General features: G+C 54.5%; 48 protein-coding genes and 2 pseudogenes (1 of these 50 running past the window's edge). 13 read left to right on the forward strand and 37 right to left on the reverse strand.

Annotation, left to right across the window (positions count from 1 at the left end):
• The 14 genes and pseudogenes from nuoN to lrhA all read right to left on the reverse strand — a co-directional run.
• On the reverse strand, positions 1 to 114 hold the start of the coding sequence (nuoN, locus tag COO59_RS09125) for an NADH-quinone oxidoreductase subunit NuoN (RefSeq protein WP_103059482.1). It extends 1,344 nt beyond the left edge of the window; the window shows 114 of its 1,458 coding nt (coding positions 1-114); the start codon lies at positions 112 to 114; its stop codon lies beyond the left edge, outside the window.
• A 6-nt stretch (positions 115 to 120) separates the two neighbouring features.
• Positions 121 to 1,641 (reverse strand): NADH-quinone oxidoreductase subunit M, encoded by a 1,521-nt coding sequence (gene nuoM, locus COO59_RS09130; protein WP_103059483.1) that lies wholly within the window; start codon positions 1,639 to 1,641, stop codon positions 121 to 123.
• Positions 1,642 to 1,768: 127 nt separating this feature from the next.
• Positions 1,769 to 3,604: an NADH-quinone oxidoreductase subunit L gene (gene nuoL, locus COO59_RS09135; RefSeq protein ID WP_103059484.1), complete on the reverse strand. Its 1,836-nt coding sequence runs from the start codon at positions 3,602 to 3,604 to the stop codon at positions 1,769 to 1,771.
• Positions 3,601 to 3,903, reverse strand: a complete 303-nt coding sequence (nuoK, locus tag COO59_RS09140) for an NADH-quinone oxidoreductase subunit NuoK (protein WP_103059485.1) — start codon at positions 3,901 to 3,903, stop codon at positions 3,601 to 3,603. Before nuoK ends, nuoL begins: the two co-directional genes overlap by 4 nt.
• Positions 3,900 to 4,457 carry an NADH-quinone oxidoreductase subunit J gene (gene nuoJ / locus COO59_RS09145; protein WP_103059486.1) on the reverse strand — a complete coding sequence of 186 codons (558 nt, stop codon included), beginning with the start codon at positions 4,455 to 4,457 and terminating at the stop codon, positions 3,900 to 3,902. The genes nuoK and nuoJ overlap by 4 nt, the downstream gene beginning before the upstream one ends.
• 10 nt (positions 4,458 to 4,467) lie before the next feature.
• Positions 4,468 to 5,010 (reverse strand): NADH-quinone oxidoreductase subunit NuoI, encoded by a 543-nt coding sequence (gene nuoI, locus COO59_RS09150; protein WP_103059487.1) that lies wholly within the window; start codon positions 5,008 to 5,010, stop codon positions 4,468 to 4,470.
• A 13-nt stretch (positions 5,011 to 5,023) separates the two neighbouring features.
• Positions 5,024 to 6,001 carry an NADH-quinone oxidoreductase subunit NuoH gene (nuoH, locus tag COO59_RS09155; protein ID WP_103059488.1) on the reverse strand — a complete coding sequence of 326 codons (978 nt, stop codon included), beginning with the start codon at positions 5,999 to 6,001 and terminating at the stop codon, positions 5,024 to 5,026.
• The gene (gene nuoG / locus COO59_RS09160; RefSeq protein WP_103059489.1) at positions 5,998 to 8,721 is read right to left on the reverse strand and encodes an NADH-quinone oxidoreductase subunit NuoG; all 2,724 of its coding nucleotides are present in this window, start codon (positions 8,719 to 8,721) and stop codon (positions 5,998 to 6,000) included. Before nuoG ends, nuoH begins: the two co-directional genes overlap by 4 nt.
• A gap of 351 nt (positions 8,722 to 9,072) precedes the next feature.
• The gene (gene nuoF, locus COO59_RS09165; RefSeq protein ID WP_103059490.1) at positions 9,073 to 10,413 is read right to left on the reverse strand and encodes an NADH-quinone oxidoreductase subunit NuoF; all 1,341 of its coding nucleotides are present in this window, start codon (positions 10,411 to 10,413) and stop codon (positions 9,073 to 9,075) included.
• A 2-nt stretch (positions 10,414 to 10,415) separates the two neighbouring features.
• A pseudogene (gene nuoE, locus COO59_RS09170) lies at positions 10,416 to 10,959 on the reverse strand (NADH-quinone oxidoreductase subunit NuoE).
• On the reverse strand, positions 10,934 to 12,733 hold the full coding sequence (gene nuoC, locus COO59_RS09175) for an NADH-quinone oxidoreductase subunit C/D (RefSeq protein WP_103059492.1): 1,800 nt from the start codon (positions 12,731 to 12,733) through the stop codon (positions 10,934 to 10,936). The pseudogene nuoE and the gene nuoC overlap by 26 nt, the downstream one beginning before the upstream one ends.
• Before the next feature lie 118 nt (positions 12,734 to 12,851).
• Positions 12,852 to 13,526 (reverse strand): NuoB/complex I 20 kDa subunit family protein, encoded by a 675-nt coding sequence (locus COO59_RS09180; RefSeq protein ID WP_085071019.1) that lies wholly within the window; start codon positions 13,524 to 13,526, stop codon positions 12,852 to 12,854.
• 15 nt (positions 13,527 to 13,541) lie between these two features.
• Positions 13,542 to 13,979 (reverse strand): NADH-quinone oxidoreductase subunit A, encoded by a 438-nt coding sequence (locus COO59_RS09185; RefSeq protein ID WP_103059493.1) that lies wholly within the window; start codon positions 13,977 to 13,979, stop codon positions 13,542 to 13,544.
• A 659-nt stretch (positions 13,980 to 14,638) separates the two neighbouring features.
• Positions 14,639 to 15,565, reverse strand: coding sequence for a transcriptional regulator LrhA (lrhA, locus tag COO59_RS09190; RefSeq protein WP_103059494.1), 927 nt, complete (start codon positions 15,563 to 15,565; stop codon positions 14,639 to 14,641).
• Positions 15,566 to 16,559: 994 nt separating this feature from the next.
• Between lrhA and COO59_RS09195 the strand changes: the two genes are divergently transcribed.
• Entirely contained in the window at positions 16,560 to 17,777 is a 1,218-nt protein-coding gene (locus COO59_RS09195; RefSeq protein ID WP_103059495.1) for a pyridoxal phosphate-dependent aminotransferase, read from the forward strand.
• A gap of 109 nt (positions 17,778 to 17,886) precedes the next feature.
• Positions 17,887 to 18,486, forward strand: a complete 600-nt coding sequence (yfbR, locus tag COO59_RS09200; protein ID WP_103059496.1) for a 5'-deoxynucleotidase — start codon at positions 17,887 to 17,889, stop codon at positions 18,484 to 18,486.
• Position 18,487: 1 nt separating this feature from the next.
• On the opposite strand, the gene COO59_RS09205 is transcribed toward yfbR, so the two are convergent.
• From COO59_RS09205 to yfbV, 4 genes are all read right to left on the reverse strand, one after another.
• Entirely contained in the window at positions 18,488 to 20,323 is a 1,836-nt protein-coding gene (locus tag COO59_RS09205; RefSeq protein WP_103059497.1) for an SLC13 family permease, read from the reverse strand.
• 78 nt (positions 20,324 to 20,401) lie between these two features.
• A complete protein-coding gene (locus COO59_RS09210) occupies positions 20,402 to 21,061 on the reverse strand; it encodes a sugar phosphatase (protein ID WP_240614109.1) in 660 nt (219 codons plus the stop codon).
• Positions 21,062 to 21,074: 13 nt separating this feature from the next.
• Positions 21,075 to 21,569 carry a YfbU family protein gene (locus COO59_RS09215; RefSeq protein WP_103059499.1) on the reverse strand — a complete coding sequence of 165 codons (495 nt, stop codon included), beginning with the start codon at positions 21,567 to 21,569 and terminating at the stop codon, positions 21,075 to 21,077.
• A 138-nt stretch (positions 21,570 to 21,707) separates the two neighbouring features.
• On the reverse strand, positions 21,708 to 22,157 hold the full coding sequence (gene yfbV / locus COO59_RS09220) for a terminus macrodomain insulation protein YfbV (RefSeq protein WP_103059500.1): 450 nt from the start codon (positions 22,155 to 22,157) through the stop codon (positions 21,708 to 21,710).
• Between the two features lie 337 nt (positions 22,158 to 22,494).
• Here yfbV and ackA point away from each other — a divergent pair, with 337 nt between their 5' ends.
• The 3 genes from ackA (at position 22,495) to COO59_RS09235 (ending at position 27,225) form a co-directional block, all read left to right on the forward strand.
• A complete protein-coding gene (ackA, locus tag COO59_RS09225; RefSeq protein ID WP_103059501.1) occupies positions 22,495 to 23,697 on the forward strand; it encodes an acetate kinase in 1,203 nt (400 codons plus the stop codon).
• A gap of 66 nt (positions 23,698 to 23,763) precedes the next feature.
• Positions 23,764 to 25,908, forward strand: a complete 2,145-nt coding sequence (pta, locus tag COO59_RS09230; RefSeq protein WP_103059502.1) for a phosphate acetyltransferase — start codon at positions 23,764 to 23,766, stop codon at positions 25,906 to 25,908.
• Positions 25,909 to 26,193: 285 nt separating this feature from the next.
• Positions 26,194 to 27,225 (forward strand): TIGR04086 family membrane protein, encoded by a 1,032-nt coding sequence (locus tag COO59_RS09235; RefSeq protein WP_103059503.1) that lies wholly within the window; start codon positions 26,194 to 26,196, stop codon positions 27,223 to 27,225.
• 46 nt (positions 27,226 to 27,271) lie between these two features.
• Here COO59_RS09235 and COO59_RS09240 read toward each other — a convergent pair whose 3' ends face one another.
• From COO59_RS09240 to COO59_RS09260, 5 genes are all read right to left on the reverse strand, one after another.
• On the reverse strand, positions 27,272 to 28,225 hold the full coding sequence (locus COO59_RS09240) for a transketolase family protein (RefSeq protein ID WP_103059504.1): 954 nt from the start codon (positions 28,223 to 28,225) through the stop codon (positions 27,272 to 27,274).
• On the reverse strand, positions 28,218 to 29,048 hold the full coding sequence (locus tag COO59_RS09245; protein ID WP_103059505.1) for a transketolase: 831 nt from the start codon (positions 29,046 to 29,048) through the stop codon (positions 28,218 to 28,220). The genes COO59_RS09240 and COO59_RS09245 overlap by 8 nt, the downstream gene beginning before the upstream one ends.
• Positions 29,045 to 30,436: a PTS ascorbate transporter subunit IIC gene (locus COO59_RS09250; protein WP_103059506.1), complete on the reverse strand. Its 1,392-nt coding sequence runs from the start codon at positions 30,434 to 30,436 to the stop codon at positions 29,045 to 29,047. The genes COO59_RS09245 and COO59_RS09250 overlap by 4 nt, the downstream gene beginning before the upstream one ends.
• Before the next feature lie 134 nt (positions 30,437 to 30,570).
• A complete protein-coding gene (locus tag COO59_RS09255; RefSeq protein ID WP_103059507.1) occupies positions 30,571 to 30,843 on the reverse strand; it encodes a PTS sugar transporter subunit IIB in 273 nt (90 codons plus the stop codon).
• A 77-nt stretch (positions 30,844 to 30,920) separates the two neighbouring features.
• Positions 30,921 to 31,364, reverse strand: a complete 444-nt coding sequence (locus COO59_RS09260; protein ID WP_103059540.1) for a PTS sugar transporter subunit IIA — start codon at positions 31,362 to 31,364, stop codon at positions 30,921 to 30,923.
• A gap of 234 nt (positions 31,365 to 31,598) precedes the next feature.
• On the opposite strand from COO59_RS09260, the gene COO59_RS09265 reads away from it, so the two are divergent.
• Positions 31,599 to 32,618 carry a LacI family DNA-binding transcriptional regulator gene (locus COO59_RS09265; RefSeq protein ID WP_103059508.1) on the forward strand — a complete coding sequence of 340 codons (1,020 nt, stop codon included), beginning with the start codon at positions 31,599 to 31,601 and terminating at the stop codon, positions 32,616 to 32,618.
• 4 nt (positions 32,619 to 32,622) lie between these two features.
• Here the strand turns inward: COO59_RS09265 and yfcD are convergent, their stop codons facing one another.
• Together yfcD and yfcF are read right to left on the reverse strand one after the other, a co-directional pair.
• Positions 32,623 to 33,177: an NUDIX hydrolase YfcD gene (gene yfcD / locus COO59_RS09270; protein WP_103059541.1), complete on the reverse strand. Its 555-nt coding sequence runs from the start codon at positions 33,175 to 33,177 to the stop codon at positions 32,623 to 32,625.
• A gap of 118 nt (positions 33,178 to 33,295) precedes the next feature.
• A complete protein-coding gene (gene yfcF, locus COO59_RS09275) occupies positions 33,296 to 33,937 on the reverse strand; it encodes a glutathione transferase (protein ID WP_103059509.1) in 642 nt (213 codons plus the stop codon).
• On the opposite strand from yfcF, the gene COO59_RS20790 reads away from it, so the two are divergent.
• The 3 genes from COO59_RS20790 to COO59_RS09285 all read left to right on the forward strand — a co-directional run bounded on the left by COO59_RS20790 (position 33,936) and on the right by COO59_RS09285 (position 37,138).
• Entirely contained in the window at positions 33,936 to 34,124 is a 189-nt protein-coding gene (locus COO59_RS20790; protein WP_133158600.1) for a hypothetical protein, read from the forward strand. The genes yfcF and COO59_RS20790 overlap by 2 nt on opposite strands.
• A 29-nt stretch (positions 34,125 to 34,153) precedes the next feature.
• Positions 34,154 to 35,047 (forward strand): TIGR01777 family oxidoreductase, encoded by an 894-nt coding sequence (locus COO59_RS09280; protein WP_103059510.1) that lies wholly within the window; start codon positions 34,154 to 34,156, stop codon positions 35,045 to 35,047.
• Positions 35,048 to 35,185: 138 nt separating this feature from the next.
• Entirely contained in the window at positions 35,186 to 37,138 is a 1,953-nt protein-coding gene (locus COO59_RS09285; RefSeq protein WP_103059511.1) for a hypothetical protein, read from the forward strand.
• Positions 37,139 to 37,176: 38 nt separating this feature from the next.
• Here the strand turns inward: COO59_RS09285 and hisP are convergent, their stop codons facing one another.
• From hisP to COO59_RS09315, 6 genes are all read right to left on the reverse strand, one after another.
• A complete protein-coding gene (hisP, locus tag COO59_RS09290; protein ID WP_103059512.1) occupies positions 37,177 to 37,950 on the reverse strand; it encodes a histidine ABC transporter ATP-binding protein HisP in 774 nt (257 codons plus the stop codon).
• A gap of 8 nt (positions 37,951 to 37,958) precedes the next feature.
• Positions 37,959 to 38,675: an ABC transporter permease gene (locus COO59_RS09295; RefSeq protein ID WP_103059513.1), complete on the reverse strand. Its 717-nt coding sequence runs from the start codon at positions 38,673 to 38,675 to the stop codon at positions 37,959 to 37,961.
• Positions 38,672 to 39,358, reverse strand: coding sequence for a histidine ABC transporter permease HisQ (locus tag COO59_RS09300; protein WP_103059514.1), 687 nt, complete (start codon positions 39,356 to 39,358; stop codon positions 38,672 to 38,674). The genes COO59_RS09295 and COO59_RS09300 overlap by 4 nt, the downstream gene beginning before the upstream one ends.
• 72 nt (positions 39,359 to 39,430) lie before the next feature.
• Positions 39,431 to 40,207 carry a lysine/arginine/ornithine ABC transporter substrate-binding protein gene (locus tag COO59_RS09305; protein ID WP_103059515.1) on the reverse strand — a complete coding sequence of 259 codons (777 nt, stop codon included), beginning with the start codon at positions 40,205 to 40,207 and terminating at the stop codon, positions 39,431 to 39,433.
• A 273-nt stretch (positions 40,208 to 40,480) separates the two neighbouring features.
• Positions 40,481 to 41,050, reverse strand: coding sequence for a UbiX family flavin prenyltransferase (locus tag COO59_RS09310; protein WP_103059516.1), 570 nt, complete (start codon positions 41,048 to 41,050; stop codon positions 40,481 to 40,483).
• Between the two features lie 58 nt (positions 41,051 to 41,108).
• Positions 41,109 to 42,014, reverse strand: coding sequence for a LysR family transcriptional regulator (locus tag COO59_RS09315; RefSeq protein WP_103059517.1), 906 nt, complete (start codon positions 42,012 to 42,014; stop codon positions 41,109 to 41,111).
• Between the two features lie 97 nt (positions 42,015 to 42,111).
• Between COO59_RS09315 and COO59_RS09320 the strand changes: the two genes are divergently transcribed.
• Positions 42,112 to 43,098: an aldo/keto reductase gene (locus tag COO59_RS09320; protein WP_103059518.1), complete on the forward strand. Its 987-nt coding sequence runs from the start codon at positions 42,112 to 42,114 to the stop codon at positions 43,096 to 43,098.
• Between the two features lie 8 nt (positions 43,099 to 43,106).
• On the opposite strand, the pseudogene COO59_RS09325 reads toward COO59_RS09320, so the two are convergent.
• Positions 43,107 to 43,328, reverse strand: a pseudogene (locus COO59_RS09325) (transposase); the annotation flags it as partial.
• A 259-nt stretch (positions 43,329 to 43,587) separates the two neighbouring features.
• On the reverse strand, positions 43,588 to 44,517 hold the full coding sequence (locus tag COO59_RS09330) for a LysR family transcriptional regulator (RefSeq protein ID WP_103059519.1): 930 nt from the start codon (positions 44,515 to 44,517) through the stop codon (positions 43,588 to 43,590).
• 73 nt (positions 44,518 to 44,590) lie between these two features.
• Here COO59_RS09330 and COO59_RS09335 point away from each other — a divergent pair, with 73 nt between their 5' ends.
• Together COO59_RS09335 and COO59_RS09340 are read left to right on the forward strand one after the other, a co-directional pair.
• Complete coding sequence (locus COO59_RS09335) at positions 44,591 to 45,535, forward strand: MBL fold metallo-hydrolase (RefSeq protein ID WP_103059520.1); 945 nt, start codon at positions 44,591 to 44,593, stop codon at positions 45,533 to 45,535.
• Entirely contained in the window at positions 45,532 to 46,518 is a 987-nt protein-coding gene (locus tag COO59_RS09340; RefSeq protein WP_103059521.1) for an alpha/beta hydrolase, read from the forward strand. Before COO59_RS09335 ends, COO59_RS09340 begins: the two co-directional genes overlap by 4 nt.
• A 218-nt stretch (positions 46,519 to 46,736) precedes the next feature.
• Here the strand turns inward: COO59_RS09340 and COO59_RS09345 are convergent, their stop codons facing one another.
• On the reverse strand, positions 46,737 to 51,359 hold the full coding sequence (locus tag COO59_RS09345; protein ID WP_103059522.1) for an AIDA repeat-containing protein: 4,623 nt from the start codon (positions 51,357 to 51,359) through the stop codon (positions 46,737 to 46,739).
• A gap of 84 nt (positions 51,360 to 51,443) precedes the next feature.
• Positions 51,444 to 52,667, reverse strand: a complete 1,224-nt coding sequence (locus COO59_RS09350) for an autotransporter strand-loop-strand O-heptosyltransferase (protein WP_409371636.1) — start codon at positions 52,665 to 52,667, stop codon at positions 51,444 to 51,446.
• A gap of 651 nt (positions 52,668 to 53,318) precedes the next feature.
• Here COO59_RS09350 and COO59_RS09355 point away from each other — a divergent pair.
• Positions 53,319 to 54,343 (forward strand): IS3 family transposase gene (locus tag COO59_RS09355; RefSeq protein ID WP_103059524.1). Its coding sequence is split into 2 segments (ribosomal slippage): positions 53,319 to 53,547 and positions 53,547 to 54,343, totalling 1,026 coding nucleotides; the frame shifts between segments, so codons are not numbered across the junction.
• 566 nt (positions 54,344 to 54,909) lie between these two features.
• Here the strand turns inward: COO59_RS09355 and COO59_RS09365 are convergent.
• On the reverse strand, positions 54,910 to 55,209 hold the full coding sequence (locus COO59_RS09365; RefSeq protein WP_165786504.1) for a colicin immunity domain-containing protein: 300 nt from the start codon (positions 55,207 to 55,209) through the stop codon (positions 54,910 to 54,912).
• Between the two features lies 1 nt (position 55,210).
• Positions 55,211 to 56,016: colicin D domain-containing protein (locus COO59_RS21030; protein WP_276308265.1), on the reverse strand; the 806-nt coding region annotated here is incomplete at its 5' end.

The raw sequence follows: 56,016 nt of genomic DNA on the forward strand, positions 1-56,016 counted from the left end.
TGCATTAGCAAAATGGTTGCGTCGCCACGCAATGGACAGCATCACAACCACCACCGTCAATCCGACGATCAACAGCGGCAGCAGTGCGATCAGTTGTTGAGGAGTTATTGTCATGGCGAATTACGGCCTTGTAGTTGAAATTGAAGCGGTAAACCACTGCTGAATGTTGCTCATGGCAGCGTGTGAGGTGTCCAGAATCGGCTGCGGATACACCCCAAGCAGCACCAGCAGAACCACCAGCACCATAATCATGATGAACTCACGCGCAGACATACCGCGCAGCGGTGTCTCTGACTTCGGCGCACCGTAATAGGCGCGCTGCATCATGATCAGCGAGTAAACGGAAGCAAACACCAGACCGAAGGTAGCGATAACGATAATCGTCGGCACCACCTGGAAGCTTCCGGTCAGAATCATAAATTCGCCAGCAAAGTTACCGGTGCCCGGCATCCCAAGGTTAGCCACCGCAAAGAACAGCGACAGCCCTGGGATCCATTTCAGTCGTGACCACAGACCGCCCATCTGACGCATATCACGCGTATGCAGGCGCTCATACAGCTGACCGCAGAGGATAAACAGCGCCGCCGCCGACAGGCCGTGCGCAATCATCTGCACCACCGCGCCCTGGAACGCCAGCTGGTTGCCGGTGTAAATGGCGATCAGCACGAAGCCCATATGGGAGACCGAGGTGTAGGCGATCAGGCGTTTAATATCGGTCTGTGAAAATGCCATCCACGCGCCGTAGAAAATACCGATAATCCCCAGCCACATGGCGATAGGTGCAAACTCCGCCGATGCGTTCGGGAACAGCGGCAGGCTGAAGCGCAGCAGACCGTAAGCGGCGGTTTTCAGCAGGATCCCGGCCAGATCCACGGAACCGGCGGTCGGTGCCTGACTGTGCGCATCCGGCAGCCAGCCGTGCAGCGGCACCACCGGCATTTTTACCGCGAAAGCGATAAAGAAGCCGAGCATCAGCAGATATTCAACTCCGTGCGACATCGGCGTGTGCAGCAGCACTTCATAGTTGAAGGTCCAGACGCCGGTTGCGCGGTAATGCACAAACACCAGGCCGAGAATGGCAATCAGCATCACCAGGCCGGATGACTGGGTATAAATAAAGAACTTGGTCGCGGCGGTAATTCGCGTTTTCCCGTCCGATGCCTTATGACCCCAGAGCGCGATGAGGAAGTACATCGGCACCAGCATCATTTCCCAGAAGAAGAAGAACAGGAACATGTCGATGGCAAGGAACACGCCGATAACGCCACCGAGGATCCACATCAGGTTGAGGTGGAAAAAGCCCTGATACTTTTCAATTTCATTCCAGGAGCAGAGCACCGCCATCAGGCCCAGCAGGCCGGTCAGCACCACCATCAGCAGCGACAGACCGTCCAGCGCCAGGTGGAACTCAATGCCGAAGCGCGGGATCCAGGGAACGGAGAAATCAGATTGCCACTGCGGAATGCCCGCCGCCTGGGTCAGTGAATAGCCTCCCTGCAACCAGAGCTGCAGTGAAAGCACCAGCGTCAAACCCATTGTAACCAGGGCGATCCAGCGTGGCGTCTTCGCGCCTAAGCGCTCAGCCAGCCAGCAGAGAAAGCCGCCGACAAATGGGATAACAATTAGCCAAGGTAATAACATGGCGGTTACGGTCCCTTTTCTAGTCCTGCATGAGCCGCCGGTAAATATGACCGGTCATGCCCAACCTCAGGTTTTTTCACAAGCTTATCGGTTGGGATGCGACGGCGCCGCATCCCGCTCACTAACCTTACATCACCAGCAGCAGCGCCAGCACCACAACGGCACCCACGCTCATGGAAGCCACATACCAGCGCAGATAGCCATTTTCGCTTACCGCCAGCCCTTTATTCGCCAGGCGTGAAACCAGAGCCGGCGTATTCAGCAGCGCATTCAGCGGATCGCGTGACAGCAGCCAGGCGATGCCCAAATAAGGCTTAACGAAAATTTTGTCATACAGCCAGTCGAAGCCCCAGGCGGCAAACCACCAGGTACCGAAGAAACGCCCCGGTGCGCTGCGCGCCACGCTGGTAACCAGCGAACGCTTGCCGAGCCAGAGCCAGGCGGCAATCAGGATGCCAACGATGGCAACCACGCCCGACGCAATTTCCAGCCCCATTTTGCCCGCTTCGCCATGTTCGCTTACCGGCAGTACGCCAGCCAGCGGCGGCGTGATCAGCGCGCCAATAAAGGTGGAAAGAACCAGCAGCACGATAAGCGGCAGATGATGCGTAATGCCTTTGCCCGCATGGGCATGAATTTTCTCTTCGCCGTGGAAGACGATAAAGATCATGCGGAAGGTATAAATCGAGGTCAGGAAAGCACCGACCAGCCCGGCAACCATTAGATTGACATGGCCGTTCGCCAGCGCGCCGAACAGGATTTCATCCTTACTGTAGAAGCCAGCGGTAACCAGCGGCAGCGCAGCCAGCGCCGCGCCGCCCACCAGGAAGCAGACATAAACCAGCGGGATGCTTTTACGCAGGCCGCCCATTTTGAAAATGTTCTGCTCGTGGTGGCAGGCCAGAATCACCGAACCTGAGGAAAGGAACAGCAGCGCTTTAAAGAAGGCGTGGGTCATCAGGTGGAAAATAGCGGCATCCCATGCCTGAACGCCCAGCGCCAGGAACATATAACCGATCTGACTCATGGTGGAATAGGCCAGCACGCGCTTAATATCGGTCTGCACCAGCGCCGCGAAGCCTGCCAGTACCAGCGTGACCGCGCCAATGATACCCACCAGATGCAGCACTTCCGGCGTCATCAGGAACAGGCCATGCGTACGGGCGATCAGATACACGCCAGCGGTCACCATAGTCGCCGCGTGGATCAGCGCCGAAACCGGCGTCGGACCCGCCATCGCGTCGGCAAGCCAGGTCTGCAGCGGCAGCTGCGCCGATTTACCGACCGCGCCGCCCAGCAGCATTAGCGTCGCCCACTGCAGCATATGGTTATCCGCAGCAAAGTGCGCCGGCGCCAGCTCGACCATTTCGCGGAAGTTCAGCGTGCCCAGCTCGTTGTAGAGAATGAACAGCGCAAACGCGAGGAACACATCACCCACGCGGGTAATGATAAAGGCCTTCATCGCCGCCTTGCCGTTATCCGGATTGGTGTAATAGAAACCAATCAGCAGATAAGAGCAGAGGCCCACGCCTTCCCAGCCGAGATACATCAACATCAGGTTATCGGCCAGCACCAGAACCACCATGCTGGCGATAAACAGGTTGGTATAGGCGAAGAAGCGCGAGTAGCCCTCTTCTCCGCGCATATACCAGGAGGCGAACATATGAATGAAGAAGCCGACCCCGGTCACCACCGACAGCATGGTGAAAGAGAGGCCGTCCAGCGTCAGGGTTACGCCAATATTAAAGTTACCGACCTGCATCCAGGTCCACAGCGCCTGGGTAAACGGCGCGCGGTCATGATTAAAAAAGTCGAGGCCGACCCAAATAGTGACCAGCGCCGCCAGGCCAATCGACCCGACGCCCACGGTAGCAGACAGATTTTCTGACCAGCGGCCGCGAGAAAACGCCAGCAGCAAAAAGCCGATCAGCGGAAGCAGTATGGTTAAGTAAAGAAGATTCATCCGCGCATCTCGCTCACTGTGTCAATGTTCAGGGTTTGACGACGGCGGTAGAGCTGCAGCAACAGCGCCAGGCCAATGCTGGCCTCCGCTGCGGCAAGGCTGATCGCCAGGATATACATCACCTGACCATCCGCCTGCCCCCAGTAGCTTCCCGCCACCACTAACGCCAGAGCCGAGGCGTTAATCATGATTTCCAGACCGATTAACATAAACAGCAGGTTACGACGCAGCACCAGCGACGTCAGTCCGAGGACAAACAGCACGGCTGCCAGAATCAGTCCATGTTGTAGAGGGATCATGCGCGCTCCTCCTTCGTTTTCGCAGCCGCCGCATCGCTGACGCGGTTGCTAAGCACTTCGCCATGACGATCTTCGCGCCCGATATGGAACGCGACCACCAGCCCCGCCAGCAGCAGCATTGATGCCAGTTCAACCGCCAGCACATAAGGGCCAAACAGGCTGATACCCACCGCTTTCGCATCGATAACCTTGCCGTCAATACCCTGGTCGTTAGCGGTCATAATGGCGTACACCATAACGATCAGCAGCAGCAGCGAAACCAGGCCCGGACCAATCCACAGCGAAGGCTGTAGCCACTGGCGCTCCTGATCTTCAACCGACTTGCCAAGGTTAAGCATCATCACCACGAAGACGAACAGCACCATGATGGCGCCGGCGTAAACGATAATCTCCAGCGCGCCGGCGAAGTAGGCGCCAAGCGAAAAGAAGACGCCGGCAATCGCCAGTAGCGAAACGATCAGGTACAGCAACGCATGTACCGGGTTGGTGTGGGTAATCACGCGTAGCGTGGTTAGCACCGCCACCAGACCACAAAGATAAAACGCAAATTCCATGCCTGGCTCCTTAAGGTAACAAGCCTTTGACGTCGATGGGTTTGGCTTCGTTTTCCGCTTCGCCCTTGTCTTTCCCTTCGATCGCCATGCCTGCCATACGGTAGAAGTTGTATTCCGGGTATTTGCCCGGCCCTGAAATCAGCAGGTCTTCTTTCTCGTACACCAGATCCTGACGTTTGAACTCGCCCAGCTCGAAATCCGGCGTTAGCTGGATTGCCGTAGTCGGGCAGGCCTCTTCACACATGCCGCAAAAAATGCAGCGTGAAAAGTTGATGCGGAAAAATTCCGGATACCAGCGGCCATCCACCGTTTCCGCCTTTTGCAGCGAAATACAGCTGACCGGACAGGCGACGGCGCACAGGTTGCACGCCACGCAGCGCTCTGCGCCATCCGGATCGCGCGTCAGTACAATACGTCCACGATAGCGGGGCGGCAGATAGACCGGCTCCTCCGGATACATCTGGGTTTCACGCTTCGCGAAGGCATGCAGGCTCATCATCCAGATACTGCGTACCTGGGTGCCGAAACCGACAATAATCTCTTTTAATGTCATGGTTACAACCCCTTTACTGCGCGTTGTACAGAATCACTGCGGCGGTAGCCAGCAGGTTCAACAGCGTCAACGGCAGACATACTTTCCAGCCGAAGGACATTACCTGGTCATAGCGCGGACGCGGCAGCGCAGCACGAATCAGAATAAACATCATCATGAAGAATGCCGTTTTAATGGCGAACCAGATAAAGGGCGGCAGCCACGGACCGTGCCAGCCGCCGAAAAACAGCGTAACAATCAGCGCGGAAACCGTGGTAATCGCCACATATTCACCCACGAAGAACAGGCCGAACTTCATGCCGGAATATTCGATGTGGTAACCATCCGCCAGCTCCTGCTCCGCTTCCGGCTGGTCAAACGGGTGACGGTGACACACCGCCACGCCCGCAATACAGAAGGTCACGAAGCCAAAGAACTGCGGGATAATGTTCCACAGGTGCGCCTGGTTGTTGACGATGTCATTCATGTTGAACGAGCCGGCCTGCGCCACTACGCCCATCAGCGACAGGCCGAGAAACACTTCGTAGCTCAGCGTCTGTGCAGAGGCACGCATCGCGCCCAGCAGGGAGTATTTGTTGTTACTCGCCCAGCCAGCGAACAGCACCGCGTACACCGCCAGCCCTGCCATCATCAGGAAGAACAGCAGCCCGATGTTGAGGTCGGTCACCATCCATGTCGGGCTGACCGGCACGATGGCGAACGCCAACAGCAGTGAAACGAAGGCGATGACCGGGGCCAGCGTAAAGATAAAGCGATCGGTGAACGGCGGAACCCAGTCCTCTTTAAAGAACATTTTGATCATGTCCGCCACCAGCTGCAGCGAGCCGCCCCAGCCGACACGGTTAGGCCCATATCGGTTCTGGAACAGACCGAGCAGACGGCGCTCGCCGAAGCTCATAAAGGCACCGCAGGAGACCACCACCAACAGAATGACGATCGCCTTAAGAATGCCCAGCAAAATATCGATAACGTCCGGTGTCAGCCAGCTCATTGTGCCGCCTCCCGCAGAGTGTCAATGTTGGCGCCCGACAGGAACGGCGGTACGCCCGGCATACCGAGCGGCAGCCCTACCTGCCCTGCCTGCAGCGCATCGGAGAAGCGAACAGGCAAACGCAGCGTTTCACCGCAGCAGCTGAACTCTACCGCCGCGCCGGCATTGACGCCGAGCGTGGCGGCATCGGCCGGGTTAATGACCAGGGCGGCCTGCGGCATACGCTGCTGGATAACCGGCGCGCGCTGTGTCATCTCTTCGCTGCCGAACAGATTGTAGTAAGGCGCAACGCGCCAGCCGCCGCGGCGGGCAAAGGCCGTTGGCACCTGGGTGAACCAGTCAAGCTGGCCCGCCGTCGCTTCGAACAACCGCACGCCCGGATCGCCGTTGCGCAGTTTGCCGCCCACCTCATCCTGGAACTTATTCCACGCCTGCGGCGAGTTCCAGCCTGGCGCCCAGGCGAAAGGGATCTCAGAGCGCGCCGCGCCGGGCTGGTTGTTCCCTTCCATTGAGAAGGTGAACATGGTGTCCATATCCTGCGGCTGACGCGGTTCATGCACACTGATATTGGCGCGCGCGGCGGTACGTCCGCTGGAACGATGCGGCGAACGCGACAGTTTCTGACCGCTAATGCGGAATGACGCGTCCGGCGCAGCATCTTTAATGCCTTTCAGCTGCGGCAGCGCGGCAACCACGGCGTCAATAACGTGATCCAGCTGCGTCCAGTCGACGTGACGGCTTTCCAGCGCGCTGTGCAGCGAATGTAGCCAGCGCCAGCTTTCCAGCATCACGATCGTTGAGTCGTAATAAGCGGGATCGTAAACCTGGAAGAAGCGCTGAGCGCGGCCCTCCTGGTTTATCAGCGTGCCGTCGCTCTCAGCAAAGCTGGCGCCTGACAGAATCAGACCCGCTTTTTCCATGGTTGCCGTACGCTGATGATCGACCACGATAATGTTGTCGGCGTTGCGCAGCGCGGCGTCCACCTTCGCTTTCGGCGCGTGACGATAGAGATCGTTTTCCAGAATCACCACTGCGTCGGCGCCGCCGTTTTCCAGCTGTTCCAGCGCATCGTCCAGCGTATTGCCGCCGATCATGCCAAGGCCAACGCTATTGGCCGCGGAGGCCAGCAGCGTAATGCCGACGTCGGCGCCGCGTCCTTTCAGCGCTTTGGCTACGTTAGCCGCCGCTTCGATCATCGCCTCGCTACCGGAATGCGTGCCGGAAATAATCAGCGGCTTCTTCGCACCGGCCAGCGCCTGGACAATAACGTCAAGTTTGCCGTTCAGGCTGCTGTCAAAATCGCTGACCGTCGGCGCGCCAGCGTCCAGCGCATGGGCGATAGCGAAGCCGAGACGCGCCTGATCTTCTACCGGCGCGCGATAGCTCCAGGCAGCAATATCATCAAGACGGGTTTCATCCACGTTGGTAACAAACAGCGGATGCTTCGCGTGCTGACCAATGTTCATGATCGCCGCGATTTGCCAGTCGGCCACTTTCTGTGCCGCCGCCATTTCACGCGCTTTGCCTTTTACCGCCTGACGCACGGAGAGCGCCACGCGCGCGCCGGTTTGGGTCAGATCTTCGCCCAGCACCAGCACCGCATCGTAGCTTTCAATTTCACGCAGCGCCGGCGTATGGATGCCGCCTTCGCGCAGCACTTTCAGCATTAGCTCCAGACGCGCCTGTTCGCCAGCCGGCATGCCGGTCGAGAAGTTAGCCGCGCCCACCAGTTCACGCAGCGCAAAGTTGCTTTCTACGCTGGCGCGCGGTGAGCCGATACCGATCACTTTTTTCGCCTGGCGCAGAATATCCGCCGCGCCCTGCATCGCCTGCTCGGCGTTTAACGCCACCCAATTATCGCCGCGACGCTGCATCGGCTGACGCGGACGATCTTTGCGGTTAACGTAGCCATAGCCAAAGCGGCCGCGGTCGCAGAGGAAATAGTGGTTAACGCTGCCGTTATAGCGGTTTTCGATACGGCGCAGTTCGCCATAGCGTTCGCCTGGGCTGGTGTTACAGCCGACGCTGCACTGCTGGCAGATGCTGGGCGCAAACTGCATATCCCATTTACGGTTATAGCGTTCGGAGTGGGTTTTATCGGTGAAAACGCCGGTCGGGCAGATTTCTACCAGGTTACCGGAGAACTCGCTTTCCAGCGTGCCATCTTCCGGGCGACCAAAATAGACGTTGTCATGCGCGCCATATACGCCCAGATCTTTGCCGTCCGCATAATCTTTGTAGTAACGCACGCAGCGGTAGCAGGCGATACAGCGGTTCATCTCATGGGAGATAAACGGCCCAAGATCCTGATTGCGGTGGGTACGCTTGGTGAAGCGATAGCGACGGAAGCTGTGGCCGGTCATCACCGTCATATCCTGCAGGTGACAGTTGCCGCCCTCTTCACATACCGGACAATCGTGCGGGTGGTTGGTCATCAGCCACTCGACCACGCTTTCACGGAACTCTTTCGCTTCGCCATCGTCGATAGAAATAAAGGTGCCGTCGGCAGCAGGCGTCATGCAGGACATGACGAGGCGACCGCGGGTATCCTCAGCGTTTTGGTATTGCTTTACCGCGCACTGGCGGCAGGCTCCCACGCTTCCCAGCGCCGGATGCCAGCAAAAATAAGGAATATCCAGGCCGAGGGAGAGACACGCCTGTAGCAGGTTGTCCGCCCCATCTACCTCATATTCTTTACCGTCTACATGAATTGTAGCCATAGTGAACATGCTTCCGTAAGGCTCGGATGTCCGAGCGTTAAACACAATTCTTTTTTACCCTTCGCCTTTCAGGCCGCAGCGGTGTTGGCTGCCTTCACTCACCGCGCTCACTTACCGATGTAAGCTCGCGGGATTCATTCAGTTGCCGCCTTGCTGCAACCTGAAATGCTTTGGGTAAACGCCCCTTCGCCCTCAGGCCGCAGCGGTGTTGGCTGCCTTCACTCACCGCGCTCACTTACCGATGTAAGCTCGCGGGATTCATTTTTTACCGCGCTTCTTTAAACAGAAGCGCTCCGCTGCGCCAGGCGCCAGGGTAAAGCAGCGCTAACCGTTTTCCGTTGCTGCTCTGTTTTACCAGCGCGCTTTCAGCAGGTTCGGCTGAATGCCGTTAATGGCACGCGTGTTACCAAACACCTGCGGCGCAATACCGGCTTCAAACTCTTCACGGAAATATTTGATCGCGCTTTGTAATGGCTCGACGGCACCTGGCGCATGGGCGCAAAAGGTTTTACCGGGGCCAAGCTGACGACAAAGCTGCTGCAGCGTTTCGATGTCTCCCGGCTGCCCTTTGCCCTGCTCCAGGGCGCGCAGGATTTTTACGCTCCACGGCAGGCCGTCGCGACATGGCGTACACCAACCGCAGGATTCACGGGCAAAAAACTCTTCCAGGTTGCGCACCAGCGAAACCATATTGATTTCGTGATCCACGGCCATCGCCAACGCGGTGCCCAGACGGCTGCCCGCTTTACCGATGCTGGCAAATTCCATCGGCAGATCAAGATGCTGCTCGGTCAGGAAATCGGTTCCTGCGCCGCCCGGCTGCCAGGCTTTAAACTTCAGCCCGTCGCGCATGCCGCCCGCATAATCTTCCAGAATTTCACGGGCCGTAATGCCGAACGGCAGCTCCCAGACGCCCGGGTTTTTTACCCGGCCGGAGAAGCCCATCATCTTGGTGCCGGCATCGTCGCTTTTCGACAGCCCCTTGTACCATTCCACGCCGTTAGCCAGGATAGCTGGCACGTTAGATAACGTTTCTACGTTATTAACGCAGGTCGGCTTGCCCCAGGCGCCGGCAGAGGCCGGGAATGGCGGCTTGGAACGCGGGTTCGCGCGGCGTCCTTCCAGCGAGTTAATCAGCGCCGTCTCTTCGCCGCAGATATAGCGGCCCGCGCCGGTATGCACGATCAGTTCGAAATCAAAGCCGGTGCCGAGAATATTTTTACCGAGGAAGCCCGCTTCGGTGGCCTCGGCGATAGCGCGACGCAAATGCACCGCCGCCTCAATATATTCGCCGCGCAGGAAGATATAGCCACGGTAGGCCTTCAGCGCAAAGGCGCTGATCAGCATCCCTTCCACCAGCTGGTGCGGCATCTGCTCCATTAGCAGGCGGTCTTTATAGGTGCCCGGCTCCATCTCATCGGCGTTACACAGCAGGTAACGGATGTTCATCGACTCGTCTTTCGGCATCAGGCTCCACTTCAGACCGGTGGAGAAGCCTGCGCCGCCGCGCCCTTTCAGGCCGGAATCTTTCACCAGCGCGACGATTTCGTCAGGCGCCAGGCCGGACAGCGCTTTTTCCGCGCCGGCATAGCCGTTTTTGCTGCGGTATTCGTCAAACCACACCGGCTGCTTGTCGTCACGCATACGCCAGGTCAGCGGATGCGTTTCCGCAGTACGAATGATCTCTTTCATTGTCATTGATACTGCTCCAGTAACGATGAAATACTTTCCGGCGTCAGGTGAACGTGCGTATCTTCATCCACCATCATCGTCGGGCCTTTATCACAGTTACCGAGACAGCAGGTCGGCAGCAGCGTGAAGCGGCCATCCGTCGTGGTCTGGCCAGGTTTGATATTCAGCGACTGCTCCAGCGCAGCCTGAATGCCCTGATAACCGGTGATGTGGCAAACCACGCTGTCGCAATAGCGGATCACGTGGCGGCCAACCGGCTGACGGAAAATTTGGCTGTAAAAGGTAGCCACCCCTTCAACATCGCTGGCAGGAATGCCTAACACCTCGGCAATGGCATTAATGGCACCATCCGGCACCCAGCCGCGCTGTTTCTGCACGATTTTCAGCGCTTCGATAGAGGCTGCGCGTGCATCTTCATAATGGTGTTTTTCATGCTCAATCGCGTCGCGTTCTGCCGCACTCAGCTCAAAGACCTCGGTCGGGTCGATCGTTTCGATGGCAATTTTTTGATCGTGCATAATTAGCGGTCCACGTCTGACATAACAAAATCGATACTACCCAGGTAAACGATCAGGTCGGATACCAGGCTGCCGCGGATCACCGATGGGATCTGCTGCAGGTGCGGGAAGCTTGGCGTACGAATACGCGTGCGATAGCTTACGGTGCTGCCGTCGCTGGTCAGGTAGTAGCTGTTGATCCCCTTGGTCGCTTCGATCATCTGGAAAGATTCGTTAGCGGGCATCACCGGTCCCCAGGAAACCTGCAGGAAGTGGGTGATCAGGGTTTCAATATGCTGCAGCGTGCGCTCTTTCGGCGGCGGCGTGGTCAGCGGATGATCGGCTTTAAACGGCCCGGCCGGCATGTTGTTCAGGCACTGCTCCAGAATGCGCAGGCTCTGACGCATCTCTTCCATTTTTAGCATCACGCGGGAGTAAGCGTCGCTAACGCCGTCGCCCACCGGGATCTCAAAGTCGAAGTTTTCATAGCCGGAATAGGGACGCCATTTGCGCACGTCAAAGTCGATGCCGGTGGCACGCAGGCCAGCGCCGGTAGTGCCCCAGGCCAGCGCCTCATCTTTTCCGTAGCACGCAATGCCTTTAGCACGTCCTACCAGCACGCTGTTTTTCAGCGCCACGGTTTCATATTCCTTCAGGCGCTTCGGCATCCAGTCGAGGAATTCACGCAGCAGGCGTTCCCAGCCTTTCGGCAGATCGTGTGCGACGCCGCCGATACGGAACCAGGCGGGATGCATACGGAAGCCGGTAATCGCTTCCACGACGTCATAAATTTTCTGACGGTCGGTGAAAGCAAAGAACACCGGCGACATGGCGCCAACGTCCTGAATAAAGGTGGAGATATAAAGCAGATGGCTGTTAATGCGGAACAGCTCGGAGAGCATCACGCGAATAACGTTAACGCGATCCGGCACTACGATGCCCGCCAGCTTTTCAACCGCCAGCACGTAAGGCATTTCATTAACGCAGCCGCCCAGATATTCCACGCGGTCGGTGTAAGGAATGTAGCTGTGCCAGGACTGGCGCTCGCCCATTTTTTCCGCACCGCGGTGGTGATAGCCAATATCAGGCACGCAGTCGACGATTTCTTCACCGTCCAGCTGCAAAATAATACGGAATGCCCCGTGCGCCGACGGGTGGTTTGGACCGAGGTTGAGGAACATAAAGTCCTCGTTTTCGGTGCCGCGCTTCATTCCCCACTCTTCCGGTTTGAAACGCAGCGCTTCCATCTCCAAATCCTCTTTCTGCCGGGTCAGCTCGTAAGGATTGAATTCAGTGGCGCGCGCCGGATAGTCTTTGCGCAGCGGATGGCCTTCCCAGGTGAGCGGCATCATGATGCGCGTCAGGTGCGGATGCCCATCAAAGGTGACGCCAAACATTTCCCAGGTTTCACGCTCATACCAGTTGGCATTCGGGAAAATTTTGGTCAGGGTCGGCAGATGCATGTCGTTTTCAGACAAAGCCACCTTGAGCATAATGTCGCGATTGCGCTCAATAGAAAGCAGATGGTAGAAAACGGAAAAATCCGCAGCGGGCAGCCCGTTACGGTGGGTACGCAGGCGTTCATCCGTGCCGTGCAGGTCATACAGCATCACATAAGGTTTTGGCAGCTTGCGCAGGAACTCCGCGATCTCCAGCAGCTGTTCACGCTTAACCCAAACGACCGGGATGCCGGTACGCGTCGGCTGGACGGTAAAGGCATCCGGTCCAAAACGGTTACGCAACTCGCCGATCACCGGATCGTCCAGGTGATCCTGGGTTTGCCATGCAGGCTGAGCGAGATCTTGCGTGGTCAAATCTGTCATACGTTACTCACCATTGGCCTGAAAACAGGCACGAAGTCGTTGGTGTCAGGATGAGGTGCGCGCGTTGGTTGGTCGTATTATTGCGCTGCGTATCAGGCCCCATCCATAAACTGTTGATTTAAATTTCGTCCGGGGTACGCAGGTTGGTTACCGCAATGCGATCGCCGCGCTTCCTTTCGCGCTCGGACTGCATATTGGCGCGATAAACGCCCTGATCGCCAACGACCCAGGAGAGCGGACGACGTTCTTTACCAATGGATTCCTGCAACAGTAACAGCGCCTGCATGTAGGCTTCCGGGCGCGGCGGGCAGCCAGGAATATACACATCCACCGGCAGGAATTTATCAACGCCCTGCACTACTGAGTAGATGTCATACATACCGCCTGAGTTGGCACAGGCGCCCATTGAGATCACCCATTTAGGCTCCAGCATCTGATCATACAAACGCTGAATAACCGGGGCCATTTTGGTGAATGGCGTACCGGCAACCACCATAAAGTCAGCCTGACGCGGCGAAGCACGAATAACTTCCGAACCAAAGCGGGCTACGTCATGCACCGAGGTAAAAGAGGTAGTCATTTCGACATAGCAACAGGAAAGGCCAAAGTTAAACGGCCACAGAGAGTTCTTACGCCCCCAGTTCACCATGTCATGCAGTGCGTTCTCCAGCTTGCCCATGTAAACGCTGCGGTGGACATGCTGCTCCAGTGGGTCGGAAACGATCTCCTGTTTCTGCAGGGGATAACGGTCATTCTCACCGTTGGGGTCTATGCGGGTGAGCGTATAGTCCATCTTAATGCCTCGCTGTTACTGCTTTTGAGGGTTGGTGTTAGTGACTTTACTGGTATCAACGTCTACGCGACGACGCGCAGGCGCCCAATCCAGCGCACCAATACGCACCAGATAAACCAGACCAGCCAACAGCACCAAAATGAAAATTGTGGCTTCCACAAAGCCGACCCAACCGCTTTCACGAATGGAAGTCGACCATGCATATAAAAAGAGGGCTTCTACGTCGAAGATAACGAAGAACATAGCCACCAGGTAGAACTTGGCAGAAAGGCGCAGATGCGTACTGCCAACCGGAGCGATCCCTGATTCAAACGGGGTGTTTTTATGACGGGCGCGGGCGCGACCGCCTAACAGCCAGCCGCCGGCCAGCATAAAGACGCATAGCCCAAAAGCGACAACGATAAAAACAGCGAATGCCCAGTGATGAGCGATAACTTCTGTGGTTGTTGACATACTCTCTGCTTACTCATCAAAAGTGGCGTTTAGCGTCCTGCGATGCCGATAGCGAAGAACACGCCACATTAATTCAAGGGAAGGATGAAAAACCTTATAAATTATGCTGTCATTAGGCTATAAGCAGCAATTTAATGGGGTTTTTTACCCCTTTCTATAACCTTTTGTCAACTTTGACAAAAGTATCCACACGTTAATTTACACTTGCATCATTTTATTAACATATGATGCGCAGTAATTAAGCTAAATCGAGTCAGTTAAAGAATGTAAATTAAGTGTAGTGGGTATTTGCACAGTTGGATCGCGCGTTTAACAAACATATTTTGACAGGAAAATGGCAGATTTCCTGCCCCTTAACAGGGTTATTTTTTTGATCCAGGACACACTTTTGCCCTTTTTGATAAAATAACAGACGATTCGGGTGCGCAATTTTTAGACAAGTGCGCAACGGCGGGCAGGCAAGGCGAAAGGGGCTCGCGCTCAAAAAGGCATTTCATTTTCACTGAGCGAGTTACGCCAAACCTGGCTAAAAAGGGGAAAAATGCGCAAGAAAAGATTAATAAAAAGGCCTCTTAACCCCAGAACGGGCTAAGAAGCCTTTTTTTAGCGTTTTTAAATAACAGCTATCATTCTAAATGAGAAAATATCTCATTTTTCCGTTATTCTTCTTCATCCAGTAACATCGCATCGCCCTGACCCGCTAAAGGCAGGTTGTACGGATCGTTACTGGATTCCATAGCGTTGAAAATAGCCAGCGCCAGTTCATTCTCGCTGTCCGGGTTGCGGCACAGCAGATATTGCGTATCCGGCAGCACCGGCAGGCCTTCAGCCGCGCCCATTACGCGCAGTTCCGGGCTCATCATTTCTACCGGACGTGCGGTAACGCCCAGGCCCGCCTTCACGGCAGCGCGAACCGCAGCCAGCGTGGAGGCAACATAAGAGATACGCCACGGAATACCGGCTTCATTCAGATGATCGATAGCCATATCGCGGTACGGGCTTGGCTCATCCAACAGCACCAGTGGAATTGCTTCGCCGCGCTGGAAAATATAATCCGCGGCGCAGTACCACAGCGTCGGTGAAGTACGCAGCACCTGATGAGTAAAGGAACCAGGGCTTGAAGTAGTCACCACCAGGTCAACTTCGCCCTGGTTCAGCATTTCCATCATAAACGGATTGCGCTTCACGCGTACGTCAATCGCCAGTTTCGGATAGACAGAAGTCACGCGGTTCAGCAGGAACGGCAGAATGGTATCTGACGTATCGTCGGACGCGCCGATAGTCAGAACGCCCTGCACGTTGCTGTACATCAGCGAAGTACAGGCCTCATCGTTAAAGCGCAAAATTTTGCGGGCATAACCGAGCAGCTGAATTCCGTGTTCGGTTAGCAGCTTGTTACGGCCATGACGGGCGAACAGTTCTTTGCCTACCAGCTGCTCCAGACGCTGCATCTGCTGGCTGACGGCCGACTGCGTTCGGCATACGGCGGCGGCGGCGGCGGCAAAGGTGTTGAGATCTGCTACTGCAACAAACGTTCTCAGCAGATCGAGATCGAGATTAAGTATCGGACGATTTGCATTAGTCATATTTTTCTTCACTTATAAGTTTTTAAGAACAACTACCCTGGTGTTACTTCCGCCGATCAAATGTCAGACGGAGATTAAGATGGCAATAATGACGTTTCCGAAAAGCCGGAAGCGACAGCTCAACATTGCATAAAGAAAAGCTGCTTTTCATAATACCGCTGGAGGAATGCATGCAAACCAGCCAGTGCCGCCGGTATTTAACGACTAAAACGTTCAGTGCCTGGGCGCTGCTACAGTGAACGCAAAAATGCGCCCTGCTTATTGATGGAAACCGCGCCAACTTCAGGCAAGTTAACTACGGGGCCGCTGGTTCATAACTTCGACATACTGCGTTTGCAAAATTGCACAGCGCAAAAAAACTAAAAATTCATCGGACTTAACCTTTACTGCCGCCGTTTTTACCGTTACTGCAGTCAGGCATGTTTGTTTTATCACAAAGTCCGTTGATGCGTATCCTGCCACAACGACGCCTAATTTTTAAGCCCCAATCGCATTTTTCTTATCAATAAAGCACCCTTTTAGCATTATTGTGCCTTTTTTTAACGATTGCTTTTAACGGCTCGCTGGCTGAAAAGCAACCTGAAGCACAATGGGATAGTTGATGCCAAAATGGCAGTAAAGAATCCGGCATGTTTCAACATTCTGCCCCCTTCTTGTTATCGGCATTTTAAGTAAAAAAATTTAACTGTTTCGCTCAGTATCAATCTACTTTTTTTATCTTAATTTGTTTCTTTTTCTGATCCAGCTCGCATGCCGTGAAGAGATTTTTACAGCCAGAGCACGCGATTAGTGATTTATGCTAATTTTTTCTGCCGATGTGGTTTTTTAATCCAGATAATTCAGTTTGGCTGACGTTGCATACCAGCCAGCTCGTCATTGATTGCCGGTTGCGCCAAAAGCCGGCCTTACCCTTCAAATGTCAGGAACAGAAGAGTAAATTGAGCGGGTTTATTTCCACGGCAGGAACGCAGTTCTGTCAGTTAAGGCACATGCAATGAATACAATTATCGAAAAATCGTCAAAGCTGGATAATGTTTGTTATGACATCCGCGGTCCGGTGTTAAAAGAGGCCAAACGTCTTGAAGAAGAAGGCAATAAGGTCCTGAAGTTAAATATTGGCAATCCCGCGCCGTTTGGCTTTGAAGCCCCGGATGAGATTCTGGTCGATGTTATTCGCAACCTGCCTGGCGCTCAGGGATACTGTGATTCAAAAGGGCTCTATTCCGCGCGCAAAGCCATTATGCAGCATTACCAGGCGCGCGATATGCGTGACGTTACCGTAGAAGATATTTATATCGGTAACGGCGTATCCGAGCTGATTGTTCAGTCAATGCAGGCGTTGCTGAACAGCGGCGATGAGATGCTGGTGCCGGCGCCGGACTATCCGCTGTGGACCGCCGCGGTTTCCCTCTCCAGCGGTAAAGCGGTGCATTATCTGTGCGATGAGTCCGCAGGCTGGTTCCCGGACCTGGACGATATTCGCAGCAAGATCACTCCGCGCACCCGCGGTATTGTCATCATCAACCCGAATAACCCTACCGGCGCCGTCTACAGCAAAGCACTGCTGATGGAGATCGTTGAGATTGCACGCGAACATAATCTGATCATTTTTGCCGATGAGATTTACGACAAAATCCTGTATGACGCCGCGCAGCATCACTCTATCGCCGCGCTGGCTCCCGATTTGCTTACCGTGACGTTTAACGGCCTGTCAAAAACCTATCGCGTAGCGGGATTCCGCCAGGGTTGGATGGTGCTTAACGGCCCGAAAAAACATGCTAAAGGCTATATTGAGGGGCTGGAAATGCTGGCCTCTATGCGTCTGTGCGCCAACGTTCCGGCTCAGCACGCCATTCAGACTGCGCTTGGCGGTTACCAGAGCATCAGCGAATTTATCATGCCTGGCGGACGTCTGTATGAGCAGCGCCAGCGCGCCTGGGAACTGATTAATGATATTCCCGGCGTAAGCTGCGTGAAGCCGCAGGGCGCGCTCTATATGTTTCCGCGTATCGATGCGAAAAAATTCAACCTGCACGACGATCAAAAGATGGTGCTGGATTTTCTGCTACAGGAAAAAGTGCTGCTGGTACAGGGATCGGCCTTTAACTGGCCGTGGCCGGATCATGTGCGTATCGTGACGCTTCCGCGCGTTGACGATCTGGAAATGGCCATCGGCAAATTTGGGCGTTTCCTTGAGGGTTATCGCCAGTAAGCTACGCGCTTCGTCCACGCTGTAGCACAGAGGATGAAAAGGCGATACTGTTGCTGCGGAGACCGGAGTGGTCGGTTTCCGCAGTTTGTGTACAGGAGAAACCTTTTCAATGAAGCAGAGCCATTTTTTTGCCCATCTTTCCCGCCTTAAACTGATCAATCGCTGGCCGCTAATGCGCAACGTGCGTACGGAAAATGTCTCTGAGCACAGCCTGCAGGTAGCGATGGTTGCTCATGCGTTAGCGCTGATAAAAAATCAGATGTTTAACGGGAGTCTGAATGCGGAACGCATCGCGCTGATCGCGCTCTATCATGATGCCAGCGAAGTGCTGACCGGCGATTTGCCTACCCCGGTTAAGTATTACAACGCGCAGATCGCACACGAATATAAAAAAATCGAAGAAATTGCCCGCCATAAGCTGATTGAGATGTTGCCTACCGAGCTGCAGGATGCATGGCGGCCGCTGCTGGACGAACAGCAGCAAAGCGAGGCGGAAACCGCTATTCTCAAGCAGGCCGACGCGCTATGCGCCTATCTGAAGTGCCTTGAAGAGCTTTCAGCCGGCAATAATGAGTTCCGGCGGGCGCTGGCGCGCCTGGAGGAAACGCTGGAGCGGCGACGCAGCGAGGAGATGGACTACTTTATCACCGTCTTTGTGCCCAGCTTTACGCTGTCGCTGGATGAAATATCGCAGGATACGCCGCTGTAAATCAGAACGGAAACAGCTGCGGAACCAGCAGGACGCTAACCACCATCACCACCAGCGTAAAAGGGACGCCGATTTTAATGAAGTCACCAAAGCGATAGCCGCCCGGCCCCAGCACCAGCGTATTAACCGGGGAAGAGACCGGCGTCATAAATGCGGCGGAGGCGGCGATAGCGATAATCATCGTGAAGGGATAAGGCGATACGCCCATCTGCGCCGCCGCCGCCACGCCAATCGGCGCCATCAGCACGGCGGTCGCCGTATTGGAGATAAACAGCCCAATGCCGGCGCATAGCACAAACAGGCAGAGCAGCATAATATGCGGGCCTCTGCCGCCGGCAATATCCATCAATCCCTGCACAATCAGCGCCACGCCGCCGGTTTTTTGCAGCGCCAGCGCAAACGGCATCATTCCGGCAATCAGAATTAGCCCCGGCCAGTGAATGGCTTTATAGGCGCTCTCCATATCGATACAGCGAAATTTACCCATCAGTAAACAGGCGATAATCGCCGCAATCGGGCCGGGAATCACATCGGTAATCATCAGCGCCACCATCAGCGCCAGACAGAATAAGGCATGTGGAGCCTGGCTGTGGGCCGGCACCGCCTCATCGATTTCAGCGGGCAGCGCCAGCAGCAGCAGATCGCGTTTCTGCTGCTGTAGCTGCTGGATACGCCGCCAGTCGCCAATGACCAGCAGAATATCGCCCACCTCCAGCGCCTCATCCGCCAGCGCGCCTTCCAGCAGGCTGTTGCGCCGTCGAATACCGATAACGCTCAGCCCGTAGCGCTGACGAAAAGCCAGCTCGCGTACGCTTTTACCAGGCAGCTCTGAATCGGGGATCAGCGACACCTCCGCCATCCCCACGTCACGTGCGCGATCGGAAAAATAGTCGCCGCGCAAAATTAACGGCTCCAGCTGCTGTTCACTGCAAAACTGCCGCAGATCGATCTCTGCCGCCGACATATCAATCAGCAGTACATCTCCGCTGCGAAAGGTTGTTTCTCCCGTCACCGTCACCATCACGCGACGAAACTTACGCCAGCGCTCCAGACCGACCACGTTCGCGCTATATTTTTCCCGCAGCTTAAGATCGTCGAGGCGATGTCCCACCAGCGGCGAACCGGCGCGGATCGCCAGACGACGGGCACGGCCGCTAAGCCGATACTCCCGGATCAGATCGCGGAAATTACGACGACGCGGTGCGCCGGATATGGATGTTTCAGCAGAGGAGCCGGCCAGCCAATAGCGCGCTACCAGCATATAGCCGATGCCCAGCGCCAGCACCGTCAGCCCAATGGGCGTAACGGCAAAAAAGCTAAAACCTGCCAGCCCTTCACGCTGGAGTTCGCTGTTCACCACCAGATTCGGCGGCGTGGCCACCAGCGTCATCATGCCGCTAATCAGCCCCGCTACGCTGAGCGGCATCATTAGCCTGGCGGGCGATGAGCCTATTTTCGCCGCCACGCTCAGCACCACCGGAATAAAGATAGCCACCACGCCGGTAGAGCTCATAAACGCGCCCAGCCCGGCCACGGTCAGCATCAGCCAGAAAATCATTTTGCTTTCGCTGTTGCCGGCGATTTTCATCAGCCATTCGCCGGTCTGCAACGCAATGCCGGTGCGCACCAGTCCTTCGCCAATGACGAACAGCGCGGCAATCAAAATCACGTTAGGATCGCTAAAACCGATGGTGGCTTCCTGCAGCGTTAGCGTACCGCTAAGGACAAAAGCGACAATCACCAGCAGCGCAACGGCATCCATGCGCAGCCTGCCGGAAGCGAACAGCCAGACGGTTACGCCCAGCAGCCCAATCACCCAAAAAAGTTGACTATTCACAGCCCGTTCCGTGTCAGAAAACCCTGAATGCGTGCAGCATGCCATAAAATAAACCCCGCGATAGCGGGGTTAAATCAATCACTCCTGGGTTAGCACCGTTATCGTCCCGTCATCGTCTTTTACGATGCGCAACGCATTAAGCGTGGTCAGCTGCAGAGCGGTTTCCGCCAGGCGCGGCGTAGTAGCCGGCGCGTTCACCGCAATTACCGTACAGCCGGCGGCAAGGCCGGAAAGAATACCGGCTGGGGCATCCTCCACCACCACGCAGTCAGCAGGATGCAGGCCAAGCAGCTCTGCGCCAAACAGATAAGCATCCGGCTCAGGCTTGCCGTTTTTAACGCGCTCGGCGGTGACAAAATGCGTCGGCAACGGCAGCCCTGCCGCCTGCCGACGCGCAAAAGCGACCGGCACAGAACCGGAAGTGACAATCGCCCAGGGAATAGCCAGCGCGTTCAGATGCTCCAGCAGCTCGCAGGCACCGGGCAACGCCGTTACGCCTTCGGTATCCTCAGCTTCGGTTTTCTCCAGCAGCTGGAACTCCTGCTGGATTTCCTCTTCGCTGCTGCCGCGCATAAAGTGACGCAGTGAAGTGATGGCCTGCTTGCCGTGGATAAAACTAAGGATTTCATCCGCGTCGATACCGTGGCGCTTACCCCAGTTACTCCAGGCGCGTTCTACGGCGGGCAAAGAATCGACCAGCGTGCCGTCTAAATCAAACAAGAAACCTTTACACTTCACTCGCGTTTCCTTCTCAGGCGTTGATAATTTGCGCAATCTCGGTTGCGCACAGATGATACTGCCGCGGGCAGGTTTGCCAGGCAGCCAGCATGCGTTGATATTTTTCCCACATCGGCGTCTGGGCATTAAAGCCGTGCGTACCGGCATCGAAATGGGTGTAGCGCCCTTCTGTGTTAACCATAAAACGCACGTATCCCAGATAGCGCGCTTCGGTTGCCGCATCAAAACCAAGAAACTGTAACCGGCGTTGGTCAATAGCGGCCCGATCCTTCAGGTTTTCCCAGGATACCCGCAGCGCATGGTGCATTTCCATAATATTAATGATGGTGCGGCAAACCTCTTCGCCCAGCTCGCCAAATTCGCGATCCAGCTCGCGCATCTGCAGACTATATCCGCGTTCAATAATAGTTTGCAGGCGGCGATAGCGTTCGCCGTTATCCGGATCGAGCAGGGTCATGAGTTTGTATTGGTTGGAAAGTATTAAGCGCTGAGCATGCGTCATGTCCATCTTCAACTCCCGTATTAAGCACAATAAAAGGATGTTCAAGAATCGCACGGTGCATAAAAAGGGGGTATCACAAGCCGGCCTTTCTTTGATTTAAGCCGGGTTGCCGTAAAAAAAACTGGCTGGCAACCCGAACCTCATTCAGAGATCGTCAAGGAAAGTATTATCCAGCTGATGAAAAGCGCGTTTTAGCAGATCCGCCAGCGCCTGATAGGTGGGTTTGCCTTCAAGCGGAGCGATCGCCTGTCCGGCCTGCTGCAGTTTTTCGCGCACTTCATGAAACCAGTTCAGCAGCGCGGGCGGCAGCGGCGTAACGGAACGGCGTCCTAACCACCACAGCCCCTGCATCGGCAGGCTACAGGCAAACAGCGCGGTCGCAACCGCCGGTCCCAGCTGGCCGCCCAGCGCAATTTGCCAGGTCAGCGTAAAAATCGCCAACGGCGGCATAAAGCGGATGGAAAAGCGCGTGGCGGTGCTGATGCGGTTTTCCGGGAAAACCGGCGCCAGACGTTTATCGTTCGGCCATGTTTTCATGTAGTGCTGTCCAAGCTGGAATGTTTTAAACCAACCGACGCTGGATTCATTTGCCATGGCTCACCTCAACTTCTTTTGCAAGTTTTAAAAAATTTAAGCAACGAAACAACTTTATGTGACATCCTTCAAAAAATTTTGTTTTTGCGTGGGACTGCCGTTATTCTGAGCGCATTCCCAGCATCGCTAAAGCGAATAATCCTTATTATTTTGAGGCGGAGCCGTTGGAAGCGACACAACTTTCAAAATTTTATGTAAAATCACCGTCTTTTTTTGCTGCCGGATAACTTTTTGCTGGCAGTATGATGATAATCATTAATGTACCAGCTTTCATGCACTAGGATGATAGTCTGATTGCGTTTTTTTTAGCCACTTTTGATAACAAATAGGTACTTCCATGTCGAGTAAGTTAGTACTGGTTCTGAACTGCGGTAGCTCTTCTCTTAAGTTTGCCATTATCAATCCGGCTGACGGTAAAGAGTACCTGTCAGGTCTGGCCGAATGTTTCCATTTGCCTGAAGCGCGCATTAAATGGAAGCTGGACGGCTCCAGGCAGGAAGCTGAGCTGGGTGCGGGCGCAGCCCACAGCGAAGCCCTGAACTTCATTGTTAAAAACATTCTGGCACAAAAACCAGAGCTGTCGGCACAAATTGCTGCAATCGGTCATCGTATCGTTCACGGCGGTGAAAGGCTGACCCAGTCTGTCGTCGTTAACGACCAGATTGTACAGGAGATTAAAGAGGCTTCGCCTTTTGCTCCGCTGCATAATCCGGCACATCTGATCGGTATCGAAGAAGCGCTGAAAAACTTTCCGCATCTTTCCGATAAAAACGTAGCGGTTTTTGACACAGCTTTCCATCAGACGATGCCCGAAGAATCTTACCTCTACGCCCTGCCCTACAATCTCTATAAAGAACACGGCATCCGCCGCTACGGTTTCCACGGCACCAGCCACTATTATGTGTCGATTGAAGCCGCCCGCATGCTGAATAAGCCGGTGGAAGAGCTGAACGTCATTACCTGCCACCTCGGCAATGGCGCCTCCGTATCGGCTATCCGCAACGGTAAGTGCGTGGATACCTCTATGGGCCTGACTCCGCTGGAAGGTCTGGTGATGGGCACCCGCAGCGGCGATATTGACCCGGCGATTATTTTCTTCCTGCACGATACGCTGGGAATGAATATTGATGCCATCAACAAGCTGCTGACGAAAGAGTCGGGCCTGCTGGGCCTGACCGGCGTGACCAGCGACTGCCGCTACGTGGAAGATAATTACGCCACCAAAGAAGATGCGAAACGCGCGATGAACGTTTTTTGTCATCGCCTGGCCAAATATATCGGCTCCTACAGCGCGATGATGGATGGCCGCCTGGATGCCGTGGTGTTTACCGGCGGTATCGGTGAAAATGCGGCGATGGTACGCGAGCTGTCGCTGGCGAAACTGGCGCTGCTGGGCTTCGAGGTGGATCACGAACGCAACCTGGCGGCACGCTTCGGGCAGGAAGGCTTCATTAATAAAGAAGGCACCCGTCCGGCGCTGGTTATCCCGACCAATGAAGAGTTGGTTATCGCCCGCGACGCCGCGCGCCTTACCGCATAAGACTTTCTCCGTCAGCTCAGGCTGGCGGAGTTGTTTTGACAGCCTGAAATACCTGAGAGGTTTACTGTGTCACGTACCATTATGCTTATCCCTACCGGCACCAGCGTCGGGCTGACCAGCGTCAGCCTCGGCGTCATTCGTGCGATGGAACGCAAAGGGGTTCGCCTCAGCGTGTTCAAACCCATCGCGCAACCACGCGCCGGGGGCAATACGCCTGACCAGACCACCACCATTATTCGTAAAAACTCCTCCATTCCCGCCGCTGAGCCACTGCAGATGTCACGCGTGGAATCCCTGCTGGGTTCAAACCAGCAGGATGTGCTGATGGAAGAGATTATCGCCCGCTACCATGCCAACGCGCAGGATGCCGAAGTGGTGCTGGTGGAAGGTCTGGTGCCCACGCGTAAACATCAGTTCGCCAGCGCGCTTAACTACGAAATCGCTAAAACCTTAAACGCGGAAATCATCTTTGTTACCGCGCTGGGCAACGATTCACCGGCGCAGTTGAAAGAGCGCATCGAAGTTACGCAAAGCAGCTTTGGCGGCAGTAAAAACAAAAGCATCACCGGCGTAATCATCAACAAGCTTAACGCGCCGGTAGATGAACAGGGCCGCACCCGCCCGGATCTGTCAGAGATTTTTGATGACTCCACGAAAGCCAGCGTTGCGAATATCGATCCGAGCCAGCTGTTTGCCAACAGTCCGCTGCCGGTGCTGGGCTGCATTCCCTGGAGCTTCGATCTGATCGCGACCCGTGCGATTGATATGTGCCGTCACCTGAACGCGCGCATTATTAATGAAGGTGAAATCCAGACGCGCCGGGTGAAATCAGTAACGTTCTGCGCGCGTAGCCTGCCGCATATGCTGGAGCATTTCCGTCCAGGCTCGCTGCTGGTTACCTCCGCCGACCGTCCTGATGTGCTGGTCGCGGCCTGCCTGGCGGCTATGAACGGCATTGAAATCGGTGCGATTCTGCTGACCGGCGGTTATGAAATTGATGACCGTATTTACAAACTCTGCGAGCGTGCGTTTCAGACCGGCCTGCCGGTGTTTATGGTTGAAACCAATACCTGGCAAACCTCGCTTAGCCTGCAGAGCTTCAATCTGGAAGTGCCCAGCGACGATACGCAGCGCATCGAAAAAGTTCAGGAATACGTCGCCAGCCATATCAACAGCGACTGGATTGAATCTCTTACCGCAACCTCCGAGCGCAGCCGTCGCCTTTCGCCGCCGGCCTTCCGTTATCAGCTCACCGAGCTGGCGCGCAAAGCGGGCAAACGCATTGTGCTGCCGGAAGGCGATGAACCGCGTACCGTTAAGGCTGCGGCAATTTGCGCCGAGCGCGGCATTGCGCACTGCGTTCTGTTAGGCAACCCGGACGAAATTCAACGTGTTGCTGCGGCGCAGGGCGTCGAGCTGGGTAAAGGTATTGAGATTGTCGATCCGGAAGTGGCACGCGCTGATTATGTCGCTCGCCTGGTTGAACTGCGCAAAAACAAAGGGATGACCGAGGTTGTGGCGCAGGAACAGCTGGAAGATAACGTGGTGCTGGGCACCATGATGCTGGAACGTGACGAAGTGGATGGCCTGGTTTCCGGCGCGGTGCATACCACCGCCAACACCATTCGTCCGCCGTTGCAGCTGATCAAAACCGCGCCCAACAGCTCGCTGGTTTCCTCCGTGTTCTTTATGCTGCTGCCGGAACAGGTGCTGGTTTATGGCGACTGCGCCATCAACCCGGATCCCACTTCCGAACAGCTGGCGGAAATTGCTATTCAGTCGGCGGATTCCGCTGCGGCTTTCGGCATTGAGCCGCGCGTAGCGATGATCTCCTACTCTACCGGCAATTCTGGCGCGGGCAGCGACGTAGAAAAAGTACGCGAAGCAACGCGCATTGCGCAGGAAAAACGTCCGGATCTGGTGATCGACGGCCCGCTGCAGTATGACGCGGCGATTATGGAAGATGTGGCAAAATCCAAAGCGCCGAACTCTCAGGTTGCCGGTCGCGCCACGGTATTTATCTTCCCGGATCTGAATACCGGTAACACCACTTATAAAGCGGTACAGCGCTCGGCAGATCTGATTTCAATCGGACCGATGCTGCAAGGCATGCGTAAGCCGGTTAACGACCTGTCACGTGGCGCACTGGTTGATGATATTGTTTATACCATCGCCCTGACCGCAATTCAGGCCGCACAGGCGGAAGAGTAGCAGAACTAATTTATTTTGCTGATTAAAGGCGGCCCACGGGCCGCCTTTTTATTTTTCATCACCAACGTAATAAATAAGCGAAGCGGCAACGGATTAATAATAAATAAACGAAGCGGCTACCGTTGCGCTTATTTTCCCATGCAATTTATGAAATTATTTTGGTCAAATCGCTATTCCCTAACTAGCCTTAAATTACCTGAAACAGAGGTGTCGCTATTTTTCACGCATGTTGAAAAATTAATACTGTGGCAACGGGTTAAAAGATAAACATAGGGAGTAAATATTATGAGTGAACATCCTGAGCATCTCCGCAACCGGCATGATACTGCCTGGGTGGAACCGGTGAGTGGTGTACCGCTGAAGCGCATTTCATGGAGCGCTATCTTTGCTGGCGTTATCGCTGCGGTATTAATTCATTTAATATTGGCGCTGTTGGGAACGGCTATCGGTACTTCCAGTATCGATCCAATGAAAGAGCAAAACCCGCTGGACGGCATCGGCACCGGCGCCGCTATCTGGACCGGCATCAGTATGCTGATTGCTATCGCCGTGGGCGCCTGGGTTAGTGGACGTCTGGCGCAGCGTGAAGGGGTGCTGCATGGCCTGTTAATGTTTGGCGTCAATACCCTGTTTAGCCTCTGGCTGGCGGTGATGCTGGTGAATTATGCCATGAGCGGCGCCATGAACGTTATGGGCGCAGGCCTGAGTGCGATCGGTAGCAGCATTAGTGCCGTCGCCCCACAGGTAACGCAAATGGCGCGTGATAAGCTGCAGGAAAACGGCATTAACCTTGATGATTTGCAGAATGAATTAGAAACCACGCTGCGTCAGACGGGCAAACCTGAGCTGCAGCCGGAAAATCTGCAAAACGACGCGCAGAATGCGGTAAACAGTGCGCAGAATCAGGCGCAGACTACGGCAAATAATCCGCAAAATGCCGATACGGATATTACCAACTGGGTGAAAGGTTTAATTAACCGTAACCAGGATACTTTGCAGGCTGCCGACCGTGACGCGCTGAAAAATATCATTAAAGCGCGTACCGGAAAAACCGATGCTGAAGCTGAACAAATTGTCGATCAGACAGAAAAAAGCTATCAGCAGGCGCGTCAAAAATATACTGAGTTAAAACAGCAGGCGGAACAAAAAGCGCGTGAAGCCGCGGATAAAGCCGCAGCGGCTACCGCTAAAGCCAGCTGGTTCGCCTTCGTTATGCTGATTATCGAAGCCATTCTGGCAGGCGTAATGGGGATGGTGGGGCGTCGTACTCAGCCGCGTCAGGTACTGAGCCATCAGCGACCAACTAAACTCGATTAAATAACTTTAATCATTAATAAGGCGGGAAAGGTTCCCGCCTTATTTATTACAGTAATTCCCGCGCCGCCAGAATAATATCATGCGCCGTCAGGCCGTACTCTTGCTGCAAAAACGCCTGCGTGCCGACCTGGCCGTAGCGCTCTTTCACGCCGACGCGCCGCATCGGTACCGGGCAGGTTTCCACCAGCACCTCCGCTACCGCCGAGCCCAGTCCGTTATGGATACTGTGGTTTTCGCAGGTAACGATACGTCCCGTTTTCTCGGCGTAGTCTTTTACCAGCCTGCGGTCAATGGGTTTCAGGGTAAACATATCGATAACCGCCGCGCTGACGCCTTCCTGCTCCAGCTGGCGCGCCGCCTCCAGCGCTTCCGTCACCATAATGCCGTTGGCGATCAGGGTAATATCCTTCCCGTCACGCAGCACATTGCCTTTGCCGATGGTGAAGGTTGAGCCTGGCGCATACACGCTCGGCGCCTGCTTGCGGATCGTGCGAACCCAGTAAAAGCCGTCGAGATCGATCAGCTGGCGCAGCACATCGTCGAACATCACCGCATCGGTCACTTCCAGCACCACCGAATGCGCCAGCCCGCGCACAATGCCCATATCCTCAAACGACATATGCGTGCCGCCGTTATGACAGGCGGTTACGCCTGCATCGGACGCTATCACCTTCACGTTATTACGCGCGTAATCCAGCGACATAAACAGTTGGTCAAAGCAGCGACGGCTGGCAAAGGCGGTAAAGGTATGCACAAACGGTTTACGTCCCGTAAGCGACAGCCCTGCGGCGGTACCTATTACATTGGCTTCCATAATGCCGCAGTTGATGACATGCTGCGGATGTTCCCGCGCCACGCCATCCATCGCCATTGAGCTCATCAGATCCGCTTCCAGAGCGATAATCGGGCTTCCCGCCTCAATCTGCTTCGCCACGAAGCTGGCATAGACCTTACGCATCTCTGTCGCGTCTTTTTGTCCTGCGGGTGCAACCTTAATCATGTGCAGCCTCCAGTTGGCGAATGGTTTCGTTAAGCACCTGTTTCGTGTCGTCGGTTAGCCGCAGGTGGTGAGAGTTACCTAACTGTTCCAGGTACGGCACGCCCTGCCCTTTAATACTGTCGAGGATCACCACCCGTGGACGCGCGTCCGTCGCCGGAACCGGCTGAACCCGTTCCAGCAGTCCGGCCACGTCATCGCCTTTTACGGTTACAGCATCAAAGCCAAAAGCGCGGAATTTCCCTTCAAGGTCAAACGCACAGATGATCTCGTCCAGCTCGCCGTCAAGCTGCTGTTTGTTCCAGTCGATAAATACCGTCAGGTTATTCAGGCGGTGATGGGCGATAAACTGAAATGCCTCCCAGCACTGCCCCTCATTAAGCTCGCCATCGCCGACAATACAGAATACCCGGTTTGGCCGTCCCGCCAACTTATGCGACAGCGCCATCCCGCCGGCAATGGAAATCCCCTGCCCCAGCGAGCCGGTGGTGGCGTCCACGCCGCGGGTTTTTAGCCGGTCCGGATGGCTTGGAAGCCGGGTGCCGTTCTGGTTCAGCGTGCTCAACTCTTCAACGGGGAAGTAGCCTTTGATGGCTAAGGTGCTGTACAGCGCCGGGCCCGCGTGGCCTTTAGACAGAACAAAGTAATCTCGCTCCGGCCAGTCCGGATTTGTCGGGTCAATTTTCATCACCGCGCCGTACAGTACCGCCAGCGTTTCCACGACCGACATACTGCCTCCGTAGTGGCCGAAGCCAAGCTGCGTCAGCGATTTAAGCGTGGCGATGCGAATATCGCGCGCCAGTTGGGTAACCTCGTTCACATTCATGATTTGGCTCCGGTATTTGCCTGCGCGTTAGCGCCCGCAGATCTGTTTTTCGCAAATATGTTGTATGCCACCAGCAGCGCGAATACCCCCACAACCAGCCCCGTAATGGCAAGCGGCGGCAGGTAGCGCGCCAGGTTACCCAGCACAATCCCAATCACGCCAAAGTCGGCGTCTGAAAAGGTAGTATTGGCAAAGCCAATCGCGCCCAGTACCGGCAGCAGCAGAACCGGCAGGAAGGTAATCAGCAGTCCGTTAGCAAATGAGCCAATCATTGCTCCGCGTCGTCCGCCGGTGGCGTTACCGAATACGCCTGCCGTCGCGCCGGTAAAGAAGTGCGGCACCACGCCCGGTAAGATCAGCACCAGCTTGATCTGCCCCAGCAGGAACAGCCCGACCAGACCGCCCAGGAAGCTGAACAGAAAGCCAATCAGCACCGCATTTGGCGCATAGGGATAGACAACCGGGCAGTCCAGCGCAGGGCGCGCATTCGGCACCAGTTTTTCCGAGAAGCCGGTAAAGGCCGGAACGATTTCCGCCAGGATCAGGCGTACGCCCTGCAGGATGATGAAAACGCCCGCCGCGAAGGTAATCGCCATGATGATGGCGTACACCAGATAGTGCTGACCGCTGCTAAACTGGCTTTCGACATATTCCCTACCGGCGCTCACCGCCATAATCAGATAAATAATCATCATGGTCAGGGAGATAGAAATTGAGCTATCGCGCAAGAAGCTCAGGTTTTTCGGCAGGTTCATCTCTTCGGTAGAGCGGGAACCTTTGCCGCATTTGCTGCCGATCCAGCCGGAAAGCACATAGCCGAGAGTACCGAAGTGGCCAAAGGCAATATCATCAGTCCCTGTGATACGTTTCATATAACGCTGCGCCAGCGCCGGGAAGAACGCCATGACCAGGCCTAAAATTAGCGAGCCAGTAAATACCAGGCCAACGTCTCCGAACCCGGCGACGGTCAGGATCACGCTGATCATACAGGCCATATAGAAAGTATGATGCCCGGTCAGGAAGATATATTTCAGGCGCGTAAAACGGGCGACAATAATATTCGCCACCATACCGAAGGCCATTATCAGCGCGGTGGACGCGCCATATTTATCCAGCGCGATAGAGACAATCGCTTCGTTATTGGGAATAATCCCCTGGATATTAAAAGCGTGTTCAAACATGCCGCCCAGCGGATTTAACGATCCGACCAGCACCGTCGCGCCGCCGCCTAAAACAATAAAGCCGAGAATGGTTTTAATCGTTCCCTTAACGACATCAGAAAAAGCTTTTTTCTGTGCCACCAGGCCAATTAAGGCAATTAAGCCCACCAGCACCGAGGGCACCTTAAGAATATCAACAATAAAATTCAGCGTTTCCAGGATAAACATATCCACCTCGCTATATACATTTTATCCTTCAGGCTGCTTTGTTATTGGCCGCCCTGGCTTCCCCTGTCGCTGCCTGCATAAGCTGCGGGGTTCGCCCAGTTGCCGTGCACCCTGAATGATTTCATGTTTCGTCGTTATTGTTTGTCGAACCAGGCGCGCAGCTGCGCTTCCAGTTCATTGATGTCGATGATGTTGTTAATCACCACCAGCTGACTTTCCGGCACGCTGGCGCTGGCGGCGATATCTTTAGCCATCACAAAAAGATCCGCCGCGCCAGGCGTTGCGGAAGAGAGATCGGCGTGCTCAACGTCAGCCTCTATCTCCATCTTTTTAAGCACTTTTTTAATATTCATTTCGACCATAAAACTGCTGCCGAGACCGGAACCGCAAATAGCCATAATTTTCATTATTATCACCTGTTAAGTAGAGTACGCCCCATCACGCCTGCGCGTAATGTATTCAGTAACCGGGTTGCGTAATTAAATCAGAAGCGTTCAATAATCTTTTTAATATCCTCCGGGCTCTTCGCCTGATGTAATTTTTCCATATCCTCATCGCTGGAAAATAATTCCGCCAGCGCGGACAGCATTTCAATATGGCTATGGTTATCAGGAGCCGCAAGCATCACTATCACGTCTACCGGGTCAAACTCTCCGGCACCAAACGATACGCCGCGTTGCAGCTTTAGCAGTGACAACCCTAATCCTTTCGCTCCCTCTTCCGGTCTGGCATGCGGCATCGCCAGCCCTGGCGCCAGCACGTAATAAGGCCCCAGTTTCTGATGCTGCCCAATAATCGCCGTGACGTAATCGGGTGCGATGATTCCGGCATCCAGCAGCGGCCTGGCGCAAAGCTCCAGCGCCTGCGGCCACGCTTCCACACTCTCCTGCAGCCTGATGGTAGCCTCATGCAGCCATTTATTGAGCACTTTTTCCATCCCGTCGTTTAGCCAAAGATGAGCAAACTTTATGCAAGAGAACAAGAGTTATCCGTGATGTTAATCACAAAGATAGCGCTACCAAAAACCAACATCCAGAATTGTGATAGCGCTATCAAAGTACAATCTTCACAGGAATTCACGGCAAAAAAGGAGGCCCAGGGCGTATACTCCTGATACCTGAAGCGAAGGAAGACAATCAACATCTGGTCAGCAGGAATTTGTATGTCTCTAACCCGAAAACGGCGTAGTACCGGTAAAGTCACTCTCGCCGATGTGGCTCAGCTTGCCGGTGTGGGCACGATGACCGTATCCCGTGCGTTACGTACGCCTGAACAAGTTTCCGATAAACTACGTGAAAAAATTGACGCGGCGGTGCAGACGCTGGGATATATGCCCAACCTTGCCGCCAGCGCACTGGCGTCGGCCTCATCCAGAACCATCGTCATGGTGGTGCCTGACCTTGCCGAGGCGGGCTGTTCCGAAATGTTCGCCGGACTGCAGCAGGTGCTGCAACCCGCCGGATACCAGATCATGCTGGCGGAATCCCGGCATCGTCTCGAACAGGAAGAAAAGCTGCTGGAAACGCTGCTGGCCTCCAGTATCGCCGCCGCGATTTTGCTTAGCGTCGAGCACAGCGACACCGTGCGTCACTGGTTGCAGAACGCCTCGATTCCGGTGATGGAAATAGGCGCGGTGCGCGCCGATCCTATCGATATGAATATTGGCATTGATAACGTTGCCGCGATGTACGAGCTCACCGAAATGCTTATCCGGCGTGGTTATCAGAATATCGGCATGCTGTGCGCTAATCAGGAGCAGTGGATTTTTCAGCAGCATTTGCAGGGCTGGTACAAGGCGATGCTGCGCCATCATCTGTCGCCCCATCGGGTGATCAACGCAGCACTGCCGCCCAATTTTTCCACCGGCGCGTCTCAGCTGCCGGAATTTTTACTGGCATGGCCAGAGCTGGACGCGCTGGTCTGCGTTTCCGACGAGTTAGCCTGCGGCGCGCTATATGAATGCCAGCGCAGACGGATCAAAGTGCCGGATGAGCTGGCGGTGGTGGGTTTTGGCGACAGCGATGTCAGCCGCGTATGCCAGCCGCCGTTAACCACGATGGCGGTGCCGCACCGTAAGATCGGTATTGAGGCCGGACGCGTGCTGCTGGAGCGTTTGAATGACGAGGAGTGGAGCGATCGGCAGCCGATCGCCTCCAGTTTATGTTTGCGTGACAGCTGCTGAGGCGTTATTCCGCCCTGACCTGTTTTTCCTGCCTGGACGGTTCATTATTGGCGTTGCGGCTGAGCCACAGCGACAGCGCCTTCAGCGAATCCGGGGTAAATTCATCGCAGCGGGCGGTGATCTCTTCCGGGGTCAGCCAGAAAACCTCATCTACTTCTTCCGGCTGCATGGCAAACGGACCGTGCGACACGCAGCTGAACAGCGCGCCCCAAACGCGGCAGTGTTCATCTGCAAAATAGAAGTGACCATGCTCGGCGAAAGGCACGGCGGCAATGCCCAGCTCCTCTTCCGCTTCACGACGCGCAGACTCCAGATACCCTTCTCCGCTTTGCACAACGCCGCCTGCGCAAGCATCCAGCATGCCTGGCAGAAAATCCTTACTTTCAGTTCGGCGCTGCACCAGAATATTACCCATGCCGTCGTGCACCACTATATAGGTAGCGCGATGACGCAAATGTTGTGCCCGCATCTGGGCACGGCTGGACTGAGCGATAACTTCGTTATCTTCGTTAACGATATCTACCCATTCAGTGCCGGCTTCCTGACCTTGCTCCACCATCAGTAACCCTTTTCGTTCTGGCGCCCATTGCGCGATGATATTTTCCACAGGATTTGCGTTACGTTGACGCAAACCGCCATAACTTAAAGGCTTCGCCTGCCGGACGCAAGCCGTGCGATTAGCCTTTTTTAACCGACTCTCCCAGCCATAGCTGAACGGACGCGCGTTGCCATTGAAACCAGGCATATTGCGCCAGATTTTCCGGCAATTCATCGCCATGCAGGGCCAGCCGATTGAGCATAATAGCCAAATCGGTATCGGCAACAGACCATTCGCCAAACAGGTTCTGTTGCCCGGCGCTCAGCAGGCTTTGCGCGCCCTCGATAAGTTTAGCGGCGCTACGGCGCGCTTCCTCGCTTAGCGGCGAATATTTTTTACCGGCAAAGATTACTTCTGTCGGACGCTCCTGACGGATCGACATAAAATCGCTGCGCAGCCAGGCCTGCAGCTCGCGAGCCCTGGCGCGCTTTTCCCGATCGTGCGGATAGAGCCGCTCATAATCGGGCGCCGGAAAGCACTCTTCCAGATATTCAGTAATCGCCGAGGATTCGCTGAGCTGAATATTATCCAGCGCCAGCGTGGGTACGCGTCGGGTCAGCGAAATGGCGGCGTACTCTTCCGTCAGATGCTGCTGATGCGCCAGATCAATCCGCTGTAGCGTAAACGGCAGCCCTTTTTCCCGCAGGGCGACATAGACGGACATCACCCAGGGACTGTAGCAATTAGCGTCTGACCACAGCTTAATCGTGGGATATTGCATGCTGTTTCTCTCCTGCGAGTTAACGATCAATGCGCCGTCGGTGATGGCCGAAGACGGCAACCAACGGCATAACGGCACAGGTTCGCCGCCGCTTCCGTTTGTTTACCGGAGATTGTCTGGGTTGGCAATGGCTATTACGCCGCCCGATAATAGCACTTTTGCTAATGTTCTCTTCTATGCTGAATAAACAGCAATAACACAGGCACAGGGCTTTGCATGCAAATATTAATTACCGGCGGCACCGGCCTGATTGGTCGTCATCTGGTGGCGCATCTGCTGTCGCGAGGCGATCGGGTAAGCGTGGTAACGCGTAATGTCGAGGCGGCGCGCGAGCTGCTGGGCCCGCGGGTCAGCATCTGGTCAGGGCTGAATCAACAGCGCGATCTGAACGGCATCGATGCGGTGATTAACCTTGCCGGCGAGCCGATCGCCAGTAAGCGCTGGACGCCGCAGCATAAACAGCTGCTCTGCGAAAGCCGCTGGCAGATCACCGAGCGGCTGGCCTCGTTAATCAACGCCAGCAGCGAGCCGCCGGCGGTACTGATTTCCGGCTCGGCAACCGGTTATTACGGCAATACCGGCGAGCTGACGTTAACCGAAGAAGATAGCGGTCACGATGAGTTTACCCATCAGCTTTGCGCCCGCTGGGAAGCGCTGGCGATGACCGCCGCCAGCGATCGTACCCGCGTTTGCCTGCTGCGCACCGGCGTCGTGCTGGCAAAAGAAGGCGGCGCGCTGGCCCAGATGAAAAAGCCCTTTATGCTGGGCATTGGCGGCCCCATCGGCAGCGGACGCCAGTATCTGCCGTGGATCCATCTGGATGATATGCTGAACGGCATTCTCTGGCTGTTGGATCACCCGCTGCATGGCCCTTTTAATATGGTTGCGCCTTATGCGGTGCGCAATGAGCAGTTCGCCGTAACCCTGGGCAAGGTAATACATCGCCCGGCGCTGTTACGCACGCCGGCCAGCGCGATCAAACTGCTGATGGGCGAATCAGCGGTGCTGGCGCTGGGCGGGCAGCATGTGCTGCCGGAGCGGCTGCAGGCGTCCGGCTTCCGCTTCCGCTGGTATGAACTGGAAGAGGCGCTGGCGGACGTGTGCAGATAGCGGGTAAACGGAGCTAATGCGCCCTTTAACTTCTTATATATTATTTTTTAGTCTTAGCTTCTTATTTAACAGGCTTTAAGTTGCCCGATAAATTCTCCAGCGATTACTCTCCGGATGAATCGTATATGGAGAAAATCAATGAAAAAAAGGAAATTTACTTATTCCGCATATTGGCTGGCCGCAATGCTGTTTACTTCGACACCTGCAGCGGCTGAGGCAGGTTATCAAAAGCAGACCGGCAGTTTTGTTAAGCTGGAATTTCCCACCGCGCACGAACTTAATGCGCGTTCGCTACAGCCAGCTGCACCAACGGCGCAGCTAATAATGCCTGACGACAATCAGCAAATTACGTTACATCCTACCCGCCGCTATCAGGATTTCTCCGCCTTTAGCGGTAAAATAAAGGCGCCGCAGAATCAGGCTGAAGATGAAGATGTGATTGTAGTGAAAAGCGATCGGGGCGGGTTCCTGATGCTGTTTACCCATCGCCAGCAAATCATTTATCAGTCCGCCACAGGAGAACAGACGTTATTAACCTTTGATCAGGATACAAACACTATTCAGGACGAGACGGTTATGCTCGCTGAGAGCAAAACCGCCATTGCCATGCGCTCGCTTAACCTGCAGGATCGCAGCAGCCGGGCGGCGGCCGATATTGATGCCGAAGGAAACTACGTTATCGATATACTGGCTGGCTTTTCCATCGCCTCCGCGCAGATCGTCATCGATCCGGAGGCGTACGCTTTTGCCCAGGTGGAAAGCATTAATCAGGCGCTGAGGAACAGCCAGATTGATGGAATTAAAATCAGGCTGGTCGGGATACAGATCATCGACCAGGATTACCCTATTCACAACTCAAACCTGTCACTGATGACTACGGCCTTCGCCAGAGGTATTGAACAATATAGCCCCGACCTGGTCGCTGGTTTTTTTGTCGGCGATAAAGCTATTAATAACGCCACGGCGTGGAGCTACGTCAACGGTTCTATAAGCATTAATAATATCGCATCACCTACCGCTCTGCGCCATGAAATTGGCCATAATGCAGGCGGCCATCATTGTTCAGATGCAACCACTTCCGGGTATGCTTATGGCTGGGATAATGGCAAAAGCCAAACCATTATGTGTGGTAACACTAGCGGCTATTATTCTAATCCCAATCTCAAAGATAAATTTGGGCTGCCGCTGGGCAATGTTGCTAATGCCGATATGGCACGCGTATGGCATGAAGCCAAAGCCCGCATGTCCTCCTACCGCCCCGCCGTCGTTCCGCTGAATAATGAGAAGGTTACCCTGTTAGCCGAACAGCGGATCGATCTGAATGCCGCGAATAACTACCGTGCCGGCCTGCAGGTGAAAATACCGGAAAATGTGGGCAAAGTCGTTATCGCCGCCCTGCATGGCGAAGATTTTCTGGAAGATGGAAAATATACGCTTGATGTTGCGGAAGTGGACGATATAACCACAGAGCATTATGGTTCTGACACACAATATTATCCGTCATATACCATTGCGCAGCCCAAGACCGATTCTCAGTTTTATGCAAGCGTGCGCAGCAAAGGTGTCAATTTAGAGGGTATCCTGCTGCGCGTTTGGGCATTTACGCAGGAACTTGAAAACAGCGGCGCCGAGAGCGGAGACCTGAGCGGCTGGATTCAAGAGCAGGGCCAGTTCCGCGTGATCGCCTCGCAGGATGGTATTTTACCCGCTACAGGAAAATATTACTTTACCGCCCGCAATAGCTCCAAAGAAGCTAACTATGCTGAAACCGACCGCATAACGCAAACTATCGCTGTCAATCCACTGACAATAACGCCAAACACTAGCGCCAGGCTCACATTTATGAGCAACGGCTGGGGCGACGGCGATTATGGCACCGCTACGCTGACGGCAAAGAATAAAGCGGGCGCGATCCTGAATCAAAGCAGGGTAACCACCACGGGATATCCGCAGAAGTGGAGCAGCTATAGCGTCGATCTTTCTCTGCCGGAAGAAACCTCGCAGGTTGAAGTCAGAATCGACGCTTATCCCATCGCAGGCGCCATGAACGACGTCCACTTTGATGATTTCCACTTCAGCGTTACCTACTGAGTCGAAGTCAGGCCGCCAGCAGCAGCTGGCGGCGATGCTTATTTCAGCGCGCCGGAAAGGAACTGCTGCAGCCGCGCGCTTTTCGGTTGACTAAACAGCGTCTCTGGCGGCCCTTCCTCTTCGATTTTGCCCTGATGCAGAAAAATAACGTGGCTGGAAACATGACGGGCAAACTCCATTTCGTGCGTGACCACCACCATAGTTTTTCCCTCTTCCGCCAGCTTTTGCATAATGCGCAGCACTTCCCCTACCAGTTCGGGATCGAGCGCTGAGGTTGGCTCATCAAACAGCAGCACATCGGGCTCCATCGCCAGGGCGCGGGCAATGGAAACGCGCTGCTGCTGTCCGCCGGAGAGATTGACCGGATACTTCGCCTGGGCGCGCTCGTCAATGCCAACCTTATTCAGATAGCGCAGCGCACGTTCACGCGCCTCCGGCTTGCTCAATCCCAGCACCTGAATCGGCGCTTCCATCACGTTCTCCAGTACCGTCATATGGCTCCAGAGATTAAAGTGCTGAAACACCATAGTGAGACGCGTACGCAGCAGGCGCAGCTGCTCCTTATCGGCGACTTTCAGCTGCCCGTCGCCGTCGCGCACCAGATCAATGTGCTGGTTATTCACCGCAATCGATCCTTCGCTCGGTTTTTCCAGGAAGTTAATACAGCGCAGGAAGGTGCTTTTCCCGGAACCGGACGATCCGATAATGGTAATCACGTCGCCGGCGTTTGCCTGTAGCGATACGCCTTTTAACACCTCATGTTCACCATAGCGTTTATGCAATTCGGTAACGTTGAGTTTATTTTCAGCCATAGTCGTACTCAGTGGGACGATGAAGGTTTAAGGTGCGCCAGCCAGCGTTTTTCCGCCTTGCGGAACAGGCTAATCAACACGTAAGAAATCATTAAATAGATCACCGCCGCAATGCCAAAGGCGGTAAACGGCTGATAGGTGGCGGCATTAATATCCCGCGCGATTTTCAGCAGATCGGGCACGGTGGCGGTAAAGGCCAGCGCCGTTGAGTGCAGCATTAAAATCACTTCATTACTGTAGGCAGGCAGCGCAATACGCAGCGCCGCAGGCAGAATAATGCAGCGATAGAGCTTAAAGGTAGAAAAACCATAGGCGCGCGCCGCCTCAATTTCTCCGTGCGATACGGAGCGAATCGCACCGGCAAAAATCTCGGTGGTATAGGCGCAGGTATTCAGCGTAAACGCCAATAGCGTACAGTTCAGGCCGCTGCGGAAAAAGGCGCTGAGCAGCTCCGATCCTTTGACCACTTCCAGCGTATACATGCCGGAATAGATAATCAGCAGCTGTACATAAAGCGGCGTGCCGCGAAAGATCCAGGTAAACAGCCACACCGGCGCGCGAACCGCTTTGTTCGGCGAGACGCGAGCGATAGCCAGCAGCACCGCCAGGCAGCCGCCGATAGCCACGGAAAGGATCAGCAGCCACAGCGTAATCGCCACGCCGGTAAAGCGGTAGCCGTCGGTCCAGAGCAGTGATTTCCAGTACTCCTGTAAAATATCGATCATAGCTCGGCCTTCTTCACGCCAACGGAATAGCGGCGCTCCAGCCACCACAGCACGCCGTTTGATAAGGTAGTGAACAGCAGGTAAATGATACCGGCGACAAGGGCGAACCAGAACGGCTGCCAGGTACTTTTCCCGGCCAGCTGGGTGGCTTTTACCACATCCTCCAGCCCCAGCAGCGACACCAGCGCCGTGGCCTTCAGCACCACCTGCCAGTTATTGCCGATGCCGGGCAGCGCAAAGCGCATCATGGCAGGGAACAGAATGCGGCGAAACACCTGCGAGCCGGTAAAGCCAAAGGCGGTTGCCGCTTCGATCTGCCCTTTCGGCACCGCCATAAAAGCGCCGCGAAAGGTTTCGGTAAAATAGGCGCCGTAGATAAAACCCAGGGTAATCACCCCGGCCGTCATCGGATCAATATCAAACTGCGCGATCCCCAGCGCGGTGGTAATTTGGTTGAGCGCGATCTGTAGCCCGTAGAAGATCAACAGCATCAAAACCAGATCCGGCACGCCGCGTATCAGCGTGGTGTAAGCCTCAGACAGCAGCGCCAGCGGACGATGGCGCGACAGGCGCGCGCCGGCACCCAGCAGGCCCAGAATCACCGCGAGCAGCACCGAACTGAGCGCCAGCTCCAGCGTCACCAGCGCGCCGCGCAAGATAACCTCAGAATAGCCATACAACATCAACAGAATCCTGGCGTAACAGAAGAAACACAACGCCGCTCACGGTAAGCGAGCGGCCATAACGGTCGGCGATTAATCACCGTATACGTTAAAATCAAAATACTTTTTCGCGATCTTGTCGTAGGTGCCATCTTTGCGTATTTCAGCAAACGCTTTATCAATGGCCGCTTTCAGCTCGCTATCTTCCTTACGCAGCCCGATACCGGTGCCGACGCCGAAAATTTTGTCATCTTTCACCGCCGGACCGGCAAAGGCGTAATCTTTACCCACCGGCTGTTTCAGGAAGCCTTCGCTTGCCTGCACCTCATCCTGGAAAGCGGCATCGATACGGCCCGCATTTAAATCCTGATAAACCAGATCCTGGTTGGCGTAAGGCGTAATGGTTACGCCCTTCGGACGCCAGTATTGATTCGCATAGGTTTCCTGGGTCGTGCCCTGCAGCAGGCCGATATTTTTTCCTTTTAACGACTCCGGCGTAGGCTCCAGTTTTGCGCCTTTCGGCGCGATCAGCCGCGCGTTAGCCGCATAGAGTTTGTCGGAGAAAGCAATCTCCTGCTGACGCTTTTCGGTAATGGATAGCGAAGAGATAATAAAATCAATTTTCTTCGCCTTTAGCGACGGGATCAGCGCATCGAAATCGCTCTCCACATAGCTACAGCGAGCCTCGATACGCTTACAGATCTCATTTGCCAGATCAATATCAAAACCGACCAGCTCTCCCTGCGCGTTTTTCGATTCAAACGGCGGATAGGTGGGATCGTTACCGATACGCAGCGTTTTCGGTACGGCTGCGCCGACAGTGCCTGCGAAAGCCAGCAGCAAAGAGAGAGCCAGAACTCGCTTTTTCATGGGTTATCCTCAAATGAAGAGCTTATAGTTATGTGAGATGTGACGGGTTTGCTTTCAGGAAACTGCACTTTTCATGCCAGTTTAGCGCGCTGCGGCATTATCGACGCCTGGCCTTAACCGCAGCAAAAAACGGGCATAAGCGCTTCGTTTGTGAATGAAATATAGCAGGCTTGAAAACAGGAAAAAGCGACTTTGTTACGTTTTGGTGCATGACCTGCACGAAAAGTGATCCAGGCCGAATTAATGCACCAAAATGGAACATTTTATGTGAGGTTATGCACCCTGCCAGCGCGTGAAGAGCTCTTCCGGCAGGGTAATATCAAACTGATCGAGCACCCGATTCAGCGTTTGATCGACGACGTCCATCAGGCTCTGCGGCCGATGATAAAAGGCCGGCACCGGCGGCATCACTACCGCGCCCAGCTCGGCGGCGGCGGTCATCAGCCGTAAATGTCCCAGATGCAGCGGCGTTTCCCGCACGCAAAGCACCAGGCGACGGCGCTCTTTCAGCACCACGTCGGCGGCACGCGTCAGCAGCCCGTCGCTATAGCTATGGACAATACCGGATAAGGTTTTTATTGAGCAGGGCAAAATCACCATCCCTGCGGTTTTAAACGAGCCGGAAGAGATACTGGCGGCGATATTACGCGCGTCATGCACCACATCGGCAAAGCCCTGTACTTCGCGCAGGGAAAAATCGGTCTCCAGCGCCAGCGTCTGGCGTGCAGCGTTACTCATCACCAGGTGCGTTTCAATTTCCGGCAGCGGCTTTAACAGCTGCAGCATCCGAACGCCGTAAATAACGCCGCTGGCGCCGGAAATGCCAACGATCACTCTTTTCATGGTAATACCTTCCTTCTTGGTGGAGGTTAAGTTTGGACGCCCGCCCGCCAGTTTACAATCAAACCGCCAGCGCGACGCCCTTCAATATCTCCGCCCGATCGGCAAAGAGCTGAATAAGATGATCGGCCACCACCCTGACCCGCCGCGAATGCGCCAGATCGGCATGCATTACCAACCAGATAGGCTGTTCGACGCCCAGCTCAGCCAGCAGGCAATGCAGCCCCGCCTGCTGCGCAAGGAAATGCGGCAGCACCGCTAATCCCATACCGGCAACGGCGGCGGAAAGCTGCGCCGATAGCGTATTGGTTTCCAGCCGACAGGGACGGCCGCGCAAGGTGCGTAAAACCCATTTTGCCGCAGGCAGATGATGGTGCGTTTCCGCCCAGCCGATAAAAGCGTCGTGCTCGTAAGCGGCATTATCCTCACCGGGCCGACGGACCGCCAGATAATCGGCTGAACCATACAGGCCAAAGCCCAGCGTGCCCAGCCGCTTTATCGTCAGGTTACCGGTTTCAGGACGCACCATCCGTACCGCCAGATCGGCGTCGCGCCGGTGCAGATTCACCGTTTGCAAGCCGCTAATCACCTCTACGCGCAGCTCCGGATGCTGTAAAAAAAGCCCCCTCAGCGCAGGAACAATCAGCGGATTAGCCAGATTTTCCGCCGTTGCCAGCCGTACCAGCCCTGCTACATTACCCTGCATTTGCGCCGCCTCGCCAAAAGCGAGACCGGCGTACTCCAGCGCCTCAGCCCGTTCCAGCAGGGCTTCGCCATCATCGGTCAGGCGATAACCGGTTTGATGGCGGCTAAAAAGCGGCACGCCAAGCGCGGCCTCCAGCCGATCCAGACGCCGCGACAGCGTGGCAATCCCCATGCGCAGCTCATCGGCGGCCCGGCTTAAGGTGCCGCAGCGGGCAACGGCAAGAAATATCCGGGCATCATCCCAGTGAACAGATGCGTGCATAAGGTTTTTCAATAATGGAAAACGGAACGCCGATTTTAGCGCTACTTTGTCGCTATGGGAAAGCAGATACTTCTCGCAACCAACAGGAGGAGCAAAAATGCAACAACGACAGCTGACGACAAATTTGCAGGTTTCCGCGCTGGGGCTGGGCTGCATGGGAATGAGTGAATTTTACGGGCCGCGCGATGACGCCGCCTCGCTGCGCGTGCTGGAACAGGCGCTGGATAACGGGATTAATTTTTTCGATACGGCGGATATGTATGGTCCTTACCACAACGAAGAAATTATCGGACGTTTTCTGGCATCCCGGCGGCGGCAGCGGATAAAAATTGCGACCAAGTTCGGCATTGTACGCCAGCCGGGAGAATATCGTCGCCGTATCGATAACAGCGCCGACTATGCCCGCCGCAGCTGTGAAGCTTCGCTGCGACGGCTGGGAGTTGAGCAGATCGATCTATATTACGTTCACCGTCTGGATAGCGCGACGCCGGTGGAAGAGACGATGGAAGCGCTGGCGCAGCTGGTGCGTGAAGGAAAAATTGCGCATATCGGCCTGTGCGAGGTTAGCGCGCCCACGCTCAAGCGTGCGCACGCGGTTCATCCGGTGGCGGCGGTGCAAACTGAATACTCGCTCTGGACGCGCGAGGTAGAAAACGCGGTGCTGCCCACCTGCCGTGAGTTAGGTATTGGCCTGGTCGCCTATTCTCCCCTTGGGCGCGGTTTTTTGACCGGACGCTTTCAGCAAACGGCAACGTTTGAGCCCGGTGATTTCCGCGCCAACCTGCCCCGCTTTCAACCTGAAAATTTAATAAAAAATCGCCCGCTGGCCGAGGTGATTGCAGCCCTGGCGACAGAAAAAGCCTGCTCTGCCGCCCAGATTACGCTTGCCTGGCTGCTGGCGCAGGGAGAAAACATCGTTCCCATTCCCGGAACCTGCAACCCCGTACATTTGCAGGAAAATGCCGCAGCGCTGACGGTAAATTTAACCACGAAAGAGCTAACGGCGTTACGGGAAGCGGTGACGTCACTACCGGTTGCCGGTGAACGCTATACCGCTGAAGGTATGAAAGGCATTGATGCGTAAGCCGCAGGTAAAAGGAAATTAGCATCAAGCTTCTTGAGGCGGGCGTTCTCTTCTTCGAGTGACTTAAGAGGCTTCACTTCCGGTACTTCCATGCCGCCAAACTTCTTGCGCCAGGTGTAGAAGGTCGCGTCGGAGATAGCATGCTTGCGGCAAAGTTCCCGGGCAGAAACCCCGGCTGCGGCCTCGCGGAGGATACTGATGATCCGTTCGTCGGAAAAAGGCTTCTTCATGGAGATGTCCTCACGTTGCTAATGAAGACATGACTAACATCGCGGTGTATTAAACAACGGGGAGCAGGTCAACCACTTTTCTCACAGGCGTCTCAGCCTCATCCTGTCTAAGTCATTTTGTGACATCCCGGCAGATCCGGTTCTGACAGAAAACGGATCTGCGGTGCGGATACACAAATGAATAAATTCTGTTTATCGCAAAAACCATCTAAAAATAGTTGATTATTTTCAAATGTTATAGATTTATGATTGGCTGCATTCATGACGGCATCCTGCCCAAGATGCCGCCGATTTCACCCCTCAACCATTGCGATGCGGGATGATTATCCTCCTGTGCCGTCCACACCAGAGAAACGTCGGGCAACGTCAGTATCATTGGCACCGGAACTACCTGCAGGCCAAATGCCTCACCGTAGCGTCTTGCCATCCGGGTTGGCAACGTGGCAATCAACGGCGCACTCGCAACCATGCCCAGTACACCCAGAAATTCCGACGAAGTCGCCACCACGTTGAGTTTTCCGCCTATAGCATCAAGTGCCGATTCGAGACAACCGTGTAAACTTTCGCTGAGGCTTACCAGCGCATGCGGCAGGCTTAGGTAATCTTCAAGGGGAATCGACAATTTGAATCTCATCTTGTCAGGATGGAAAACGCAACTCAGCGACTGCTCGAACAATAACTGCTGACGATAACGCATCGCCTGGCTGTCAAAACAGCCTATTGCCAGGTCTAACACCCGATCATCCAGCATACGGTAGACATCGCGCTGCTGCACCGGGCGGCCATGTAGCTTCACCCCCGGCGCTAGTTGACGCAAGCGTAAGGCGAGCTCCGGCATCAGCAGTAGCTCCACCTCGCTTGAGAACCCCATGCGGAAGATACGTTGGTCAGTCGATGGATCGAACTCCGAACTAACATGAATAACCGTCTGCATCATACCGAGCGCTTGCTCCACCGGCCCGGCCAGCGCTAAAGCGCGTACGGTCGGTTGCATGACCGTCCCGACACGCACAAATAGTTCATCCTGAAATAATGTTCTCAACAGCGACAGGCTGTGGCTCATGGCCGGCTGACGAATTTTCAAAAGTTGTGCAGCCCGAGTTACGCTCCGCTCGCGCATTATCGCATCGAAGGCAATCAGGAGATTCAGGTCAAAGGTTCTTAAATCGAAATGGTCGATTTGCAACATTATTTAAATCGATTTGGTTAATGATATTTCCAGTAGTACGCTGAGTTTCATCATCAGTCAACAGGAAAAAACTATGACGACCCACGAAACCTTTCTCGTCGGAGATGCTCGGATCATCAAGGTGCCAGAGTTAGCGCTTGATGCAGTAGATGCCGCCCAGCTCTTCCCGGAAGACAATTTAAAGGGGCTGATCAGCGATGCAAGTCATTGGGGTAAGCGAAGTTACGATTTTGAGAACGGCCTGCTTCGGCAAAGTATTCACGCCTGGGTAGTACAGACTCCGACTCACACCGTCCTGGTCGATACTGCTACCGGCAATGACAAGTTACGCCCAGCGACACCATTGTTTCACCAGCTCAAAGAGCCCTTCCTGGAGCGTTTGCAGGCGATCGGCGTATCGCCTGAGACGGTGGACTTTGTTCTACTTACCCACCTTCACGCCGACCATGTGGGATGGAACACCAGGCTACAAGACGGACGATGGGTACCAACCTTTCCAAATGCCCGCTACGTCTTTTCCGAACGTGAATATCGCTACAATCTGGCGCTTTCTCGCGAGCGGGGGGCAGTGGCAAGCATTCAGCGGCAGGCAGGAATAGGCACACCGCGTCACCAGCCACTCGACGGCGTTTTCGAAGATAGCGTGATGCCCGTCGTCGAGGCAGGTTTGGATCAACGCATCGAGATTGACAATACCGTGATCGAGGGCTTCCGTTTCCATTCTACACCTGGCCACAGCATCGATCATGCCTCCATCTCAGTGACCTCACGGGGTGAAACTGCCTTGTTCTGGGGTGACGTCATGCATCATCCGCTCCAGTTCCGTCGCCCTGAGACCAATTCAGTATACTGCGAGTTTCCAACGGCGGCGCAGCAGTCCCGTCACAAGGCCATGCAACTCGCTGTCGAACTCGACGCACTGGTTTTCACTACTCACTTCGGAGATAGCTCCGTTGGCAAAGTCAGCCGACAGACTCACGGCTTCGATTGGCAATTTATTCAGGGAGCCCGGCCATGAACGACAATACGACCGGCGTACTGCTACGCGAAACTTATCTCATCGACAGTGATACCGCTGACATCCAGTTGCAGCTACTCCGCAGGCGCCGACGCGACATCGGCCGCGCTAGTTCGAGCACGACATTGATGTTGATACACGGTGCCACTTTCCCCAGCGAGAGCCTGTTCGATGTTCCTGTGGATGGCATTTCGTTCATGAATGTGCTGGCCACGGCTGGATTCGACGTGTGGGCGGTAGATGCCCGCGGTTATGGCGGTTCGACCCGTCCATCTGAAATGGCGGCACCGCCCGACACCGCATCACCACTGACGCCGGCACGGGTCGCGGCACGTGATCTTGCCTCAGCAGTTGAGTATGTCCTCGCCGAGAATGGCATCGAGCGCCTCAGCGTCGTAGCGATGTCATGGGGAGGCTCGGTCGCGGGGATTTATGCCGAACGGCATGACAAATATATTGAAAAGCTCGTGCTGGTGGCACCGCTATGGCTATCGAATCTTCCACTGCGCATCGATGCAGGACAGCCGCTGACAGCGTGGCGTCTGATACATGTCGACGCCTTTCGCGAGGCGTGGCTAGCCGGTGTCCCAGCCGACCAGCACGAAGGCTTGTTGCCACCCGGTTGGTTCGAACAATGGGCGACTGTCACTTCCTCCACCGATCCGGACGCTGCCGAGCCGGGTACCATCCGAGCCCCTGGTGGAGCCATCCAGGATGTCCGCGAGCATTGGCTCGCCAATCGACCGCTCTATGACCCGAGCGCGATTACCGCACCGGTACTGCTCGTTCACGCCGAGTGGGATCAAGACGTGCGAGCCGATATGATGCAGGATCTGTTCAAGCGCTTCGATAGCGCCGCCTACCGGCGCTGGATAGAGATTGGTGGCGGCACTCACATGATCCTGATGGAGTCGGGCCGTTGGCAGGCCTTCGATGCAATCATCAACTTCCTGAAGGAACCCGCTCATCGATTCAGGGAATAAGCCTGGAGCCGCTAAAGCAGACAATCGACAAGCGGACATAGGTATATGTCCGCTCTTAGCCGGCCACTACACCAGGAATCAATTTATGAATAGAGGGTTTTAAATGTCAGATGGGATATTAGGTTGTAAAACCAGCTACGCTTCTTGCGAAAAAAGCGGTTGAAACGAAAAGCCTGATTTGAACACCGGGCGTTAACGCCCGGTGTTTTACCCTTTTATTAACGGAACGATACGCCCAGGTTAACCAGACCGTAATAACCTCCGGCCTCGCCACCGTGCGTTGACTCAGACCAGCCACCCTGTACACCCAGCGTGACGTTCTTGCGGATTTGCGCACTCACGCCGCCATCCAGACCCACGCTGGTGCCTGACAGTTTTGTATGGAAAGCGGCTTCCGAGCCGCTTACACCAGGGACCGAGGCTGTTACTGCACTGTGTCCACCGTAGGATTGCGTGAACGATGGTGTGACCCACCAGGCGAGTGTCGCTTTTGTATCCTCCGGTGTGCCTACCTTCACGCCTGCACGTACCGCCTGGCGGCGACTGTCGGACCAGCTGAGCGACGCGGCATCATCGTGCGCACCGTCCAGGCTGAGGCCCTGCACCGTATACTGCAACTGCGGCTCCAGTGCCAGGTTCGGTGCGACCGTAAAGGCCTGCCCTACCTCCGCTGAGGCCAGCCAGCCGGTGCCAGAAGTGGACAGCCTGGTTCCGTCGTTCGAAGCGACCTTCAGGCTGTGATGACTCGCCTGCAGCACGCCATCAACGTGCAATCCAGAGTGGCTACGGCCTGACAAATACGCTCCGCCGCTATAGACCGTGTCGCGGTCTGTGCCGGCTTCGCGTTGACCACCGTCGCGCCAGACATCGCTACGCATCAGGCCGGTGGCGCCATATACACCGGCACGCCAGTCTGCATTCGCCCCGTCAAGTTGCCAGAGATCGCCACCAATCTGCAGGAAGCTGTACGCACCGCTGCTCTCCGGTACGCTGCCGCCTGTCAGGCTGCCACTTTCAGAGTGGTGCAGCTGGCCTGCCGCCAGGCGTCCCCAGATCCGGCTATCCGGCGCATAATGGAAGCGTGTATCTGCCGTGCCCGCCAGCAGACGATCATAGTCGAGCGAGAGCGCTGGCAGGGCCGCGTAGCTCCACATCCCGTCACGGTAGTTCACCGGCGCGCTGATCACGCTATCCCCTGTTGAGGTATCGCCATTCTGCGTGGTGTCACCGCTAGTCGTGTCGGTCTGTTGCGAAGTCAGGTACCAGCTCTGATCGGCATTACGATACAAACTGTACGAGTACGCACCCGCCACCAGAGGACGCGTCATACTGAACGCACCTGCTTCCGTGGTGGCACCGTTAATAGCCTGTATCACCGCAATGCCGTTACCGGTGGTCTGGGCACCCAGTCCGCCGCGATTGAGCACCTGCAGACCAGTGCTGCCCGTGGCCTGGCCGCCATCAATGATGACTTTGTCAGTGAGTGAGCTACTGTCGCCCGCCACGGTATTAAGCGTAATGGTGCCGCCGTTACCCGCGAGGTTAGTAACGGTCAGCGTGTGTGGCGTGAACGTTCCCTGCGACGGCACAAACACAATGCTGCCAGCATTGGTCAGGGTATCGACCAGTGAGTCACCGGTAATATTCCAACTACTGCTCTGGTCGATGTTAACGTCGGTCGGGTCAATAATACCGGTCAGAGTAGTACTGTTGATCAGCGACAGTGACGTTCCCGACACGGCCACAATATCAGTCTCGGCTTGCAGGCCATCCATAACCAGTGAGCCGTCATTCAGATTCAGCTGTGACTGGCTGAGCGTGCCGACAAGCGTTAACGTACCTGTTCCGCTTTTGGTGAGCTGCCCACCGCCGGTCAGGTTGGTATTCAACACCGCGTTATTACTGATGTCGTAAGTGGTGATGCCTTCGTTGACGAAGCTGTTATTTGCCAAAGTCAAAACGGCACCGTCGGCAATATTCAGCTGGCCGCCGGTGGCCACAGTGGTATCAGACGCGATGCCGCCGCTGCTGACTGACAGCAGGCCGCCGTTGTTGATGGTGGCCTGGAATGTCTTACCGCCATCCAGTACAGCCAGTTTCCCATCGGCATTTACGGTAGTACCGGTTGCTGTACCGAGCACATTTTCAGTGCCCCCGGCATTAACCACCGTACCGGTGGAGAAGTCGCCGCTGTTTACCGTTAATTGACCTCCGTTTTCTACCAGCACGTTGTTTGCCTGGCCGCCGCTAATGGAAAACGCACCGAGCGCATTTGTACCCTGCACGACGGCCTGAGTGCTCGCCTGCAAGGCTGCTCCAGATGCCTGCGCAACATCTGACGCAATACCACCGTCAGCAATGGCAAGCATGCCGCCAGCATTTAAGGCAAGGTCCATCGCCATGCCCCCGGTGTTGACACTCAGCGTGCCGCCTGAATTCACGATGGCGCTGGATGCCGTGCCACCACTGTTAACTACCATAAACCCAGCATCGGTCACCGTTGTCCATTTGGCTGTGGCACCGTCGTTAATATACTGCTTACCGCCTGCGACGACGGTCGATGTCGCTGTGCCGAAGACATTCTGCACGCCGTCCGTGTTCACTGCGGTGCCTTTAGCCACACCGCCGGAATCCACATCCATCACGCCACCAGCGTTTATCATGGTATCGATTACTGACCCACCGCTTCTGACATAAACGAAACCGTCGCTGTTTACCGTGGTGCCCGTCGCGCTGCCACCGCTATTGATAGCCTGATAGCCACCTGAATTGACGCTCGTTGAGGTGGCGCTGCCCTCAACGGTCTGGGCGCCGCCAGCCAGAATGGCCGAAACTGCCGATCCGCCGCGCGCAACATACTGGGAGGCGCCAGCACTGACGGTCGTGGATGATGCTACGCCGCCATAATTGACATATTCATAACCGCCAGCATTCACCTGAGTTGATTCTGCGCTGCCACCATTCTGCACATACATCGTGCCGTTATTCAGTACCGTCCCGACCGCAGAACCGTAGTTATTGAGATTTCCGTAGCCATTAACTGTCGATGCGGAAGCGACGCCGCCGTTCATGACGTACTGCTGGCCCCCGGAAATGGTTGTTGAATTTGTCGTGCCGCCATAAAACACTTGCTCATAGCCGCCTGCTTTAACCAGGGTATCGTCTGTAGAGCCGCCGCTGTTGACGTACTGCATCCCGCTCTGACCAATCACGCTGCCTGAGGCGGTGCCGCCAGCTTCGACATACAAACAGCCACCGTTTTCCAGCAGCAAATCTTTGGCCTGACCACCGCTGACGGAGAAATCGCCAAGCGTATTGGTTCCGCTCACGGTTGCACCGGTGTAAGTCTGTAACGCACCGCCAGACGATTGCGTCACGGTGAGCGCTGATCCGCCATTGTAAACCACCAGCCTGCCGCCAGAATTCAACGCCGTGCTGACAGCGGATCCGCCGCTGCTGACGTACTGAGTCCCGCTTTGCCCGATCACACTCTCTGAAGCATTACCACCCGCCTGCACATAAAGAATGCCGCCATTTTCCAGCAACAGATCGGTTGCCTGCCCCCCGCTCACAGAAAAATCCCCTAGCGCATTGGTGCCGCTTACGGTCGCCCCCGTGTAAGTCTGTAAAGCGCCGCTGGAATTTTGCGTCACGTTAGTCGCCGTACCGCCTTCAAAGACGTTCAGAACGCCCCCAGCATTGACCGTGGTATTGAACGCAAAACCACCGCTTTCAACATATTCGGTTCCGCCCCAGTTAACGACGCTGTCTGACGCGGAATGTCCTGTCTGCACGAACAAAAAACCACCGTTTTCAAGTAGCAGGTTATTTGCCTGCCCGCCACTGATGGAGAAAGCTCCGAGCGTGTTCGTGCCGCTAACTGTCGCGCCGGTGTAAGCCCGCAACGCGCCGCCTGTTGACTGCGCTACATCGGTGGCCGTACCGCCCTGATATACGGTAAGGGTGCCATTTGACATAAGCGTTGTACTGACAGCAGAATCGCCGCTTTCAACGTACAAAGAGCCGCCGTTTTCAAGCAGCAGGTTTTGAGCAAGCCCGTTACTGACAGAGAAAGCGCCGAGCGCATTAGTGCCGCTTACGGTGGCGTCGGTATAGGTCTGAAGCGCCCCGCCTGATGTCTGCAGCACGTTTGTCGCGGTGCCACCCTCATTAACCTGAAGCGCTCCGTTCAGTCGTATCGTCGTGTTGTCAGCAGACTGTCCGTTTTGTACGTTAAGGAAGCCGCCATTTTCCAGCAACACATTGCTTGCCTGCCCCCCGCTTACAGAAAAAGCGCCGAGCGCATTGGTGCCACTTACGGTGGCGTCGGTTGTGGTCTGAAGCGCCCCGCCTGATAACTGGCTCACACTTAAGGCGGTACCACCACTGCTGATGTTCATGTAGCCGCCAGCGTTTACGGTAGTGTGGGTAGCGCTACCGCCGTTGTTAACGAACAGATGGCCGCCCGAAGTTACGGAAGTATCAGTCGCCACCCCGCCGTTATTAACGTTAATAGTTGGCGCGTAGTAGCCGACAAAATAGTCACCGCCCACGTTACTGCTGCTCGCCAGCCCGCCACTATTAACGTTAAGCGTGCCACCATCTGTTACCACAGCACTGTTGGCGATATCCCCGCTGTTCAGCGTCAATGGCTCGTAATAAGTGACCTGAGAACCGTCATAGGTAGCTGCGACCGCGGTCCCAGTCATGCCCAACAACAGGATTGCGCCCGCCACTTTCTTCACTGCCAGCGGCGGACATCCGCCGCAACCGGCACGCTCTGACGCCACGATCCACGCCTGACGCGCTGCGCTCCAGACGATTCTGTACGCTCTGTTCATATCTCTGTCTCACTGTTGTTTTGTTGCGTGCCGGTGCTTATACAGCCCCATGCCACATGTGTTGTTTTCAATGCTTATTTGGACTTAATGACCGCGCAGTTGCGTATGCAGCCGGTCAATCACGCCGTTAACTTGTTTTCCGGTTATCAGTCGGGTGCACTCATACTGACGTTCCGTTCCCTTGTGCCGCGGGCACCAGAAAAAGTCCCGGTGATCGAACGTCTCATGCGGGCTGTCCCAGCAGCCGCTGCAACCGTGACTGCTGAATACTCGCCAGGGCGTATAAAACTCGGCACCGGGCAGGCTAAAACCGCTAATCAGCACTACGGGTATCTGCGAAGCCCAGGCGAGCCAGGAAAGACCACTTGCCAGACCGATAAAGAAGCTGGCGTGACGAAGCAAATCCACTCGTGCCTGTAGCGGCAGGTTGCCGGTGAAGTCTTCCGCGCCGTAGGGAATGTGATTCCAGACAAAGCCCTGCCCGGTTCGGGATTCCCGATCGATGCAGAGCACCCGATAACCCAGGGCTTTAAGATGAGTCACAACCTCAGCCCACCCGTGCCCGTTGTTCCAGAACTTGGCCTGGCAGGTGGACTGCACGCCTATGCAAACGTAGGGCTCAGCGATAGTGCGCGGAGCACTCAGATCCAGGCGTGGCGCCTCTTCCCGGTGATCAACCCCGAGAATGTGCCCGGCTATACGGTGGAAACCCACCTGACGGAAGTCGATTGGCTGGTGCGTGTCGTTGCCGCCGAAAAACAAGCCGACTCGGTAGGTGGCATAGGGAAAACGCTCCCGCACATCGTTCGGCGTAGAGAAATGAATGTGTGGATACTGGCCTTCCAGCAGCGTGATGATATTTTGTGCCATCGAGCATTCAAGGCGGCAACCGTGCTGCAGGCGGAAACGCTCTGCGTAGTGGAACCAGCCCAGCAGGTCGCCCAGCGTGCCCACGGGGAAGGAAATGAGCACATCCCGATCTTTCAGAGACAGCGTTTCGTCTAGCAGCGGGATCTCTTCTTCGCCACGCCAGACCTGGATGCGGAAGCGGACAAAGTATTTTTTGGCCGAAATAACCCACCCGGCGCCGGTTTCACAACGGAACAGAACATTGCCTGAGTCGTCATCCAGCAGCATTACCCGCCAGCGACCTTCAGGCAGCAGCACGCGAGCACCATCATTGAAGTCATAAAGAATGCCTGCCGGGCCTTTTATAGCGGGCTGCTCAGGTGGAACAACAAAAGGATACGGTACAGCTTCCTGAGAGCTGGAAAGCGCGGCGGCAGTGACAGCAGGCGATGAAACCATATCAATCATCGTTACACCCGCCCTGCATCAGATGTTTTGCCGGTGTTAATGACTCGACCCAGCCGCAATATTGTTTATTCATTATCTCTCCCCCGCCCAACGAAATAAGAACATTCTTATTACATGGCCTATATACTGGGTGTTATCGGAGGCAGTAGATTTTTCTGTAGAGCATTAATGTAAAAATGCTTACAGAATCACAACAGGCTGGCGGATGAACAATTTGACATGGAAGGTAGAGAAATGCGTTGAATGGAGGCGAAATAATCACATCTGGAGCATTGTTGCTGCGAAGTTACAGCGAATCAGCTTAATTTTGATCGACTTCCCATCACTGAAGACCTCTTGTTTTTTATCAAGTTTTTCTTATGGCTGGCCAGGACATACGTCGGGCCGCAGCGAAATAAATTATTCTGCAGAAAAGGATTTTTGCGCTGGCTGAATTTAATCGTTGAAGTTTGCCAGCTATGCCCTCAGAAAAGTGTTTTTCCAACCAGGTTAAGCCATTATTTACAATTTATAGAGCCAGTAAAATGGCAGTGACTGCATTTACCGTCTCACTGGCCACAGAGTTCCGACCTTCACTATCCGCGTTGGCTGATCTTACTGGAACGGGCTCCGGCTACACGTTTTGGTGAAAACGCCTGACGCATTACCGTGATTAAATCGGTTGAAGCCGGACGAACTGTTAAAGATGTCTGTCGGGAAGCCGGTATCTCTGAAGCGACCTGCTATAACTGGAAGTCTAAATACGGTGGTATGGAAGCGTCTGATATTAAAAAGATAAAGGACCTTGAGGATGAGAGCCGACGTCTCAAACAGAAGTTTGCCGATCTCAGTCTTGAAAACCGGGTACTGAAAGATGTTATCGAAAAAAAGCTTTAAAACCAGCCTTTAAGCGTGAGCGGGTAACACATCTGATAACACCATTCGGGCTCAGTATTCGTCAGGCCTGTCGAAGCCTGAACCTGAGCAGAACGGTTTATCATTACCGTCCGGATACCACGCGTGACGAACCTGTTATTTTTGCATTACAGGCTGCCGCTGAACGCTATCCACGATATGGTTTTCCAAAGTTTTTTCAGGTTCTGCGGCGGCAGGGATACCAGTGGAATCATAAAAGGATCCACCGTATTTACTGTCTGCTTAAGCTGAATTTTCGCCGCAAAGGTAAACAGCGTCTGCCGGTGCGTAATCCATCACCGCTGGCTACGCCAGAAGCGTTAAATCAGAGCGGGTCCGTTGATTTCATGCATGACGCTCTGATTTACGGTCGTCATTTTCGCTCGTTCAATGTCGTTGATGACTTTAATCGTGAAGCGTTGTCGATCGAAACAGATCTGAATTTTCCCGCTCAGCGAGTGGTTCGTGTGCCGGACAGGATCGCAGCAAACCGGGGATACCCCGTGATGCTTCGCATGGATAATGGCCTGGAATTTATCAAGCCGGGGAAACCAACTCAGAATGCTTTTATAGAACGTTTTAACCGAACGTATCGTACAGAAATACTCGATTTTTATCTGTTCAGAACCCTGAACGAAGTGCGGGAAATAACGGAAAGAGGGTTGTCAGAATATAACTGTGAACGCCCGCACGAATCACTGAATAACATGACACCGGAGGAATACCACCTACAACATCACAAGGCCGGGCTCTCAAAAAGTGCATGGAACTAAAAAGGGTCTATTTATACTCACATTCCATGTTTATTATTCGTCATATTTTGAGCTAAGGCAGGCTGGTTATACATTAAAATCCCGGCCGCTGGACAAAAATTCGTATTGGCTAAGATATTTCCAGTTCTTCCGTTGCTTCCGATAAAATCTGTAAGAATCTACTCAGACTAAATTTCATGGAATTTTGTTCAGCTAAAATTTTGGCGTCTGAAAAAATTCGATTTCAATATTATAAGGGCCTCTAACTTTTTTTAATTGGCAGAGTATTTGACCTCCATAAGAAATCTCCACCGTGATTTCTTCATACTTAGAATCACTAAAAAAGGTTATTTCAAAATCGTTATCCATATCTTTATCTCAGCATTTTAGGATCCAATAATCCAGAGAGTGTTTCATCTGAGTTACAGCGCAATCCTCTTTCATCAGGAAGCCTGTATTCCACACCACCTTTGTAAAGATATGTTTTTACATTGTTTTTACTAATTAAAACTTCATTTACAAATTGATTTGCTGTTTCATTTTTTTGTACCTACTATTACTGAGTAATATTAAGCCACATATCGCTCTTAAAAGAGAGTCGAATGTCTCCAGGAGGCTTTAAGTTCCGTCACCTCATTTAACAATCCTTTTTCGTCCAGATCATCTTCATCGATTAATTCAGGATCGGAACAATAAGAATCTACTGAAGAAAAAACCATATCAAAGAAAAGTTGCGTATCCTTACCAGCTCCTTTCAGCACATCCGAGTCTCTGTATTCTCGCCATGCCCTTATATATCCCCCTTCAAATTCCGGTGCTGTAATATCACCTGAGATAAAAGAGTCAATTAAGGAAAGAATAAATGATTCATTTTTGTTAAAAGACATTTTATTCACCATTCAAGTTAACAATTTGAGTTTTAGATAGTTTCCACCCAGAGATGAAGTTGCCGTCTAAATTAGTCATTACATCAAGCTTAGTTTCAGGATTATAGTAGTGGTAGACATCCTGGTTCCATCGATACTTACCAGTAATTTTATGTGTTAATGGATGATCAATATGCCTCTTAAGGGCTTGTTCAAAAGCTTTTAATCGTTCTACATTGGCGTTACCTGATACATTGAAGTCTACAGTATGTTTGAATTTTTTCTGTAGTTGTCGTGATTCAAATTTAACAGAATCTGATAATAATGGCTTGGTCTGTTTTGACAGATTAGGTAACGTTTCTATTGCATTAGCTGGGTTTAAACGACCCATACCGAAAACAACGGCAACAGAAGCGCCCGCAATAACCAACCCTTTGGCCTGGTCAGACATCATCTGGTCATAACCGGCAGGCGTATCGCCTCCCAGCTGCTCTGCAGTCTGTCTGAATCCTTCAGGGTTGCCGTTATAAATTCCACCGGCGGTCAGCAGCCGTCCGGCGGCTTTGCTGTTAATAGTACTGAGCGGAGCGGGCTGTTTAATGCCGGATGAACGTTCAGGTAACGCGGTGGGACGTGGCTTTCCGCTCCTGCTGCTGTAGTCCCGGCGGGCAACCGATATTTTATATTCACGGATAATATCCTGCGCCCCGTCAAACTTAAACGCCAGCGGATCGCGGCAAATCAGTTCGCCATGCTCATTGATATAAAACAGCCCGCCTTTTGACCCAGAAAAACCGTCCAGCATCACCACTTCACCATGGTAGATCA

Origin of the sequence: Mixta theicola (assembly GCF_002895925.1) — a bacterium.
Taxonomy (GTDB): domain Bacteria; phylum Pseudomonadota; class Gammaproteobacteria; order Enterobacterales; family Enterobacteriaceae; genus Mixta; species Mixta theicola.

What these genes read in the sequence shown, in the direction of transcription:
- COO59_RS09305 (WP_103059515.1), bottom strand. Translation starts at nt 40,207, where the DNA reads ATGAAAAAGCGAGTTCTGGCTCTCTCTTTGCTGCTGGCTTTCGCAGGC.
- COO59_RS09365 (WP_165786504.1), bottom strand. Translation starts at nt 55,209, where the DNA reads ATGTCTTTTAACAAAAATGAATCATTTATTCTTTCCTTAATTGACTCT.
- COO59_RS09240 (WP_103059504.1), bottom strand. Translation starts at nt 28,225, where the DNA reads ATGATTAAGGTTGCACCCGCAGGACAAAAAGACGCGACAGAGATGCGT.
- COO59_RS09245 (WP_103059505.1), bottom strand. Translation starts at nt 29,048, where the DNA reads ATGAATGTGAACGAGGTTACCCAACTGGCGCGCGATATTCGCATCGCC.
- COO59_RS09330 (WP_103059519.1), bottom strand. Translation starts at nt 44,517, where the DNA reads ATGTTGCAAATCGACCATTTCGATTTAAGAACCTTTGACCTGAATCTC.
- COO59_RS09250 (WP_103059506.1), bottom strand. Translation starts at nt 30,436, where the DNA reads ATGTTTATCCTGGAAACGCTGAATTTTATTGTTGATATTCTTAAGGTG.
- nuoM (WP_103059483.1), bottom strand. Translation starts at nt 1,641, where the DNA reads ATGTTATTACCTTGGCTAATTGTTATCCCATTTGTCGGCGGCTTTCTC.
- nuoG (WP_103059489.1), bottom strand. Translation starts at nt 8,721, where the DNA reads ATGGCTACAATTCATGTAGACGGTAAAGAATATGAGGTAGATGGGGCG.
- nuoL (WP_103059484.1), bottom strand. Translation starts at nt 3,604, where the DNA reads ATGAATCTTCTTTACTTAACCATACTGCTTCCGCTGATCGGCTTTTTG.
- nuoH (WP_103059488.1), bottom strand. Translation starts at nt 6,001, where the DNA reads ATGAGCTGGCTGACACCGGACGTTATCGATATTTTGCTGGGCATTCTT.
- COO59_RS09280 (WP_103059510.1), top strand. Translation starts at nt 34,154, where the DNA reads ATGCAAATATTAATTACCGGCGGCACCGGCCTGATTGGTCGTCATCTG.
- COO59_RS09215 (WP_103059499.1), bottom strand. Translation starts at nt 21,569, where the DNA reads ATGGACATGACGCATGCTCAGCGCTTAATACTTTCCAACCAATACAAA.
- COO59_RS09345 (WP_103059522.1), bottom strand. Translation starts at nt 51,359, where the DNA reads ATGAACAGAGCGTACAGAATCGTCTGGAGCGCAGCGCGTCAGGCGTGG.
- nuoJ (WP_103059486.1), bottom strand. Translation starts at nt 4,457, where the DNA reads ATGGAATTTGCGTTTTATCTTTGTGGTCTGGTGGCGGTGCTAACCACG.
- COO59_RS09185 (WP_103059493.1), bottom strand. Translation starts at nt 13,979, where the DNA reads ATGTCAACAACCACAGAAGTTATCGCTCATCACTGGGCATTCGCTGTT.
- yfcD (WP_103059541.1), bottom strand. Translation starts at nt 33,177, where the DNA reads ATGGTGGAGCAAGGTCAGGAAGCCGGCACTGAATGGGTAGATATCGTT.
- yfbR (WP_103059496.1), top strand. Translation starts at nt 17,887, where the DNA reads ATGAAGCAGAGCCATTTTTTTGCCCATCTTTCCCGCCTTAAACTGATC.
- hisP (WP_103059512.1), bottom strand. Translation starts at nt 37,950, where the DNA reads ATGGCTGAAAATAAACTCAACGTTACCGAATTGCATAAACGCTATGGT.
- COO59_RS09295 (WP_103059513.1), bottom strand. Translation starts at nt 38,675, where the DNA reads ATGATCGATATTTTACAGGAGTACTGGAAATCACTGCTCTGGACCGAC.
- nuoK (WP_103059485.1), bottom strand. Translation starts at nt 3,903, where the DNA reads ATGATCCCTCTACAACATGGACTGATTCTGGCAGCCGTGCTGTTTGTC.
- COO59_RS09340 (WP_103059521.1), top strand. Translation starts at nt 45,532, where the DNA reads ATGAACGACAATACGACCGGCGTACTGCTACGCGAAACTTATCTCATC.
- COO59_RS09195 (WP_103059495.1), top strand. Translation starts at nt 16,560, where the DNA reads ATGAATACAATTATCGAAAAATCGTCAAAGCTGGATAATGTTTGTTAT.
- COO59_RS09310 (WP_103059516.1), bottom strand. Translation starts at nt 41,050, where the DNA reads ATGAAAAGAGTGATCGTTGGCATTTCCGGCGCCAGCGGCGTTATTTAC.
- yfbV (WP_103059500.1), bottom strand. Translation starts at nt 22,157, where the DNA reads ATGGCAAATGAATCCAGCGTCGGTTGGTTTAAAACATTCCAGCTTGGA.
- COO59_RS09285 (WP_103059511.1), top strand. Translation starts at nt 35,186, where the DNA reads ATGAAAAAAAGGAAATTTACTTATTCCGCATATTGGCTGGCCGCAATG.
- COO59_RS09350 (WP_409371636.1), bottom strand. Translation starts at nt 52,667, where the DNA reads ATGGTTTCATCGCCTGCTGTCACTGCCGCCGCGCTTTCCAGCTCTCAG.
- ackA (WP_103059501.1), top strand. Translation starts at nt 22,495, where the DNA reads ATGTCGAGTAAGTTAGTACTGGTTCTGAACTGCGGTAGCTCTTCTCTT.
- yfcF (WP_103059509.1), bottom strand. Translation starts at nt 33,937, where the DNA reads ATGCAATATCCCACGATTAAGCTGTGGTCAGACGCTAATTGCTACAGT.
- COO59_RS09235 (WP_103059503.1), top strand. Translation starts at nt 26,194, where the DNA reads ATGAGTGAACATCCTGAGCATCTCCGCAACCGGCATGATACTGCCTGG.
- nuoC (WP_103059492.1), bottom strand. Translation starts at nt 12,733, where the DNA reads ATGACAGATTTGACCACGCAAGATCTCGCTCAGCCTGCATGGCAAACC.
- COO59_RS09255 (WP_103059507.1), bottom strand. Translation starts at nt 30,843, where the DNA reads ATGAAAATTATGGCTATTTGCGGTTCCGGTCTCGGCAGCAGTTTTATG.
- COO59_RS09265 (WP_103059508.1), top strand. Translation starts at nt 31,599, where the DNA reads ATGTCTCTAACCCGAAAACGGCGTAGTACCGGTAAAGTCACTCTCGCC.
- COO59_RS09315 (WP_103059517.1), bottom strand. Translation starts at nt 42,014, where the DNA reads ATGCACGCATCTGTTCACTGGGATGATGCCCGGATATTTCTTGCCGTT.
- COO59_RS09320 (WP_103059518.1), top strand. Translation starts at nt 42,112, where the DNA reads ATGCAACAACGACAGCTGACGACAAATTTGCAGGTTTCCGCGCTGGGG.
- COO59_RS09180 (WP_085071019.1), bottom strand. Translation starts at nt 13,526, where the DNA reads ATGGACTATACGCTCACCCGCATAGACCCCAACGGTGAGAATGACCGT.
- COO59_RS09300 (WP_103059514.1), bottom strand. Translation starts at nt 39,358, where the DNA reads ATGTTGTATGGCTATTCTGAGGTTATCTTGCGCGGCGCGCTGGTGACG.
- nuoI (WP_103059487.1), bottom strand. Translation starts at nt 5,010, where the DNA reads ATGACATTAAAAGAGATTATTGTCGGTTTCGGCACCCAGGTACGCAGT.
- nuoF (WP_103059490.1), bottom strand. Translation starts at nt 10,413, where the DNA reads ATGAAAGAGATCATTCGTACTGCGGAAACGCATCCGCTGACCTGGCGT.
- COO59_RS09335 (WP_103059520.1), top strand. Translation starts at nt 44,591, where the DNA reads ATGACGACCCACGAAACCTTTCTCGTCGGAGATGCTCGGATCATCAAG.
- lrhA (WP_103059494.1), bottom strand. Translation starts at nt 15,565, where the DNA reads ATGACTAATGCAAATCGTCCGATACTTAATCTCGATCTCGATCTGCTG.
- COO59_RS20790 (WP_133158600.1), top strand. Translation starts at nt 33,936, where the DNA reads ATGCTGTTTCTCTCCTGCGAGTTAACGATCAATGCGCCGTCGGTGATG.